The sequence below is a fragment of the uncultured Microbacterium sp. genome (genome assembly GCF_900078385.1).
Lineage (GTDB): Bacteria > Actinomycetota > Actinomycetes > Actinomycetales > Microbacteriaceae > Microbacterium.
Genome location: NZ_FLQR01000006.1, coordinates 166966 through 222287, shown reverse-complemented (window position 1 = coordinate 222287; position 55322 = coordinate 166966). Strand labels below are relative to the sequence as shown.

61 protein-coding genes and 1 tRNA gene (2 of these 62 only partly in view) are annotated in these 55322 nt (G+C 68.0%); 46 read left to right on the top strand and 16 right to left on the bottom strand.

Going from position 1 to position 55322, the window contains the following annotated elements; translation table 11 throughout:
- The 6 genes in view from QZL85_RS06070 to QZL85_RS06045 are tightly spaced (at most 8 nt apart) and all read right to left on the bottom strand, a layout consistent with a single transcriptional unit that may run on beyond the window.
- Positions 1-842, bottom strand: partial view of an ATP-binding protein gene (locus QZL85_RS06070; RefSeq protein ID WP_295574902.1) — the 5' portion only. The gene continues 766 nt to the left of window position 1, outside the view; only the first 842 of its 1608 coding nucleotides appear in the window; it begins with the start codon at positions 840-842; the stop codon falls past the left edge of the window.
- A complete protein-coding gene (locus tag QZL85_RS06065) occupies positions 842-2338 on the bottom strand; it encodes an SCO6880 family protein (RefSeq protein WP_295574899.1) in 1497 nt (498 codons plus the stop codon). The genes QZL85_RS06070 and QZL85_RS06065 overlap by 1 nt, the downstream gene beginning before the upstream one ends.
- Complete coding sequence (locus QZL85_RS06060; RefSeq protein WP_295574897.1) at positions 2335-3753, bottom strand: hypothetical protein; 1419 nt, start codon at positions 3751-3753, stop codon at positions 2335-2337. Before QZL85_RS06060 ends, QZL85_RS06065 begins: the two co-directional genes overlap by 4 nt.
- Positions 3753-4049, bottom strand: a complete 297-nt coding sequence (locus QZL85_RS06055) for a hypothetical protein (protein WP_295574895.1) — start codon at positions 4047-4049, stop codon at positions 3753-3755. The genes QZL85_RS06060 and QZL85_RS06055 overlap by 1 nt, the downstream gene beginning before the upstream one ends.
- Before the next feature lie 8 nt (positions 4050-4057).
- Complete coding sequence (locus QZL85_RS06050; RefSeq protein ID WP_295574893.1) at positions 4058-4672, bottom strand: M23 family metallopeptidase; 615 nt, start codon at positions 4670-4672, stop codon at positions 4058-4060.
- 1 nt (position 4673) lies between these two features.
- Positions 4674-5420 carry a hypothetical protein gene (locus QZL85_RS06045; protein ID WP_295574891.1) on the bottom strand — a complete coding sequence of 249 codons (747 nt, stop codon included), beginning with the start codon at positions 5418-5420 and terminating at the stop codon, positions 4674-4676.
- A 334-nt stretch (positions 5421-5754) separates the two neighbouring features.
- Here QZL85_RS06045 and QZL85_RS06040 point away from each other — a divergent pair, with 334 nt between their 5' ends.
- From QZL85_RS06040 to QZL85_RS05970, 15 genes are all read left to right on the top strand, one after another.
- The gene (locus QZL85_RS06040; protein WP_295574888.1) at positions 5755-6072 is read left to right on the top strand and encodes a winged helix-turn-helix domain-containing protein; all 318 of its coding nucleotides are present in this window, start codon (positions 5755-5757) and stop codon (positions 6070-6072) included.
- Positions 6073-6575: 503 nt separating this feature from the next.
- The gene (locus tag QZL85_RS06035) at positions 6576-7457 is read left to right on the top strand and encodes a hypothetical protein (protein WP_295574886.1); all 882 of its coding nucleotides are present in this window, start codon (positions 6576-6578) and stop codon (positions 7455-7457) included.
- Positions 7454-7939 (top strand): hypothetical protein, encoded by a 486-nt coding sequence (locus tag QZL85_RS06030; RefSeq protein ID WP_295574884.1) that lies wholly within the window; start codon positions 7454-7456, stop codon positions 7937-7939. The genes QZL85_RS06035 and QZL85_RS06030 overlap by 4 nt, the downstream gene beginning before the upstream one ends.
- 411 nt (positions 7940-8350) lie before the next feature.
- Positions 8351-8632, top strand: coding sequence for a metal-sensitive transcriptional regulator (locus tag QZL85_RS06025; protein WP_147051369.1), 282 nt, complete (start codon positions 8351-8353; stop codon positions 8630-8632).
- Positions 8633-8685: 53 nt separating this feature from the next.
- Entirely contained in the window at positions 8686-9018 is a 333-nt protein-coding gene (locus tag QZL85_RS06020; protein ID WP_147051368.1) for a heavy-metal-associated domain-containing protein, read from the top strand.
- Positions 9015-11300 (top strand): cation-translocating P-type ATPase, encoded by a 2286-nt coding sequence (locus QZL85_RS06015; protein ID WP_295574882.1) that lies wholly within the window; start codon positions 9015-9017, stop codon positions 11298-11300. Before QZL85_RS06020 ends, QZL85_RS06015 begins: the two co-directional genes overlap by 4 nt.
- A 151-nt stretch (positions 11301-11451) precedes the next feature.
- Positions 11452-11931, top strand: coding sequence for a DUF6153 family protein (locus QZL85_RS06010; protein ID WP_295574878.1), 480 nt, complete (start codon positions 11452-11454; stop codon positions 11929-11931).
- Positions 11932-12026: 95 nt separating this feature from the next.
- Complete coding sequence (locus QZL85_RS06005) at positions 12027-12638, top strand: DUF305 domain-containing protein (protein ID WP_295574876.1); 612 nt, start codon at positions 12027-12029, stop codon at positions 12636-12638.
- Between the two features lie 132 nt (positions 12639-12770).
- Entirely contained in the window at positions 12771-13646 is an 876-nt protein-coding gene (locus QZL85_RS06000) for a sialidase family protein (protein ID WP_295574874.1), read from the top strand.
- Between the two features lie 35 nt (positions 13647-13681).
- Positions 13682-16135 carry a cation-translocating P-type ATPase gene (locus QZL85_RS05995; protein ID WP_295574872.1) on the top strand — a complete coding sequence of 818 codons (2454 nt, stop codon included), beginning with the start codon at positions 13682-13684 and terminating at the stop codon, positions 16133-16135.
- Positions 16122-16844: a response regulator transcription factor gene (locus QZL85_RS05990; protein WP_295574868.1), complete on the top strand. Its 723-nt coding sequence runs from the start codon at positions 16122-16124 to the stop codon at positions 16842-16844. The genes QZL85_RS05995 and QZL85_RS05990 overlap by 14 nt, the downstream gene beginning before the upstream one ends.
- Positions 16845-17086: 242 nt before the next feature.
- Complete coding sequence (locus tag QZL85_RS05985; RefSeq protein WP_295574866.1) at positions 17087-17983, top strand: ATP-binding protein; 897 nt, start codon at positions 17087-17089, stop codon at positions 17981-17983.
- 113 nt (positions 17984-18096) lie between these two features.
- Positions 18097-18321, top strand: a complete 225-nt coding sequence (locus tag QZL85_RS05980; RefSeq protein ID WP_295574862.1) for a hypothetical protein — start codon at positions 18097-18099, stop codon at positions 18319-18321.
- On the top strand, positions 18318-18557 hold the full coding sequence (locus QZL85_RS05975) for a DUF2933 domain-containing protein (RefSeq protein ID WP_295574860.1): 240 nt from the start codon (positions 18318-18320) through the stop codon (positions 18555-18557). The genes QZL85_RS05980 and QZL85_RS05975 overlap by 4 nt, the downstream gene beginning before the upstream one ends.
- A gap of 203 nt (positions 18558-18760) precedes the next feature.
- The gene (locus QZL85_RS05970) at positions 18761-19075 is read left to right on the top strand and encodes a thioredoxin family protein (protein ID WP_295574858.1); all 315 of its coding nucleotides are present in this window, start codon (positions 18761-18763) and stop codon (positions 19073-19075) included.
- Between the two features lie 88 nt (positions 19076-19163).
- On the opposite strand, the gene QZL85_RS05965 is transcribed toward QZL85_RS05970, so the two are convergent.
- The 3 genes from QZL85_RS05965 to QZL85_RS05955 are packed head-to-tail and all read right to left on the bottom strand — an operon-like array spanning position 19164 to position 21012.
- On the bottom strand, positions 19164-19766 hold the full coding sequence (locus QZL85_RS05965) for a peroxiredoxin (RefSeq protein ID WP_295574856.1): 603 nt from the start codon (positions 19764-19766) through the stop codon (positions 19164-19166).
- The gene (locus tag QZL85_RS05960; RefSeq protein WP_295574854.1) at positions 19763-20737 is read right to left on the bottom strand and encodes a cytochrome c biogenesis CcdA family protein; all 975 of its coding nucleotides are present in this window, start codon (positions 20735-20737) and stop codon (positions 19763-19765) included. Before QZL85_RS05960 ends, QZL85_RS05965 begins: the two co-directional genes overlap by 4 nt.
- Positions 20737-21012, bottom strand: a complete 276-nt coding sequence (locus tag QZL85_RS05955; RefSeq protein ID WP_295574851.1) for a glutaredoxin — start codon at positions 21010-21012, stop codon at positions 20737-20739. The genes QZL85_RS05960 and QZL85_RS05955 overlap by 1 nt, the downstream gene beginning before the upstream one ends.
- Before the next feature lie 479 nt (positions 21013-21491).
- Between QZL85_RS05955 and QZL85_RS05950 the strand changes: the two genes are divergently transcribed.
- A tRNA-Ser gene (locus QZL85_RS05950) sits at positions 21492-21577 on the top strand.
- 318 nt (positions 21578-21895) lie between these two features.
- Here the strand turns inward: QZL85_RS05950 and QZL85_RS05945 are convergent.
- The gene (locus tag QZL85_RS05945; protein ID WP_295574849.1) at positions 21896-22486 is read right to left on the bottom strand and encodes a helix-turn-helix domain-containing protein; all 591 of its coding nucleotides are present in this window, start codon (positions 22484-22486) and stop codon (positions 21896-21898) included.
- 77 nt (positions 22487-22563) lie between these two features.
- On the opposite strand from QZL85_RS05945, the gene QZL85_RS05940 reads away from it, so the two are divergent.
- The 8 genes from QZL85_RS05940 (at position 22564) to QZL85_RS05905 (ending at position 28288) form a co-directional block, all read left to right on the top strand.
- Positions 22564-23472: an NAD(P)/FAD-dependent oxidoreductase gene (locus tag QZL85_RS05940; RefSeq protein WP_295574846.1), complete on the top strand. Its 909-nt coding sequence runs from the start codon at positions 22564-22566 to the stop codon at positions 23470-23472.
- A gap of 60 nt (positions 23473-23532) precedes the next feature.
- On the top strand, positions 23533-23799 hold the full coding sequence (locus tag QZL85_RS05935) for a hypothetical protein (protein WP_295574843.1): 267 nt from the start codon (positions 23533-23535) through the stop codon (positions 23797-23799).
- A gap of 133 nt (positions 23800-23932) precedes the next feature.
- Positions 23933-24958 carry an NAD(P)-dependent alcohol dehydrogenase gene (locus tag QZL85_RS05930; RefSeq protein ID WP_295574840.1) on the top strand — a complete coding sequence of 342 codons (1026 nt, stop codon included), beginning with the start codon at positions 23933-23935 and terminating at the stop codon, positions 24956-24958.
- Between the two features lie 53 nt (positions 24959-25011).
- On the top strand, positions 25012-25401 hold the full coding sequence (locus QZL85_RS05925) for a DUF805 domain-containing protein (RefSeq protein WP_295574837.1): 390 nt from the start codon (positions 25012-25014) through the stop codon (positions 25399-25401).
- On the top strand, positions 25398-26111 hold the full coding sequence (locus tag QZL85_RS05920) for an ABC transporter ATP-binding protein (RefSeq protein WP_295574836.1): 714 nt from the start codon (positions 25398-25400) through the stop codon (positions 26109-26111). Before QZL85_RS05925 ends, QZL85_RS05920 begins: the two co-directional genes overlap by 4 nt.
- A complete protein-coding gene (locus QZL85_RS05915; RefSeq protein ID WP_295574835.1) occupies positions 26108-27394 on the top strand; it encodes an ABC transporter permease in 1287 nt (428 codons plus the stop codon). The genes QZL85_RS05920 and QZL85_RS05915 overlap by 4 nt, the downstream gene beginning before the upstream one ends.
- A gap of 16 nt (positions 27395-27410) precedes the next feature.
- Positions 27411-28052 (top strand): DUF2306 domain-containing protein, encoded by a 642-nt coding sequence (locus QZL85_RS05910; protein ID WP_295574834.1) that lies wholly within the window; start codon positions 27411-27413, stop codon positions 28050-28052.
- A complete protein-coding gene (locus tag QZL85_RS05905) occupies positions 28049-28288 on the top strand; it encodes a hypothetical protein (RefSeq protein ID WP_295574831.1) in 240 nt (79 codons plus the stop codon). Before QZL85_RS05910 ends, QZL85_RS05905 begins: the two co-directional genes overlap by 4 nt.
- A gap of 28 nt (positions 28289-28316) precedes the next feature.
- On the opposite strand, the gene QZL85_RS15180 is transcribed toward QZL85_RS05905, so the two are convergent.
- Positions 28317-31958 (bottom strand): serine/threonine-protein kinase, encoded by a 3642-nt coding sequence (locus tag QZL85_RS15180; protein WP_366208648.1) that lies wholly within the window; start codon positions 31956-31958, stop codon positions 28317-28319.
- Positions 31959-32273: 315 nt separating this feature from the next.
- Here QZL85_RS15180 and QZL85_RS15175 point away from each other — a divergent pair, with 315 nt between their 5' ends.
- From QZL85_RS15175 to QZL85_RS05870, 5 genes are all read left to right on the top strand, one after another.
- A complete protein-coding gene (locus tag QZL85_RS15175; protein ID WP_366208647.1) occupies positions 32274-32705 on the top strand; it encodes a rhodanese-like domain-containing protein in 432 nt (143 codons plus the stop codon).
- A 69-nt stretch (positions 32706-32774) separates the two neighbouring features.
- On the top strand, positions 32775-33155 hold the full coding sequence (locus QZL85_RS05885; RefSeq protein WP_295574829.1) for a co-chaperone YbbN: 381 nt from the start codon (positions 32775-32777) through the stop codon (positions 33153-33155).
- Positions 33152-34843: an FAD-dependent oxidoreductase gene (locus tag QZL85_RS05880; protein WP_295574825.1), complete on the top strand. Its 1692-nt coding sequence runs from the start codon at positions 33152-33154 to the stop codon at positions 34841-34843. Before QZL85_RS05885 ends, QZL85_RS05880 begins: the two co-directional genes overlap by 4 nt.
- Positions 34836-35099: a metal-sensitive transcriptional regulator gene (locus tag QZL85_RS05875; protein WP_295574822.1), complete on the top strand. Its 264-nt coding sequence runs from the start codon at positions 34836-34838 to the stop codon at positions 35097-35099. Before QZL85_RS05880 ends, QZL85_RS05875 begins: the two co-directional genes overlap by 8 nt.
- Positions 35100-35124: 25 nt before the next feature.
- Positions 35125-35286: a hypothetical protein gene (locus tag QZL85_RS05870; RefSeq protein WP_295574819.1), complete on the top strand. Its 162-nt coding sequence runs from the start codon at positions 35125-35127 to the stop codon at positions 35284-35286.
- Positions 35287-35306: 20 nt separating this feature from the next.
- Here the strand turns inward: QZL85_RS05870 and QZL85_RS05865 are convergent, their stop codons facing one another.
- The 3 genes from QZL85_RS05865 to QZL85_RS05860 form a co-directional block, all read right to left on the bottom strand.
- Positions 35307-35606, bottom strand: coding sequence for a metal-sensitive transcriptional regulator (locus tag QZL85_RS05865; RefSeq protein WP_295574816.1), 300 nt, complete (start codon positions 35604-35606; stop codon positions 35307-35309).
- Between the two features lie 907 nt (positions 35607-36513).
- Positions 36514-36828 (bottom strand): tyrosine-type recombinase/integrase, encoded by a 315-nt coding sequence (locus QZL85_RS15170; protein ID WP_366208646.1) that lies wholly within the window; start codon positions 36826-36828, stop codon positions 36514-36516.
- Positions 36756-37523: an IclR family transcriptional regulator gene (locus QZL85_RS05860; RefSeq protein ID WP_295574813.1), complete on the bottom strand. Its 768-nt coding sequence runs from the start codon at positions 37521-37523 to the stop codon at positions 36756-36758. Before QZL85_RS05860 ends, QZL85_RS15170 begins: the two co-directional genes overlap by 73 nt.
- Positions 37524-37807: 284 nt before the next feature.
- Between QZL85_RS05860 and QZL85_RS05855 the strand changes: the two genes are divergently transcribed.
- The 16 genes from QZL85_RS05855 (at position 37808) to QZL85_RS05780 (ending at position 52513) form a co-directional block, all read left to right on the top strand.
- A complete protein-coding gene (locus QZL85_RS05855) occupies positions 37808-38722 on the top strand; it encodes an ABC transporter substrate-binding protein (RefSeq protein WP_295574810.1) in 915 nt (304 codons plus the stop codon).
- Between the two features lie 69 nt (positions 38723-38791).
- The gene (locus tag QZL85_RS05850) at positions 38792-39709 is read left to right on the top strand and encodes an amino acid ABC transporter permease (protein ID WP_295574808.1); all 918 of its coding nucleotides are present in this window, start codon (positions 38792-38794) and stop codon (positions 39707-39709) included.
- Positions 39710-39719: 10 nt separating this feature from the next.
- On the top strand, positions 39720-40490 hold the full coding sequence (locus tag QZL85_RS05845; protein ID WP_295575644.1) for an amino acid ABC transporter ATP-binding protein: 771 nt from the start codon (positions 39720-39722) through the stop codon (positions 40488-40490).
- Complete coding sequence (locus QZL85_RS05840) at positions 40487-41230, top strand: SDR family NAD(P)-dependent oxidoreductase (protein WP_295574806.1); 744 nt, start codon at positions 40487-40489, stop codon at positions 41228-41230. Before QZL85_RS05845 ends, QZL85_RS05840 begins: the two co-directional genes overlap by 4 nt.
- A complete protein-coding gene (locus tag QZL85_RS05835) occupies positions 41227-42003 on the top strand; it encodes an SDR family NAD(P)-dependent oxidoreductase (RefSeq protein ID WP_295574804.1) in 777 nt (258 codons plus the stop codon). Before QZL85_RS05840 ends, QZL85_RS05835 begins: the two co-directional genes overlap by 4 nt.
- A 40-nt stretch (positions 42004-42043) precedes the next feature.
- The gene (locus tag QZL85_RS05830; protein ID WP_295574803.1) at positions 42044-42532 is read left to right on the top strand and encodes a hypothetical protein; all 489 of its coding nucleotides are present in this window, start codon (positions 42044-42046) and stop codon (positions 42530-42532) included.
- Between the two features lie 31 nt (positions 42533-42563).
- Complete coding sequence (locus QZL85_RS05825; RefSeq protein ID WP_295574801.1) at positions 42564-42995, top strand: DUF3830 family protein; 432 nt, start codon at positions 42564-42566, stop codon at positions 42993-42995.
- A gap of 96 nt (positions 42996-43091) precedes the next feature.
- Positions 43092-43568: a hypothetical protein gene (locus QZL85_RS05820; RefSeq protein ID WP_295574798.1), complete on the top strand. Its 477-nt coding sequence runs from the start codon at positions 43092-43094 to the stop codon at positions 43566-43568.
- A 29-nt stretch (positions 43569-43597) separates the two neighbouring features.
- A complete protein-coding gene (locus QZL85_RS05815) occupies positions 43598-44023 on the top strand; it encodes a hypothetical protein (protein WP_295574796.1) in 426 nt (141 codons plus the stop codon).
- An 85-nt stretch (positions 44024-44108) separates the two neighbouring features.
- Entirely contained in the window at positions 44109-45677 is a 1569-nt protein-coding gene (gene hutH, locus QZL85_RS05810) for a histidine ammonia-lyase (protein ID WP_295574793.1), read from the top strand.
- Positions 45674-47332: a urocanate hydratase gene (hutU, locus tag QZL85_RS05805; RefSeq protein ID WP_295574792.1), complete on the top strand. Its 1659-nt coding sequence runs from the start codon at positions 45674-45676 to the stop codon at positions 47330-47332. The genes hutH and hutU overlap by 4 nt, the downstream gene beginning before the upstream one ends.
- Positions 47332-48534 carry an allantoate amidohydrolase gene (locus QZL85_RS05800; RefSeq protein ID WP_295574790.1) on the top strand — a complete coding sequence of 401 codons (1203 nt, stop codon included), beginning with the start codon at positions 47332-47334 and terminating at the stop codon, positions 48532-48534. Before hutU ends, QZL85_RS05800 begins: the two co-directional genes overlap by 1 nt.
- Positions 48534-49850: a formimidoylglutamate deiminase gene (locus QZL85_RS05795; RefSeq protein ID WP_295574788.1), complete on the top strand. Its 1317-nt coding sequence runs from the start codon at positions 48534-48536 to the stop codon at positions 49848-49850. Before QZL85_RS05800 ends, QZL85_RS05795 begins: the two co-directional genes overlap by 1 nt.
- Entirely contained in the window at positions 49847-51046 is a 1200-nt protein-coding gene (gene hutI / locus QZL85_RS05790; protein ID WP_295574786.1) for an imidazolonepropionase, read from the top strand. The genes QZL85_RS05795 and hutI overlap by 4 nt, the downstream gene beginning before the upstream one ends.
- A 752-nt stretch (positions 51047-51798) precedes the next feature.
- The gene (locus tag QZL85_RS05785) at positions 51799-52203 is read left to right on the top strand and encodes a type II toxin-antitoxin system RelE/ParE family toxin (RefSeq protein WP_295574784.1); all 405 of its coding nucleotides are present in this window, start codon (positions 51799-51801) and stop codon (positions 52201-52203) included.
- A 13-nt stretch (positions 52204-52216) separates the two neighbouring features.
- Positions 52217-52513: a HigA family addiction module antitoxin gene (locus QZL85_RS05780; RefSeq protein ID WP_261606898.1), complete on the top strand. Its 297-nt coding sequence runs from the start codon at positions 52217-52219 to the stop codon at positions 52511-52513.
- Between the two features lie 357 nt (positions 52514-52870).
- On the opposite strand, the gene QZL85_RS05775 is transcribed toward QZL85_RS05780, so the two are convergent.
- Together QZL85_RS05775 and QZL85_RS05770 are read right to left on the bottom strand one after the other, a co-directional pair.
- Positions 52871-53539, bottom strand: a complete 669-nt coding sequence (locus QZL85_RS05775; RefSeq protein WP_295574782.1) for a hypothetical protein — start codon at positions 53537-53539, stop codon at positions 52871-52873.
- Positions 53536-54099, bottom strand: a complete 564-nt coding sequence (locus QZL85_RS05770; protein ID WP_295574780.1) for an RNA polymerase sigma factor — start codon at positions 54097-54099, stop codon at positions 53536-53538. The genes QZL85_RS05775 and QZL85_RS05770 overlap by 4 nt, the downstream gene beginning before the upstream one ends.
- Before the next feature lie 298 nt (positions 54100-54397).
- Here QZL85_RS05770 and QZL85_RS05765 point away from each other — a divergent pair, with 298 nt between their 5' ends.
- A protein-coding gene (locus QZL85_RS05765; protein ID WP_295574777.1) for a hypothetical protein crosses the window boundary here: on the top strand, positions 54398-55322 show its 5' portion. It continues 62 nt past the right edge of the window; only the first 925 of its 987 coding nucleotides appear in the window; it begins with the start codon at positions 54398-54400; the stop codon falls past the right edge of the window.

The window sequence follows — 55322 nt, the reverse complement described above, 5'->3', positions numbered from 1 at the left end:
TGCACGGCCGCTTCGGCGAGCCGGAAGTCGCCGGTCGCGTCCGCCGCGAGGAGCCCGAGATGCTCGTAGACGCCGCGGAGGGTGGGCTGGTCGCCGGTCGCGGTGATGCACCGGTCGAGTGCTTCGTGGATGACGGCGTGTTCCACCGCGGTCAGCCGGGTCCCGCCGAGCGCGAGTTGGACGAGGGAGAGCAGGGTGGCGATGCGGCGCTGCTTGACCATCTGCTCGTGCTGCTCATCGGTGGCCCCAGTGCGGCGCGGGCCGCGGTCCAGGGGGTTCAGGCGTGCGGTGGTGCCGCCACCGAGCCGGATGACGACACCACCGGGGACCGCGTCGGCGAGGAGCACCCATTCCCCTTTCGCATCAGACGGCACGACCGCGCAGTGTCCGAACGCGAGGGAGCGGGTGACCAGGGTCTTCACCGTTGCGGACTTCCCAGACCGATAGGCGCCGAGGACGAGGATGTTGGTGGAGAACGTGCCTCGGTCGGTGGTGTCGGCATAGGCGTCCCAGGGGGAGAAGTGCCAGAGCGCGTCGGCGTTCAAGTCGACCCCGACGATCGGGCCGGCGTGGCCGAGACCCGCGTCGGCGACGAACGGGTAGATCCCGGCGATGTGCTGCGAGGTCGCCTGATGCCCTGGCAACACCACGGGAGCGAGGTTCCAGTACCCGCCCTGCGTGATGCCGGGCCCGAACGGTCCCGGGACGGCCGCCTCCGGCAATGCCCGGTCCCGCGGTCTCTGCCGCGGAGGCTGCTCGCGATGGCTGGCGTCCCGGTGGAGGGCGCGGCGGGCTTTGCGGTCCAGGTCGCCGGGTTCGAAGACGAAGGCGCTGCGGGTCATCACTTCATCCCCTGCCCGATTGGCAGAGCGTTGACCATGAGGGCTTCGGCCTGCTGGCAGTAGAGGATCTGCGCTTCCATGCCCGCCCGCGAGAGGGCGTTGCGGGCGCCGGCGATCGCCTGGTCGAGGTGTTCCTCGTCGGCGGCGGTGACGGTGAGGTATCCGCCGTAGCGGAACTCGCCGTGTCCTTCGACGATCTCCTGCTCCTGCTTCTCCAGTGCGTCCCAGTCCGCGGCGTCCGCGGCGGATCCGTCCGCGCCTCGTTTCGCGCGGAGCTTTTCGTTCCCGCGCCACACCTTCTTCTCCTCCCGGATCCGCTTGAGCGCCTTCCCGACGGGGACGGGGGTGAGGACGAGGGAGAAGATGTGCGTCACCGCGGTCCCGGTGCCGGGGTGCCGGGCGAAGACGAGGGGCGCGACGAACCCGACCGGCGCGTCAGAGCGCGGCCATTCGTGGATCCACATCGTCGCGTGCACGCCACTGTCGGAGAACACGATCCCGTTTCGCCCGCGCGGCTCTTCCAGATACATCGGCCCGATCCCGGCGGGGTCCACGCCGGCGGCGGGAGTGGTGGCTCGGTTCTGGATGGTGGCGGCCGAGTCGGGGTCGAACGCCACCCGGGCGAGGGAGGCGATCTCGCGACTGTTCAACCAGCGGCGGACCCGGATCTTCGCGGCGGTGAGCGCGTCGGCGAGGTTGCCGGCTTCGATGACGGCCAGGGCGATCACGGCGTCTTTTCCTCCGCCAAGAGATTTCACCTGCGCCCCGAGGGTGACGAGGTCCAGGGTGAAGGTGAGGTAGTTGCGGTGTGCGACCGCGAACCGCTCCGACCGGTCCATCACCGCCGCGTAGCTGACATCCACCACGGACCCCTCGGTAAGGCCACGTCGAGCGCGGGCGGTGTCGTAGTGGTCGCGGGCGGGACGGATCGTGGTTGGCAGGGTCCGCTCCTGCAACGTCACCCGCTTGATGCCGGGCCGCTGGGTGAAGGAGGCGAGGACGCGGGACCATTGCTGGGCGAGGTCGGACCGTTCGGGGGAGTCCTGCATCAGGAACCCTTGCACCTCGAGCTCGGCGGTCACCGACACCGTCCGGTCATGCGGGGAGTACACGCAGGCCAGCCCGTCGGCATCCCACAGTTGCAGCGAAGCCCGCACCCCCGGCAGGTTCACCGTCCCCACCAGATGAGCCCCTTCCGGCCGGTACCTGTGGGCGGTCGCGCCGGTGGCGTGGCGGAGTTGCTTCATCACCCACAGCCCGGCGACCCGTGGGGCGGAGATCCCGTGCACCGTCGCGATCGCCGCCGCCCCGACCGGGAGGTACAGAGGTGCGGCGTAGAGGAGGCCCGGAGGGCCGAACCGGTTGATCCCGATCAGCAGCACGGCCGCGGCGGCGGTGAGGAAGGCGATCTGCCAGCCGTCGAGGCCGAGGACAATGCCCTGCCGGGAACGGCGGGGCAGACGAACCGGGCGAGCCGGATCAGTGGTGGCGGTCACGAGTTACTCCTTCCCTCGGTTGGACCAGCGGGTGGCGCCGGTGCCGTGAGCGTGGTCGATGGTGCGCGCGAAGTCGTCGGCGAGGCGGTCTGCGGGCTGCCCGCCGGGGAGGTTGCGCCTCGCACTGGCGATGCCGCGCCAGCCGCGCTCGCTGCTCCCGGTCGTGAGCTCCCGCCCCGTGTGGGGATTCCGGCGGGTGTCGCGCCGAGTCGGGTCGGGATCGCGATCGCCGAACGGGCCGCGTGCGAGGCCATCCGGCCGGCATGAGAGGCGGCACCGGACCCGACGCCGTCGGCGGCGACAGCACCAACGAAGCTGAACAGTCCGAAGATCGCGAAGGGCGCGAACGCCACCAGCACCAGCCCGACCAGCAACGGCCAGGACTGCGGATCCCAGATGGTGCTCACCCCGGCGAGCCCATTGACGATCAGAGTCACGAACCCGATCGTGAGCGGACCGGTCAGAAGCAGCACCACCACGGCGGACGCGTACCGGACCACCCACTGCGGGCCAATGCCACGGATAGGGAACACCATCCATGCGATCGGGCCGACCATGATCAGCGCCGCGAGGACGATGTTGCGGAACGCGAACACCAGCATCAGCAGAAGCATCGAGATCAGCAGCAGGCCGTGGATGAGGAATGCGAAGAAGTAGTTCGCCGATCCGCCCGCCCACATCACCCGCTGCAGCGTCGCGAACAGTTCGATGGGACCTTCTCTGCCCATCACATACCAAGTCAGATCGTCGACTGCGTTTAGAAGATGACCGGTGAGCCAGAGGGTGAGCGGGACGGCGGGGATCGCGATGAAGGAGCGGACGATCGCGCCGACCAGTTCACCGCGATCGCCGGAGACCGCGGCCGCCGCGATTGCCCACACCATCGCGGCGAACACGACGATCAGCACCGCCCAGTTCCAGAACGACCACTCACCCGCGGCCGCGTCCCACAGCGTTGTCGACGTGTCGAACCGCATCGCGTCGGACACCGCGAACATCATCGCGGTCGTCCCCAACGCCATCCCGCGGCCCGCGTTCTCGAATGTGACGCACACCGCATCGCCGAGACTGCATCCGTAAGCAACCAACGTGAGCTTGCCGCCCGCGGCCTGAAGCTCGCTCTTGTGCCCGTCGTAGGTCGTGCACACTGTTGCCCGTGCCCCGTCGATGGCGACGCCGAGAAAACACTCCTGCGCTTCCACTTCTGACGCGACGTTGGGCGTGCAGGTGATCTGGTTGGACGACTGTCGGCAGGTCACGGGGAATGACGGCGCGGACCAGGTCTCGCCGGTGACGGACACCGCAGTAAGAGCGCTTGTCGTTGTGAGGGTCAGGGCGGTCGCGGGCGCCATCGTCCCGAGGGCGGCGGCGAAGCCGAGCGTCGCGCCGATGAGAAGGGCGCGCGGGATGTTCATCAGAATCCGAAGTCGAAGTTCACGAACCAGGAGAACATGCCGGAGGCGGCGCCGAGGACGGCCGCGGCGATGAAGATCCACAGGATGTTCTCGCCCGCCCACGTGCGCACACGATCCGATGCGAGCCCCCGGAATGCGAGGGCGGCGCCGGCGATGATCAGCATGATCAGCACGACCAGCAGCGCGCCGGCGAGGATATAGGACGCGATCACCTGGAACCCGCCGAAGAACGGTGCGGAGAAGTCCGGTTCGATGTCGGGGACATCGACATCCGTTCGGACGACAGTGGGGGACATGGGAGCTCCTATCTGAGGGGAAGGCCGCGGGCGGCCATGAACGGCTCGGGATCAATGGCGATCCCGTCCAACTGGACCTCGAAGTGCAGATGACACCCGGTCGACTTCCCGGTCGACCCCTCCGAGCCCAACGCGTTGCCGGCTGTGACGTGCTCGCCCACGGCGACCACTTGGGAATGCCATTGCAGGTGGCCGTAGAGAGTGACGAGTCCATCGCCGTGGTCGATGCGGACAGTGTTCCCCCATCCGGGCATCGGCCCAGCGGTGACCACTATTCCGGGGCCGGCCGCATACACCGTGGCGCCGCACGGTTGATCCATGTCATAGCCGAGGTGATTGGACGGGCAGTACGCGCACCCCTTCACAGGGTGATACCCGTACCCGCGACCGGTGCCGTAGACGCCTGCGAGGGGATACCCCCACCCGCCCGTCACTGCGGGGACTGCGTCACCGCCGGGCGCTCCGTGCGCAGCTAACGCCTGGCCGGCAATCGCCACCGGCACCGCGACCAACGGCGCGAAGATCGCTGCGTTCGCGAGAACGAGGAGGACGACGAGTGCGATGCTCGCTTTCCGGCCGGTCCTCGTGCTCGCGAGGGCTGAAGCGACGGCCGGGGCACCCATGTCAGCCCTCTACCGGCTCCGTGAAGTAGCGCACCACCTTGCAGTGACCAGCCTGCTGCGCCGTTCCCGGCGTCGGGACCGACGCCTCACCGCACAGCACCTGGACACTCACCCGCACCGTCTCCGGATACGACGCCTCCCCACCCGCGCCGTCGGACTGCGTGAACGTCAGCTCCGCATTCGCCGTCGCGATGCGCATGTCACCAGAAGCGTCCTCCGGGACATCGGCCATGGTCACGTCGCCAACCACTTCGGCCGTTACTCGCCCGCTCTGCTCCGCGATCGAACTCCACATCTCCTCGGGGACCACGACACCCTGTCGCAGCTCAAGCTGCGCCGCCTCAAGTTCCATTTGCTGGTCCGATGGATCAGCGTAGCGGGAGTCGGGCGTGAACCACGTGTCGAGGTAGTCGAGCCATTCGTCTCGAGTGCCGAGTGTCGTGTCGAACGTCGATGCCGCGGCCAAAGCGGCTCGTGCGTACACCTCGGGATCGGTGGTGATGGGCTCCGCTAGCCACCCGGCTTCCGCGACGTCGGGATCGACGACCTCGATGGTCCCGGGCGTCTCGGTCGGCGGTGCGGTGCCGCCCAATGGTGCACTCGGGCTCGTCGTAGGTTGAGCGGCCGGGTTTGCAGCACCGCCGAGGATCACGTTGACGATAAGCGCGACGACGCCCGCGATCAGCACCGCGCCACCGATCAGAGCCCAGGTGAGCCCGGTGCGCTTCCGCCGCTGTGGATTCGTCATCTGCGAACTCCCTTTGCGGCGACTAACTGAAAAGAAAAGCTTGTTGGATGCCGATGCTACGGACGCCCGTGGCCCCCGCCGAGTTATCCACAGCTCACCCGGGATCAGCGAGATGGAGAGGTGCGCGGCACCGATCTGCGATGGAGCCAAACGATACGTGTGCCGGGGAGCGGCGTCTGTAGACCGTTCGGCGGACACCACCGCACTAGCCAGGGGGTGGTAGTGGGGTGTTGAAGCAGACATGAGTGAACGGTACAACCGTCTACGTCCAAAGTAAACGGGTAAAAAGTTCAGGTTCGTTGTGCAGAGGCCGACCGTGCGGCAAACTGCTGGCATGCCGAAGTACGCGAGACCCGCTGGTGGCGAAGGCGCCGAACAGGCAATCTCGGTGTTCGGCAACTACGTGAAAGCGGCCGCCATCCGCTATCTCCGGCAACACCCGAACGTCACTCGCAAGTCGATTGCGGACGCGCTTCAGCTTCCGCCGACGACGTTCGTCGCCTACCTCGGCGAACTCGAAGAGGCCGGGCTCATCGTCGCCGATCCGCCGCGCACGGAGCGGCGCAAGGGGGAGTGGCCGGTGTACCGCGTCAACGATGCGGAAGTCACCGCTCTCTATCTCCGACTGGGACAGGAGCTCGGCGAGATTTAGCGTTCGCCGTCGCCGTGGGCCATGCCGCCACCAACGCAGTTGCCACTACGATCGTTGCGGGTTTCGGCCCCGATGCTGGCCCAGATCTTCATGTCCCCCAAAAGGACGACAGCAGGGAACACCGCGCGGGAGTAGCTTCGTGTTGACGGAGGGCTCCCCGCTGCGCGCGTCTGGGGACGCGGTGGAGAGCCCTTCGTCGCCATTCGTTTTGTCCCCCGAAATACCGACGCGCGTCCCAGAGGCTAATGCGGTAGCCTTCCCGTGACGGATGCATGACCCCCCGCATGGCACCCCCCCTTTTTTTGCCGCGCGGCGGGCCTGTACCGCGGCAAAGCCCCCCAGCATGTCGCTGCACCGCATCCGGAGGGCCCTCACCGCATCCCCCCAGCCGCGGCCGGAGGGCCCTCCCTCTTCGTTGACATAGCCGCACGCTGCGCTCCGAGCCGCATTTGCACGGCCCTAAGGTACGGCGCTCTTTGGGATCCGACCGGTACCGTCGCGCCATGACGACTGTGCGCACCCTGCCTGCGACCTCCCGACGGCAACAGGGCTCCTGGTTGACCGTGGCATCGCTCGCGATCGCTGGGCTGGTGGCGATGGCGAGCCTGCTCGGGCTGTTCGCGGATTGGCCGTATCAGTTCGAGACGGAGAACTGGGCACTGCAGGCGCAGGGGCAGGACGTCGGCAACCTTCTCGCGGTCGTGGTTCTTCTCGTCGCCACGATCCGGATGCGGGCAGGATCGGTCCGAGCCGCGCAGGTCTGGGTCGGTGCGCAGTTCTATCTCCTCTACGCGTATCTCGTGTATGCGTTCGCCCTGCACCTGGGACGGCTGTTCCTGGTCTACGTGGCCGTCCTCAGCCTGATCGCCTTCAGCCTGATCGCTGCGCTCCCGGCCGCGCTTCGCGTGCCGACGACGGGGCGCGTCCGCGCACGAAGGTTCGGCGGCGCGGTCCTGATCGGCACGGGTGCGCTCTTCGCGTTGCTCTGGCTGAGCGAGCTGGTGCCGGCCCTGGTGTCGGGCGAGGTCCCCGCGAGCCTCGAACTCGCCGGACTGATCGTCAACCCGGTCCACGTCATCGACCTGTCCGTCGTGCTCCCCGGGATGATCGTCGTCGGAGTCCTCGGCATCCGCGGCACCCCGACCGGCGCCCTCACTCTGCCGCTGCTGGTCTTCTCCACGCTCATGGGGCTCAGCATCGTCGCCGCGATGATCCTCATCACCGCCGCCGGCCCGGTGGGGAGCGTCATCCCCGCCATCCTGGTCGGAGTGGTCGTGGCGGTCAGCCTCGCCGCAGCCGCAGGTCTCTTCCATGAAACCCCCGAGAGACCGGTAGCCGAAGCATCTGCCGCGGCACGCCCCCGGCCACCGCGGTCGCGCCGATGATCACAGGCGAGGTCGCACCGGGCTGGCCAGTACTCGGATTCTCTCCGGTCGGCTTCGCTGTCGCTGCGCTCGTTCTCGTCCCCAACCTCCTCGTCTTCGTCGGTCCGAGGGGCCGCGCCCCGAAGCCCCGCGTCCCGCCTGTGATACAGGCGTTGGAAGGCATCGGGCAGGTCGCGTGCGTCGTGGTCCCCACGGCCACCGTCACCACGGCGATCAACCCGGCTGTCCTTGCAGCGGCAGGCGCCGTCCTCGTCGTCTACTACGCCGGATGGGTTCGGTTTCTCGCCTCCGGGCGACGGTGGGCGTCGCTGTACAAATCGTGGGCCTCCGTCCCGGTGCCGATGGCGATCACCCCGGTCTTGGTCTTCCTCCTCGCGGGTCTCGGGCTCGCTAACCTTTGGATCGTCGCGGCTTCGCTCGTGCTCGCGGCCGGCCACATCCCGGCGTCTCTACGCGCGGCCCGCGTGCTCGCAGACGGCTAGCGGCCTCCCGGTCCCTGTCCACCAGCACCGGGCACTGAATCCCGACGAGGTGGTGTTCCCCGACCGGGCGCTGCCCGGCTCGCTCGCCTATTACAAATTCCTGCACCTGACGCCAGACCCTGACCTCCTCGAAGCGCTTCTGCACCGCGTCATATCGCACGGTCTTCATCCTCGACTTGCTTCCGCTCGCGCCGGACTATGCCCGAAGCGAGGACGCGGCTGCACAACGACGCATCCACAATCTCCTGATCGAGGTGTACGAGAGCCTGCCGGTCCCCATCGTCCAGGTGCCGGTCCTCCCACGCGCCGACCGGGTCGCTTTCGTCCTCGCTCACCTGTGAGTCGCGGGCCGACGCCGCGGGGAATACCCCATACCCCCACGGGGTATGCTAGCTTTGCCGTGGAGGGCGTATGCGCGGATACGACGATGACAAGCAGGAGCTCTTGGCGCGGCTGCGTCGCGCGGAGGGACAGGTCCGGGGGATCGCCCGGATGATCGATGAGGACGTGTACTGCATCGATGTCTTGACCCAGGTGTCAGCGGCGACGAAAGCTTTGGAGTCCGTCGCTCTCGCGCTCCTGGAAGACCATCTGATGCACTGCGTCGCCGCGGCGACGGCAGAGGGCGGTCAGGTCGCACAGGACAAGCTCCGCGAAGCGAACGCTGCGATCGCGCGCCTCGTCCGGTCCTAGCCTCCCCATTTCACTGCGCAACACTCACTGCGTGACTAGAAAGGAAACTCTGAATGTGTGGTTCTGAATCTCAAGACCTGGGCCTGACAGCGGCAGGCAACGCCGGGTGCGCGTGCTGCTCCGGACACGCCTCGACAGAGGGCGAAACGCCCGCGGCGCAGAGCACCGTCGTCGCAGAGTACCTCGTTGAGGGAATGACGTGCGGGCACTGCGTGTCCAGCGTCAGCGAGGAGCTCTCCGAGCTTCCCGGCGTCGGCACCGTCGATGTGGATCTCCGCTCGGGCGGGCTCTCGCGCGTGACGGTCGGCAGCGCTGCGCCGTTGGACGCGGAGTCGGTCCGTCAGGCGGTGGAGGACGCCGGGTACCGGCTGGCGCCCGTCTCATGACCGCACGGGATGTCGAGCTCGATATCACCGGGATGACATGCGCGTCGTGCGCGTCCCGGATCGAGCGGAAGCTGAACAAGCTCCCCGGGGTGGAGGCGTCTGTGAACTTCGCCACAGAGAAGGCGCGCGTCCGCACCGACGACATCCCCGATGAAGACCTAATCGCTATCGTCCAGTCCGCCGGGTACGGAGCCACGGTTCCCGCCTCACCGGCCGCCGAGGACGGTGAACTCCCTCCCGCGCGCGACCTTGAGTTGGCGTCCCTGCGCCACCGTCTCGTCGTGTCGGCGCTGCTCAGCTTGCCTGTGGCGGTGTTGTCGATGGTGCCCGCCTGGCAGTTCACGAACTGGCAGTGGCTGGCACTGACTCTCGCCGCTCCGGTCGCGGTGTGGGGGGCTTGGCCGTTCCACCGGGCCGCCGCGACGAACATCCGACACGGGGCGGCCACCATGGACACGCTGATCAGCGTGGGCGTCCTGGCGGCGTTCGGCTGGTCCCTGTACGCGCTGTTCTTCGGGTCCGCTGGCATGCCGGGCATGCAGATGACCTTCCAGTTGGTGGGCACCCCGCGAGCGGGCGGGCACGAACTCTATCTCGAGGTCGCGTCCTTGGTGACCGTCTTCATCCTCGCCGGACGGTACATGGAGATGCGCGCCAAGCGACAGTCCGGTGAGGCGCTGCGCGCACTCCTGGAGCTGGGCGCAAAGGATGCCGCGGTGCTGCGTGAGGGCGCGGAGCGCATCGTCCCGGTCAGCCAGTTGGTGCCCGGGGATGTCGTGGTCGTCCGACCGGGGGAGAAGATTCCCTCGGACGGCCTGGTTAGCGAAGGTTCCTCAGCCGTCGACGAATCGATGCTCACCGGCGAATCGGTCCCCGTCGAAGTGTCCGCAGGAAGCCGGGTCATCGGAGCCACGGTGAACGTCGGCGGGCGGCTTCTGGTGGAGATCACCCGCACCGGCGCCGACACGGAGCTGGCACGGATGGGTCGCCTCGTCGAGGAGGCCCAAACCGGAAAGGCACAGGTGCAGCGCCTTGCCGACCGCGTCTCGGCGATCTTCGTGCCGGTCGTGATCGGCCTCGCCCTTGTCGCGTTCACAGGGTGGGCTTTGGCCGGCGCGCCGCTCGATGTCGCGTTCACCGCCGCCGTCACCACCCTGATCATCGCGTGCCCCTGCGCGCTGGGACTCGCGACCCCGACGGCGTTGCTCGTCGGCACCGGGCGGGGCTCGCAGCTGGGTATCTTGATCCGTGGTCCGCAGGTGCTGGAGCAGACCCGTCGGATCGATACGGTCGTGCTCGACAAGACGGGCACCATCACCTCTGGGACGATGTCCGTCACCGCGATCCGCCCCGTCGCGGGGCTGCACGCGGACGACCTGATCCAGATCGCCGCGGCCGCCGAGGACGGCTCGGAGCATCCGATCGCGCGCGCGATCGTCGCCGCATCCAAGGACACCCTGCTGCCATCGGAAGGGTTCCTGGCGCACGCGGGCGCAGGTGTTCAGGCGCTCGTCGAGGGGCGCGCCGTCGTCGCCGGCCGCGAATCCTGGCTGCAGGCCCAGTGGGCGTTGGCCGCCCCGGAGGAGCTCGCCGCCCACATCGCAGCGGATGAAGACGGTGGCGCAACGGTCATCGTGATCGCGTGGGACGGGGCGGTGCGCGGGGCGATCAGCATCGCCGACACCATCAAACCGCACGCCGCCGAGGCGATCACCCGGTTGAGAGCGCTCGGGCTGACACCGGTCCTGCTCACCGGCGACAATCGCGGCGCGGCGCGAGCGATCGCCGCGCAGGTCGGCATCGACGACGTCCGCGCAGGGGTCACGCCGGCCGGCAAGCTCGACGCGATCCGCGCCCTGCAGGACGCCGGCCGCGTCGTGGCGATGGTCGGCGACGGGGTGAACGACTCGGCAGCGCTGGCGGCAGCGGACCTCGGCATCGCGATGGGCACAGGAACGGATGCGGCGATCACCGCATCGGATCTCACCATCGTCTCGGGCGATCTGCTTCTGGTCGCCGATGCCATCCGCCTCGCCCGTCGCACCCTCGGCACGATCAAGGGCAACCTGTTCTGGGCCTTCGCGTACAACGTCGCCGCGATCCCGGTGGCGATGGCTGCCCTGCTGAACCCGATCCTCGCGGCGGCGGCCATGGCCTTCAGCAGCGTGTTCGTCGTCACCAACAGCCTTCGGCTGCGCCGGTTCCGCGCGTTGCCGTACGGGACAGGACTCACGGGGGCCACGGCCGACCGGGCGCGCGCCGCTGTTGCTGATCGGGTGTGATCGAGGTGGCTGTCGCGGAGATGGTGCGGAACGGCAGGCGGAGTCCCGTGGGCGATGACCGTGCCCTCGCGATCCGCCTCCTGCGGCGCCACCGCTCGCCGGCGACGCGTCCTCGCCCGACGCTTACTCTGGAAACGCCGATGGGGGGAGGATGATGCTCGCTCTCAGCGCCATTGTGCGCCACCGACTTCTTCCCCTGCGTACCCTCGGCGCCATCGCGCTCGCGGCCGCAGTCGTTCTCGGGCTGCTGGCGATGCATGTCCTGAGTGGCCCCGCGGGTGCTCACCACTCCGCCGTCGCCTCGGGAAGTGCGACGTCGGTCGCCGTCTTGAGCGACTCCGGATCGCACGCCGGCATGACACAGGCGGCGTCCACCGGCCACGGAGTCGACTCTGAAGCGGTGTGCGACTGCGACGAGGTGATGCTCGCCACGACGCCGGTATCGGTGCACTCGATGCTCGTGATGGCGTGCGTGCTCGCGGTGCTCGCCGTCGCGCTCCTCCTCGTCCCGCCTGGTCGCTCCGCTGCCATGCTGATCCCCGGCCGTGCCTTCCTTGCCGGTCCGCGGCTCTCGGACGTCGCGCGCGCACGCGCACCGTCTCTCTTCGTTCTCTCGATCAGTCGAACCTGATTCGCCGCGCTGTTCCCCCGCACCTGCCTGGAGGAACTGTCGCCCTGCCCGGGCGCCGAATCGCATCTGCTTCGACTGATTGATAGGACACTGCTGTGAACAAGAAATCGCGCGCGATCGCGCTCACCGCCGGCGTAATCGCCGGAGTCCTCGTTCTCGCCGGCTGCGCCGCGCAGGATGGGGTCACGCCGGGTATGGGGGGCGGGCCCGGCGGCATGATGACCCAGACGAGCGAACCCGGCGCTGACTTCAGCGCCGCCGACCAGATGTTCCTCGTCATGATGATCCCGCACCACGAGCAGGCGATCGAGATGGCCGACATCCTCCTCGCCAAGTCCGGCATCCCGGCCGAGGTGACCGAGCTCGCCCAGAAGATCAAGGACGCCCAAGGTCCGGAGATCGAGACCATGCGCTCGTGGCTGGAAGAGTGGAACGTCGACTATGACAAAGACTCCATGGGCGGCATGGGGCACGGCGACGGGATGATGTCAGACGGCGACATGACTGCGCTCGAGGACGCGTCGGGCGCGAAAGCCGCGCGGCTGTTCCTGGAGCAGATGATCGTCCACCACGAGGGGGCGATCGACATGGGGGAGATGGCCCTCCGCGGGGCGCAGAACCCCGACGTCATCGCCCTGATCGACAAGATCATCGCGGACCAGACCGCCGAGATCGCCACGATGCGCGACCTTCTCGAGGCTTTGTAACCCCGACCCGGGTGCGGGGCGCCCACTTAGCGCCACGCACCCGGATCCCACGCCGTTCGGCGCCGCCCGAGGCCTCCACGTCGCCCGGAGGAGCATAAGCCGCGTCACTCGCACCTGTCAGAGGAGACTCCCTTGAGAAGCCCCATCGTCACCACCACCGCCGCCACGCTCACCCTCGGCATCGCAGGGCTACTGGTCGCCTGCGCGCCAGCAACGGCACCGACATCGTCGGCGAAAACTGCGGACCCGTTTGGTCATGTCCACGCCATCGTCGCCCGCGGCGCGGAAACGCTGGTCGCCACTCACACCGGTGTCTACGTGCTGGACGAACAGGGAGCCGTCACCGGTCCGCTGGGTGGATTCGATTTCGACGCGATGGGGTTCACTGCCACCGCCGACTCCTGGTTCGCCTCCGGCCACCCCGGACCCGCCACGCCCCCAGAACTCGGTGCCCCGAATCTGGGGATCATGCGCAGCGACGACGAGGGTGAATCATGGGCGTCGACTGCGTTCACTGGCATCGAGGACTTCCACATTCTCACCGCCGACGCCGACGGCACTCTGTACGGGATCGGCTCCAGCAGCCCGGCGCTGCGCACCAGCAGTGACAGCGGTGTGACATGGACTAACAGGGCGGTCCTGGACAGCGTCGCGGACGTCGCCGTCTCCGCCGCAACGCTGTACGCGGCTACCGAGAGCGGTCTGCTACGCAGCGCAGACGGGGGCGAGACGTTCGCGCCCGTCGCGGACGCACCGCTGCTGTACTCACTCGAAACGTGGGGCGGTCAGGATCTCGTCGCGGTGAGTACCGACGGCGTCCTCTGGCGCCTGACCGCTGCCGGCGGCTGGGAGCGGATCGGCAATGCCTCTGGCCGGGTGCAGGCCATTTCCGGCGCTGCCGAGGGCGCGGTGCTGTTGGCCGACGACCGCGGCATCGTCCGCATCGCCCCCGACAGCGACCAACCCACCATCCTTCATCCGAGCGCTCCCGCGGGAGCGGACCGATGAGCATCCATCCGCCATTCGATACAGAAGGGACTGAGATGACCGACTCCCTGAGGACCGTCACGTTGGAGGTCAGCGGGATGATCCGCGCGACCTCCAAGAACGTCACCGAAGCTCACCTCGCCCGCCAACCCGGGGTCATCGGTGTCGAGGCGAATCCCGTCTCGCAGACGGCGACCGTCACCTACGACACCGGCATGACCTCGGTCGCGGGCTTGCAGGAATGGGTGATCGAGTGCGGCTACCACTGCGCCGGTCAGTCTGTGCCCGACCACATCTGCGACCCCGCTGCTGACCCGCACGACCACGCCGCGCAGAAGGGCGCCACCGGTCACGACATGCACGCGGGGGCTACGCAGACGAGCCACCCCGGCCAGGCTCCGGGACCCCTTGCTGAGCACGTTCATGGCGGCGAGGCCGGTGCGCACTCACCGCAGGAGATGATGGGCCACGGCGGTCACCATGCCGGCATGTCGATGGACGCGATGATCCGTGACATGCGCAACCGGTTCCTGGTCGCGCTGATCCTGTCGATCCCGATCACATTGTGGTCGCCGATTGGGCGGGAGGTGATCGGGTTCGAGGTACCCGCCCCGTTCGGGTTGCCCGATGACGTGTTCGCGCTGATCCTCTCGCTGCCGGTGATCTTCTACTCGGCCTGGATCTTCTTCGACGGGGCGTATCGGGCGCTCCGCGCCCGCACCCTGGACATGATGGTCCTCGTCGCGGTGGGCGTCGGCGCCGGGTGGCTGTACAGCCTCTTCGTCACCCTCGCCGGTGGCGGCGAAGTGTTCTACGAGGCGGCGACCGTGCTCGCCACGTTCGTGCTGCTGGGGCACTGGGTCGAGATGCGGGCCCGCGGCGGTGCGAATGACGCCATCCGCACGCTTCTCGAGCTGGCACCCCCGCAGGCGGTCGTGATCCGCGACGGCCAGGAGGTCGAGATCGCCACCTCCGACGTGGTGCCCGGGGACCTGATGCTGGTGCGGCCGGGCGCCAAGGTGCCCACCGACGGAGTCGTGGATTCGGGGGAGTCGGAGGTGGACGAGTCGATGGTCACCGGCGAGTCCATGCCGGTGGACAAAGTCCCCGGGTCAGCCGTGATCGGCGCGACCGTGAACACCATCGGCACGCTGCGGGTGACGGCGACGAAGGTCGGCGCCGACACGGCGCTGGCGCAGATCGTGAAGCTGGTGCAGGAGGCGCAGAACTCCAAGGCGCCCGGGCAGCGGCTCGCCGACCGGGCCGCGTTCTGGCTGGTTCTCGTCGCCCTGATCGGCGGCACCACCACATTCCTGGTATGGATGCTGGCAGGAGCAGCCGTACCGACGGCGATCCTGTTCGCCATCACCGTCGTGGTCATCACCTGCCCCGACGCCCTCGGGCTCGCCACCCCGACCGCGATCATGGTTGGCACCGGCCTCGGTGCCAAGCGCGGCGTGCTGTTCAAGAGCGCGGGCGCGATCGAGTCCGCGGCCCGCATCACCACTGTCGTCTTCGACAAGACCGGCACTCTCACCAAGGGTGAACCCGAGGTCACCGACTACCTCACCGCAGACGGAGACGATCTGGAGCTGCTGAGCCTGGCGGCCGCCGCCGAGCGGGAGTCGGAACATCCCCTCGCCCAGGCGATCGTCGCGTACGCCGACGCCCGCGAGATCCCGCGACGACACGCCACCGCTTTCCGGAACATCACCGGGCAGGGCGCCGTGGCGACCGTGGACGGGAAGCGGATCGTGCTCGGCAACACCCGACTGATGGCAGCGGAGGGCATCGACATCACCTCGGTGGAGGCATCCCAGCGGGAGCTGGCGGGCTCGGGCCGCACCGCGATCATGTTCGCCGTCGACGGGCGGGTCGCCGGGGTCATCGCCCTCGCCGACGCGCCCCGCGAGAGCGCGAAGGCTGCCGTCGACGCCCTGCACGAGCAGGGTGTCGAAGTCGCGATGCTCACCGGCGACAACCAGCCCACCGCGGATCGGATCGCCGCCCTGCTGGGTATCGACACTGTGATCGCCGAGGTGCTTCCCGAGGACAAGTCGCAGAAGGTCGCCGAGCTCCAGTCCGCCGGCAAGAAGGTGGCGATGGTGGGCGACGGCGTCAATGATGCCCCGGCGCTCGCGCAGGCCGACCTGGGCATCGCGATCGGTGCCGGCACGGACGTCGCCATCGAGACCGCGGATGTGGTGCTCATGCGTTCCGACCCGCTCGACGTCGCGATCGCGCTGAAGATCGGCAAGGGCACATTGCGCAAGATGCGGCAGAACCTGGGCTGGGCGATCGGCTACAACGCGGCCGCCCTTCCGATCGCCGCCGGCGTCTTCTACCCCGCATTCGGGATCATGCTCTCCCCGGAGATCGCCGCGCTGTCGATGTCCGGATCCAGTGTCATCGTCGCCGTCAACGCGCTCCTCTTGAAGCGGCTGGGCCTGCCGGCTCAGTCCGTCGTTGTCGGCCCGGGTCCGGCAGAGAAGGAGCATGGCAGTGTCTGATCCGGTTCCGCCAGCCGCCCCGCGCCGGGCACTCGTGGTTGACGACGAGCAGCCCCTCGCGATGGTCGTTGCCGGATACCTGGAGCGTGAGGGTTTCGAGGTCGCGTTGGCGTCCGATGGGCCGTCGGCGGTGCAGTTGGCGCGCGAGCAGGACCCTGCTGTGGTGGTGTTGGATCTGGGCTTGCCTGGCCTGGACGGGGTGGAGGTCTGCCGGAGCATCCGCACGTTCTCGGACTGCTACATCCTCATGCTCACGGCCCGAGTCGACGAGGTCGACATGCTGATCGGGTTGTCGGTGGGAGCGGACGACTATATGACGAAACCGTTCAGCCCGCGCGAGCTGGTCGCTCGCATCGCGGTCATGATGCGGCGCCCGCGCGCCGCGGCTGCCGAAGAGTCCGCCCCGCTCGTTTCGTTCGGCGCGTTGGCGATCGACGTTCGAGGACGCGAAGTGTCATTGAAGGGCCGCCCGGTGCCGCTGACGCGCATCGAGTTCGACGTACTGGCGGCGTTGGCGCTGAACCCAGGTCAGGTGTTCACTCGCCAGGCGCTCATCAACGCGGTGTGGGGTGGGCAGTGGGTCGGCGATGACCACCTCGTGGATGTGCATGTTCTGCACATCCGGCAGAAGCTCGGCGACACGGCCACCGAGCAGAACTACGTCCGGACGGTCCGCGGGGTGGGATACCGGATGGGGCCCGGACGATGACCAGCCCCGCCCGTGAGCCTGCGGCCCGCGGGATCGCCGTGCGTCTTGTCATCGCGATGACCTTGGTCGTGGTCGCGGGGGGTCTTACCGCGTTCCTTGTTGCTGCTCTCGTCGGCCCGGCCCTTTTCGTCCAACACGTCGCCGAGTCGGGGGGAACCTCCCAAGGCGCTATCGGCCACGCGGAGGAGGCCTTCCGGTCTGCGAGCACGCTCGCCACGACCATCGCTCTGGGCTCCGCCGCGGTGACGTCCGTCGCCGCGAGTATCTTCCTCGCCCGCCGCATCGGCGCGTCGTTGCGCACGATGGCCGAGGCATCCACTCGCCTCGCCACGGGCCGCCTCGATACCCGTGTCGCCGCGCCCGGGGTCGGTGCCGAGTTCGACCAGCTCGCTCTCGCTTTCAACGCCATGGCCGATCGCCTCGACCGAGACGAGCAGCTGCGCCGGCGGCTGACGGCGGACGTGGCCCACGAGCTGCGCACGCCGGTTGCCACCATAGCGGCCACCCTGGACGCTCTGGACGACGACGTTCAGCAGCTCACCCCCGAGACCACCGCGGTCTTGCGGGCACAGGCGTCCCGTCTCACCCGGCTCTCCGCGGACCTCACCGCCGTCAGTCGTGCCGACAGCGGTAACCTGCGCCTGCACCGGCGACCGCTCGCACCCGGGTCGATCCTCTCCGAGGCGGCGGCAGCCGCCACCGGCGCCTACGCCGCCGCCGGCGTGACCCTCGTCGTCGATGCTCCGCACCTGCCGGATCTGTCCGTGGACCCCGACCGGCTCGGGCAGGTCTTCGCGAATCTTCTCGACAACTCGTTGCGACACACCCCTGCCGGCGGCACCGTCCGTCTCAGCGCCGCGCCCACCCCGACTGGGGTGCGCTTCGTCGTCGCCGATGACGGTGAAGGCATCGACCCCGCGCACCTGCCGCACCTGTTCGAGCGGTTCTATCGGGTGGACTCGGCCAGGGACCGCGCACACGGCGGGTCGGGGATCGGCCTCAGTGTCACCCGCGCGCTCGTGCACGCGCACGGCGGGACGATCGCCGCTCACAGCGCCGGTCCGGGCCACGGCGCAGAATTCCTCATCGAACTGCCCTTCGACGGGGAGCGCGCCCCGCGTGGCGCGCACCTTCAGTGATTCTTCATCAGGCCACAGCGCGCCCTTGATCTGCGCCGCCCAGTCTGGAAGGACATCACCGGCAACCTCGCAGGTGAAGAGAAGAGGCGGTCGTGAGTGTGTGGTGCGGGCAGATGGATGTCGTCGGCTGGATCGCCATGGTCGCCGGGTGGGGGATCGTCATCGGAGTCCTCGTCTGGGCGGTGCAACGCATCTTCCCCGCCCCGCCGACACCGAGCGACGCGAAGTCCTTGCTGGACGCACGCCTGGCCAGCGGCGACATCGACCTTCCCAAATACCAGTCAATCCGGGCCGCTATGAACGATTCGGCGTCCGTCAACCACGAAGGAACACGATGAAAAAGCACCTCATTCTCCTCGCCAGCGCCGCGACGATCATCCTCGTCGGCCTTGTCGCGTTCGGCGTCGATCTCGCCCAGGCGCTGCCGTTTGCCCTGGTGCTTGCCTGCCCGCTCAGCATGATCGCGATGATGTACTTCATGAACAGGCACGGCACTCGCGGCCGCGGAGAGCCGTCGACTTCGGCGCACGACCAGCATGCCCCGTCGCGCGATAACCACGAGCGTCTTACCTGACCCCGCTGATCAGCCCCGCCTGATCCACGGGTCGGCTTCGCCCGCACCCTCACCTCCGCCGCCGACTGGCGGAGGTGAGGGCGCCTTCCTGCTCGCGGGGTTCCTCCCTCGCACCGGCCCGCGGGGTTATCCTCGGCGCACCCGAATCCTCACGCGGTAAGGCGGGTGCTGCAGAGACGAGAATCGCGGCGGACACTGAACCTATGGACATCGAGCTCCTGCATATCGACGACTGTCCGAGCTGGGTGGAGACGCGCCGTCGACTCGAGGCGGCCCTCCGTGCGACAGGCTTCGGTGATACCCCGATCAGGCTCCGAGTCGTCACCACCGGGGAGGAGGCCACCCGCCTGGGATTCGCCGGATCGCCGACGGTCCTTCTCGACGGCGTGGACCTCTTCCCCGGTGGGGAACCAGCCTCGGACGTCGCGTGCCGGGTTTACGCGACTCCTACGGGGCTCGCGGGGCTGCCGACCACCGAGCAGCTCATTGATGCGATCTCGTCCGCGCATAGTGAGTGACTCGCGGACGGGGCCTTATCGCCCCGCGTCTTCTGCCAGGTAGGCCAGGCCGTGGGCTCGAGGACTCAGTGGTCGCGGTCGCGGGGGCCTATCCGAGCGCTTCCTGTACCTCGTGGAGGAGCTCCTCGGGGTCCAGCCACATCGAGGGGTAGTCGCCGCGCCAGCGCTCGTTCCCCTCGGCGTCGATGAGGACGAACCCGTGACCGGGGAGGCCGGCATGCATGCCCTTGCCGAGGACGTCGTAGGCCTGCGACACGGTCCCGTCGTCGAGCAGGTACGGGGTTGTGACGCCGAACGCGTCCATGTCCGCCTGGATCTGCGCGGCCGGGTTCATCACGATGGGGAGGACGGTGATGTCCTCTTCGGCGAAGCCGGAGTTCTTCTCGATGGCTGCCATCTGTGCGATGCAGGAACCGCATCCGGCGCCCTCATTGAAGTACAGCACCACCGTCTCTCCGCGAAGATCGCTTAGGCTGACGGTGCTCCCATCGGTTGCGGGCAGGGTGAAGTCTGCGGCGGCCTCCACATCGACCGGGGCCGCCTCGGGGATGGCGGAGAAAATCCCATACCCGACCAAAACGGCGCCGACGGCTACGGCCGAGGCGGTGACCCAGATCCGTGTCCGTGAGCGGGGGCTCTGCCTGCGGGTGCGGGCGGGGGCGCTGACCGTTTCGCGGGTCTTGCGGTTCATGGGGTGCTCTCCGTGGGTCGGGGTGTGGGGTCAGCGACGGGGTCCGGTGCGTCGACAGCGCGTCCCGTGGTGTGAGGTGAGTCGCCTCCGTAGGGTGGGTCGAGGGGCGTGTCGTGGCCACGATCGCGGAGTGTCGCGAGCACGAAGATGCCGACCAGCCCGATCAGGGCGGCGCCCAGAACTGGGTCCGGGATCGGCGCCGTCCACTGCAGGACGAACGCGAACAGGTCAGTCAGCCACGCGGCGACCCCTGACTGCGACCCGCCGCCGGTCATATCGGTCGCACCGGCCTGCAGGATCACTGCGACGCCCATCGCGACGAATCCGACCGCGACGAGCAGGTTCACGGTGTTCGTCGCGAGTACCCGGCCCCCCACCCGCAGGCGCACCGGCTTCGCGCGCAGCCACGACTGCCCGCCCTTCGGGAGCTTGTCCCACAGCAGCGCCATGAGGAACAGAGGCAGCACCATGCCGAACACGTACGCCAGCCCGAGCACCGTGCCACCCGCCGGTGAGCCGGACAGCGCGGACAGGGTCATCACCCCCGCGAGAACAGGCGCGCAGCAGCTCGACGCGATCCCGGAGAACACGCCGAGGCTGAAGAACGTCGCCGTGTCGCTCCTCCCCGCGCTCGGGGCTCGCAGCCTCCCGGGCAGGGACCACATCCGGCCGGAGAGGGCCAGGATCGCCAGCGCGATCATCAGAAGCCCGCCGGCCCAGTAGAGGACCGCGTGGTAGCGGGCGATGGCGCCGGCGATCAGGTTGGCTCCGACGGTGATCGGGACGAGGACCGCCGCGAGTCCAGCGGCGAAGACGAAAGTCAACGGCAGCAGTTTCCAGCGTCGGTTCTTCACGGCGGCGGCGAGGTAGCTGGGGGCGAGGAACACGATGCAGCAGGGCGCGAACAGCGCGACGCCGCCGGCGAGAAAGGCGGCGAGGATCGACCCGGTCGCGAGGAGCTCGCTGCCCATCAGATGCGAACTCGCGTCACGCCGAGAACCCGTGAAAGGAGTCCGCGCGGCAGCCGCCCAGCGCTGAAGAACTCGCCCTCGAGCAGGATCAGAGGGAACATCGCCGGCCGATGCCGGGCGACAAGCGCGCTTCCCCGAGCTGATTCGGCATCGACGACCTCAAGGTCGACAAGACCCTCCGCGCGGGCCTTCTCGAGCACAAGCTCCGCGTCTGCGCAATGTCCGCACGCGGCAGAGGACACCAGCAGGACCTGCGGACGGCGGGTGGGGATCACGGGGGGTCGATCGTTCACTCCCTCAGCCTCATCGGCGCGCGTAGGGATTTCATTGGGGTTCGATCAAGATTCGATCAAGGAGGCTGATCGCTGCGTACAGCCGCACCCGAGCGGCGTGCCGAGCCGCTACGACACTTGACGCAGACCGGGGCCGATCCACGGAATGACGTGGCAAGCGGCCCCGGTCTCCTGCTACCGAAGCCGTGCTTGATGGCCTCGAATCCCACGGTTTATGGCGCCTGACAGCCCGGCGACCGCACGGAACACACGATCCACTTGTCGCCCTGGTGGGGCGGCTCTCGCGGGGGAGGCACGCGGCGCGCTAGGTGCCCCCCAGGTGTCCCCGAGCATGCCGAGCGGCCACCGACGGGGCGATCGAGGAGGGCATATCGAGCGCCGAGTGCCGCCGCGATGCGAACGCTGAGCGCCTGATCAACCCGGCATTTCGCGTCGCTGAGCGGCGCGACCGCGCTGAGGGCGGAGTGACCGCTACGTCGCGATTTCACCCTGCTAAGGTGGAGTTCCCTTACGGGAACCGAGGGTTCAAATCCCTCCGTCTCCGCCACAAAAGCCCCGGTTAAGCAGTGTTTCTGAGCGTTGCTTGGGGGCGCCAGATCTGCCGATTCCTTCTTCATCCAGGCCAAGTGTCCCCGCAGGTGTCCCCAAGAGGTGCACCACCCTCCGTCGCGTCGACAAGGTGGTGTGCCACGACGCAGAATTGCCTCCCAGCCGGGTGTTTACCGTTTACATCTCTGTCCCGAATGTCCCCCGGGTGTCCCTGGGCATGCGGAGCGTCGCATAGGCACGTCCCACCCGGAGCATTGAGATCTCCAGAGCGTCCGAGTGCTGCGCGATGCAACAGCTGCGACGGTCCGAAGCCGCGTTAGGACGGCCCCGCTTTCCTGCCGGTGCGGACGTGCGCATGTTCGCCCTGGCTTCCGAAGAGGCTGAGAACCTCGGCAGGACTCCCATCTGCGCTGCCGAACCAGTGCGGAACGTGGGTGTCGAACTCCGCTACCTCGCCGGCGGCGAGGGTCAGGTCCTGGTTGCCGAGGACGAGTCGTAGTCGCCCGCTGAGAACGTAGAGCCACTCGTACCCTTCGTGAGCCCGAGGTTCGGGGCGAGTCTTGCCGGAGGGGATGAGGATCTTCCACGCCTGCACCGGTCCGGGGTGCGGCGTCAGCGGGATGACGACGCGCCCGTGCACGCGCCGAGGCTTGAGGCGGACGCGCGGGTCGCCGATCTCCGGAGCTCCGACCATGTCGTCGAGAGGCACACGGTACGTCTGGGCGAGGGGGAGGAGCAGCTCCAGGCTCGGCCGACGCTGGCCGGTCTCGAGGCGGGACAGCGTGCTCTTCGAGATCCCTGTAGCTTCCGACACCGCCGTGAGCGTCATCGCGCGCTGACGCCGCAGCCACTTCAGCCGGGATCCGACGCCGTCGAGCGCGGATTCGATCGAGACGGGCTCATTCACTGGGCCAGTGTCACCGAGAGTCCCGGAAATGGCAACGGACTTTGCCGGGCGCGGGCCGATGGGGTGACGCTTCCCGCATGAACACATACGACGTCCTCATCGTCGGCGGCGGGCCCGCCGGATTGAACGCGGCTCTGGTGCTCCTGCGCGCCCGTCGCCGGGTCGCCGTCGTCGACGCCGGACACCCCCGAAACGCGCCCGCTGCGAACATGCACGGCTTCCTGTCCCGCGACGGCATGCCACCCGCTGAACTCCTCGCGGCAGGACGCACCGAACTCTCGAGGTACGGCGGTACGGTCATCGACGGCACGGTTGTCGATCTCGCGCCCGGGTTCGTCGCGACGCTTGGCGACGGCAGCACCCTCGCCGCCCGACGCGTGCTGGTCACGACCGGCTTGCGGGACAGCATCCCCGACATTCCTGGCGTGTCCTCGCGCTGGGGCCGCGACGTGCTGCACTGCCCCTACTGCCACGGCTACGAAGTGCGCGACCAGCCGCTCGGCGTCCTCGGCGGCGATCCCGCAGCGATTGCGCACGCCGTCCTCCTCCGGCAGTGGTCCGACGACGTGGTGCTGTTCGTCGGCGACGAAGAACCTGAGTCCGAGCACCTCGAGACGCTCCGTGCCCGCGATGTCGCAATACGGCGAGGAAGGGTACGCCAGCTTGTCGTCGAAGAGGACACGCTGCGCGGCGTCGAGCTGGAGAACGGGGACTTCGTCGCCCGCACAGCTCTCTTCGTCCGGCCCACCTTCACGCCGCACGACACTCTGCTCCATGCACTCGGCTGTGCCACCGACGACCAGGGCTGGACCGCCCACGACGACCTCGGAGCCACGAGCGTTCCCGGCGTCTATGTCGCGGGCAACGTCGCCGACCCTCGCGCACAGGTCATCACTTCGGCGGGTCAAGGATCGGCGGTCGGCATCGCCATGAACGCCGCCCTTGTCACCGAGGACGTCGAGACCGCCCTCCAGCAACGACTCTGACCTCCGCCAGCGCCCATCCGCCAGCCACCCCACGTCCACCAACACCTCACGGAGAACCTCATGCGCACATCTGCCGGCACCACTCCCCGCACGAACGTCAACCCCGTCCCGCCGCCCAGCATGCACCAGCTCGCGCTGATGATCTGGCTTGCCGTGTTCCCCACCCTCACGGTGCTCAACCTGGCGCTCGGTGATCTGCTCGCACCTCTCCCCACCGTGCTGCGCACCCTGATCCTCGTCACCCTCGCAGTCCCTGTCGTGATCTACCTCGCGATGCCGCAGTTGCATCGGGCGCGTCGCGCGCTGATCGCCCGTAGGACGGGCTGACCCCGCGATCGGGAGGGTGAGACGTCGCAGCGCGTGAAGATCACCACATCTGGTGACGACAGATCACCACATCGGTTCATACCTTGCTCGCATACCCCATGCCGGGCATCCCGGAATTCGAGAGGAAGAGAACATGAGAGCTGCCGTCTACCGCCGGTTCGGCGGGCCTGAGGTCGTCCGGGTCGAGGAGGTCGCCGATCTGGCGCCCAAGCGCGATGAGCTCCTGGTGCGCATCCACGCCACTACTGTGAGTGCCGCCGACCACCGCTCACGATCCCGGGACATCCCCGCAGGCCTCCTCCTTCCCAGTTCACTCGTTCTCGGCTTCTTCCGCCCCCGCCGCCGCGTGCTCGGAATGGACATCGCCGGCGTCGTCGAGAGCGCCGGCACCGACGTCACCGCGTTCGCTCCGGGCGATGAGGTCGTGGCGATGCTCGGCAGCCGCTTCGGCGGCCACGCCGAATACGCCATCGTCAAAGCGACCGATGCCGTGGCGCATAAGCCCCAGGACCTCACATTCGGTCAGGCTGTCAGTCTCGTGTTCGGAGGGATCACCGCTCAGGCGTACCTCAACCAGACGGCAGTCACTGCTGGCACCACGGTCCTCGTCAACGGTGCCTCCGGAGCAGTCGGAACTGCGGTCGTCCAGCTCGCCAGCGCCGTCGGCGCGCATGTGACCGCAGTGTCCCGTGGTCCCAATCATGAGCTGGCCCTCCGGCTCGGGGCGCAGAGGACGATCGACTACCGCACCCACGACTTCGCCGCCGACGGGACCACGTACGACGTCATCGTCGACTGCGTAGGCAACGCGCCGGCCCGTCGCGTGCATCAGAGCGTGACCAGAGGGGGCGCCCTGCTGCTCGTTGCGGCGGATCTCCGGTCCCTCGTCAGAGCCAAACGCGACGCCCAGCGATACGGCATCACCGTCGTGACGGGCCCCGGCGCGTACCGCGCCGCGGACCTGCAGCACCTCATGTACCTAGCGCAGATCAACGACATCGCGCCCGTCATCGATCGAGAATTCCCCTTCGACGCGATCAGCGAAGCCCATCGATACGTCGACAGCGGCCGAAAGCGCGGAAGCGTCATCGTGCACCTCACCGACGCCAATCCGACCCCGGTCGTCACGGCCGCCCCCGAGACCGCCGCTCGGAACTGAGCCGACAGAGCCGGCCCACACTTTCTCACCCGCCCCACCCGAAAGGCATCCTCATGACGTTCCCGCAGTCCATCCGCAACGGCTTCCGCCGATACGCCGACTTCTCCGGCACAGCCAGCCGCTCGGAGTTCTGGTGGTGGATCCTCTTCACCACCCTCGTCGGCGCCGCGCTCGCCGCACTCCCCGTTCCCACCGCCGCCTTGGTCGAGGGTGCAGCCTTCAGTGTGCCCACACTGACTCCGGTGTGGCACATCGTTGTGCTCCTGCCCACCCTCGCGGTCGCCGTCCGACGACTTCGCGACGGCGGTTCGAGCTGGGCACATCTCTTCTGGATCCTGTTGCCCGTCGCCGGGCCGATCGTACTCGTGGTCCTCTGCTCGCAGCCATCCGCCGCGCGCGCCGGCGACCGCCAGCCCACAGCATCCGCCGAGGTGCTCCGATGAGCATCCAACCTCCCCCGCCCCTTCTCGACGCCGCCGACCTGGGCCGCTCCTACGGCCGCGGCGTCAACCGCTTCGACGCGTTGAAAGGCGTATCCATCCGCATCGCGCAGGGGGAGTCGGTCGCCATTGTGGGCCGAAGCGGCTCAGGCAAGTCCACCTTGATGCATCTCCTGGCGCTCCTCGACCAGCCCGACGAGGGCGTCCTCCGGGTGGCGGGTGTGGATGCGGGGACCCTGACCGCACGGCAGGTCAGCCGACTGCGCAACACGACGTTCGGATTCGTCTTCCAGCAGTTCTTCCTCACCCCCAATGCGAGCGTCCTCGAGAACGTCGTCCTCCCGTTGAAGATCGCCGGCGTCGGCCGAAAGGAACGGCGCGCGCGAGGGATGGCGGTGCTCACCGAGCTGGAATTGGACGACAAGGCGAAGAACAAGGCAGTGAGCCTGTCCGGGGGTCAGAAGCAGCGACTCGTCATCGCGCGCTCCCTCGTGAACAACCCCCAGCTCATCTTCGCCGACGAGCCGACCGGAAACCTGGACACGGCGACCGGCCGTCTCGTCGAAGACATCCTGTTCCGGCTCAACAGAGAAACCGGCATCACCCTTGTGATCGTCACCCATGACCCGGAGCTCGCCGCACGGTGCGATCGCCAGGTGCGCATCAGCGACGGACGCGAAGTCACCACAGAACCCATCGGAGCCCACGCATGAACGTCGTCGACACCCTCGCCTCCGCGATCGGCAACAGTCTGAGAAGCAAGACCCGCACCCTCCTCACCGTCCTGGCCATCTTCATCGGCGCGTTCACGTTGACAATCACGAGCGCGATCGGCACCGGCGTCTCCGACTACATCGACAACCAGATCGGAGCTTTCGGGGCGAAGGACGTCCTCACGGTCACGAAGGCGAGCGACGAGCCTGCGCGCCAGGAGGGACCAGCCGAGTACGACCCGGACGCCGCGATCGTCGGCGCCGATCTCACACAGTTCGACACCGAACCACTCCTCGACGAGGACCTCGACACCATCCGCGGCATCGACGGCGTCCTCGATGTAAGCGCCGTGCGGCAGGTCCGTCCCCGCTATATCGAGAGCGGCAACGGCGGCAAATACGTCCTCGACGTGAATGCCACTGCCAATCTCACCACCCCCGACCTTGCGGCCGGCACCCAGCTCGACAACTCGGGAACAGAGCCGCAGATCCTGCTCCTCTCCTCCTATGTCGACGCACTCGGACTCCCCAATGCAGCGCGCGCCATCGGATCCACGGTGCGCATCGGGATCGCCGACTACACCGGGCAACTGCACGAGGTCGCGGCCACCGTCACCGGCGTGCAGAACGAGACGATCCTCGCCTCGGGCGCGGCCCTGAACGAGGCGCTTCTCGAACAACTCCACACCGTCCAGAGCATCGGGCAGCCTTCCGCGACGACCGAGCTATCCGTGGTCGCCACCGCGCACTTCGACCCGGCCGCCAGCGAAGCGGAGATCGACGCGATGCAGAGTGCGCTCGCCGACGCGGGCTTCCAGGCGGCCACCGTGTCGGACCAGATCGGCGTGATCCAGACCGTCGTCGACGGCATCATCGCGGTGCTCAACTCCTTCGCGGTGATCGCGCTCATCGCCGCAGGATTCGGAATCGTCAACACCCTGCTGATGAGCGTTCAGGAACGCACCCGCGAGATCGGCTTGATGAAGGCGATGGGAATGCGAGGCGCGAGCATCTATGCACTGTTCAGCACGGAAGCAGTCTTCATCGGCTTCCTCGGGAGTGTGCTCGGCGCGGCGGCCGCGATAGGGATCGGCAGCATCGCGAACGGCCTGATCGTCGAGAGTTTCCTCGCCGAGCTCGAAGGGCTGCAAGTCTTGCGCTTCGAACCCGTGCCCGTCGCGTCGATTCTGCTCACCGTGATGGCCATCGCGTTCCTCGCGGGCACCTTGCCCGCGCGGCGGGCGGCCCGTCAGAACCCGATCGAGGCGCTGCGCTATGAGTGAGTCAAGGGGCGTCGCCATGAACGCACGTCTGCTTCCGGCCGCGCTGATCGTGTTCGGCCTCATCCCCCTCATCGCCAACGGGCTGAGACGGGCAGCGCAGGCGACCGGAGCGGCCGGGACGGCTCCGGGCGAAGGAAGCGGCATGTCTCTCCCGGTCCTGCTTCACGTGATCGGCGCGACGGTGTTCGTCGTCCTCGGCGCCCTCCAGTTCTCCGTCCGCCTTCGCCGCCGGCGACCCGAATGGCACCGGACCGCCGGTCGGCTGGCGATTCTGGCCGCCCTTCTCGCGGTCGTCTCCGGCATCTGGCTCGCCTTCGAGGCACGGTCGAGCGCCGGCGCGTTGCTCTTCACACTGCGGCTGCTCGCGGCGTCCGCACTGGCGCTCTTCGTCGCGCTGGGATTCAGGGCCATCCGCCATCGTCGTCTGCCGCGGCACCGGGCATGGATGATCCGTGCCTACGCGATCGGGCTCGGTGCCGCGACGCAGGTGTTCACGCTCGGCTTTGGCCAGGAGCTCTTCGGGAGAGGCGAGCTGGCCGTCGCGCTGCTGAACGGCGCCGGATGGGCCATCAATCTCGTCGTGGCCGAGTGGGCGATCCGTCGCGCGGGGCACCAGGTCGACCGGTCTGCCACTCGCGCGACGGTGGTGCTCCGATGAGTGCGGCACCCGCGCACGACGAACCAGGTGCCTATGAGCTGCGTGTCGGTCGCCATCTGGATGATCGCTGGGCGGAGTGGCTCGGCGGCCTCACGCTCACGCGCGAACCCGATGGGACGACGACGCTGCGCGGTGCCGTCGCCGACCAGGCGGCGCTGCACGGCATCCTGATCAAGATCCGTGACCTGGGAATGATCCTCCTCTCCGTACAGGTGATCCGAGGGCCGGATTCCTGATGCGGATGCCTCGCACGCCGGCCGTCGCTCATGAGGAACGGTGGCGAGGTCCCGGAAGCTCCCCGAGTTCCTGGGCCCTCAGCACGGCGGAACGACGATTGTTGATCCCGAGTTTGGTGTAGATCCGCTTGGTGTGCGTCCGGACAGTGTTCAGCGACACCACCAAAAGGCGAGCGATCTCCGGGCCGCTCATCTCCGTCGACAGCAGGCGCAGCACCTCCCGCTCACGATCGCTCAGCGGCTCGGCGAGACCGACTCCACTTTCGTCGGGGGTTTCCGTCACGTCGTCGCCTCGGAGCATCGCGAGCAGTCGCGCGGCGTACTCGCGAGCGACGGAGCCCGCCGCGACCGCCGCGAGCAGCGGGCCCATCGGTGCGCCCTCGTCGAGGAATACTCGCGCGTAGCCCTCTTCTTCCGCCAGTTGCAGCGCGTGCTGGAGCGACGCGACGCCTCTCTCCACATCGCCGAGCGCCCGATGAGCGAGCGCCTGCAGGGCGAGGATCTCGATCACGGTGCCGGTTCTCCCCCCTGCGGCGGCGGTCTCGCGCAGACGGGCGAGGAGATCGAGCGCGTCGCGGAGGGACTGCTCGTCCCCGGTCCTCCGGTGCTGCACGAGCAATGCGCGTCCGAGGGTGACGTGTTCGTATTCCCGCAGATAGCTGAGGTCGTCGTCAGTGGAAACCCCGGCGTCCCTAGCCCATGCGAGGGCGTCTCCCGTCCGGCCCTGGTGCAGCCAGAGCCTCGCCCTCGTCGCAGGTACGGGACGGACCAGCGGTGACATGTCGGTCACGAAGAACCGGTCAGCCTCCTCGACCAACTCGACCGCGCCGGCTAGATCACCTCGTGCTTGCCGCAGTTGGGCCATCGCGAGCCGGGATCGATAGCGGTACTTCGGGAGTCCGGCGGCGTCTCCCAAGGCTAGGGCGCTCTCCAGCTGACTGCCGGCGGCATCCAGTTGGCCGCGCTCGCACAGGATCGTGGCGATGCCGACGTGCATGTCGGGAATGCCTCGGCGAACCTCTGAGGTCTGAGCGCGGGCCAGCTGCAGAGCTTCCTCGTAGCTCGACAGGGCGTCGCTCAGTCGGCCCTGGGTGACGCGGATGTCTGCGAGCGTGACCGTGCATCCGAGCACATCCGCGATGTGTCCGGAGCGTCGGAAGCTCGATACCGAGCGTGCGTAGCCCTCGTACGCGCCGTCCAGGTCACCGGTTGCCCACAAGGCAAGCCCCTCGAGCGCTGCCGCAGCGCCGCGGCGGTAGTCGTCGCTCGTGTCCAGGAGGCTGAGGGCGCGCCGGGCATGCCCCACGGTCGCCGTCAGATCGCCCTGTGCCAATGCCAATCCCGAGCGGTAGATCGCGATCGAGCCCGGGAGGCGCCGGAACTCGTCGGCGTCGACGACGAGCGGCCCTGCGGATTCCGCCGCGTCGGCAGTCGTATCGCTCCATCGCTCTGCGTCGCGGAGTCGCTCCTCCACGCCGGTCACCTCGCCCGTGGAGAGCAGGGACCCGGCGTAGCCCAGACTGAGCACCGGGCGTGCGCGGAAGATCTCCGGGGGGAGGGCCTCCATCCAGTCCCGGAGAGCCGCCTCCCTGCGGTCGCGCGCCATGGCCGGCAACGATGTCTCGATGAGTCGGCCCGCCAGATCGGGGTCGGGCGCGGTCAGTGCGTGATGTATGGCGGCGTCCAGCTCGTCGTGCTCGGCGTACCACGCGCTCGCCCTGCGATGGAGGTCGGGGACGTCGTTCGGGCGCTCGTCGGCGAGTCGGGCCTGCAGCACCTCAGCGAACAGGTGGTGGTAGCGGAACCAGCGTCGGCGTTCGTCGAGGGGGATGAGGAACAGGTTCGCTCTGTCGAGCGCCTCGAGCATGGCCTGACCATCCGGGCGTCCGGAGACGGCATCTGCCAGCGCGGCGTTCATGCGGGTGAGGATGGATGTCTGCAGCAGGAAGGAGCGGACCTCGGTCGGCTGGTTCTGCAGGACCTCTTCGGCCAGGTAGTCGACGATGTACCGGTCGTCGCCAGCGAATCCGGCGACGAAATCGGCGAGGTCGTCCCGGCCGCGCATCGACAGAGCAGCGAGCTGCAGCGCGGCGATCCATCCCTCGGTCCGGTCATCCAGCGTCGACACTTCCGGCGCGCTCAGGGGCAATCCCATCGCACTTGTGAGGTATTCGGCTGCCTCATCCGTGCGGAAGCGCAGGTCGGCCGCGCGTACCTCGATCAGTTCACCGCGCGCCCGCAGCCGGGCCAGTGGCAACGGGGGATCAGCCCGGCCCGCGATGACCAGATGGATGTTCGGTGGCATGTTGTCGATGAGGAACGACACTCCGTCGTGAACCTCGCGCGCGTCGATCAGGTGGTAGTCATCGATCACCAGAATGATGTCCTGCTGCAGGTTGCTGAGGTCGTTGAGTAGTCCGGTGAGCCCCGCCGCGGGCGAGGGAAACCCGGCTCCCTCTATCAGCGCCAGAGCCTCGGACCCGACGCCGGGAGCAACGGTCCGCAGGGCCGTGACCGTGTACCGCCAGAACGACGCCGGGTCGTTGTCGCCGACATCGAGTGACAGCCAGGCGACAGCCCGACCGCCGTCGTCGCCACCCGCTCGGTCGGCGGCCCACGCGCCGAGGAGGGTCGACTTGCCGAACCCTGCGGGTGCCGAGACGATCGTGAGGCTGGATTCGATGCAGCGATCCAGCTGGCTCATCAATCGCGGGCGTTCCACCGTCTGCCGACGGACCCGCGGCCGGTAAAGCTTCGTCTCGAGTAACGGCCGCGATCGTAGGACCGAGGGCGCTGGCCCGCGGCCCGACACGGACGGTCCCGCAGGGATGGCGGCGTCTTCCCGTGCCGACCGACCGGTGTGCAGCGCTCGCGCTGCGTGCGCCAGCTCGGCACCCGAGCTCGGCCGGCGCGCCGCGTCCTTCGCCATACACGAGAGCACCAGGTCGCTGATGCGCTGTGGGACGTCCGGCGGCAAGGCCGGGGGAGTGTCGTGCACCTGCGAATGCGCGACGGCTACCGACGACTCCCCGCCGAAAGGGAGCCGCCCTGCCAGCGCTTCGTAGGCGACGACACCCAGGGAGTAGATATCGCTGGCGGCCGTGACGGGGCGACCACTCACCTGCTCCGGCGAGATGTACTGCACGGTGCCCATCACCTGCCCGGCAACCGTGAACGGGGCCTGACCGGTGAGACGGGCGATACCGAAATCCGCGACCTTCACACGATTGTCAGCGGTGATGAGGATGTTGTCCGGCTTGATGTCTCGGTGGACGAGGCCGGCCGCGTGGGCGGAGTCAAGGGCATCGCCCGTCTGCGCCACGATGTCCAGCACGCGGTCGGGTTCGAGGCGGCGGTGGCGTCGGAGGATTGCCGAAAGCGGTTCTCCGCGAATCAACTCCATGACGAGAAACGCGGTGCTCTGATCCTCGCCGTAGTCGTACACCCGAGCGATGCCGTCGTCGTCCACCAGCGCCGCAAGCCTGCCCTCCATGCGGAACCGGTCCATGAAACCGGGTTGCGCCATCAGCTCCGGCTTGAGGATCTTGACGGCGACGGTCCGTCCGATGACGCGGTCGGTCGCCTCCCAGACCTCGCCCATCCCTCCGACCGCGATCCGGCTCGACAGTTCGTAGCGGTCTCCCAGCGCCGTCCCCGCGACGATGTCCATTGATCGGGTCCCCTCACGTCGACCGTCTCCCTCATGATGGCGCATAGCCGGGCACCGGTGACAGGGTGTGCTTTGCCTCTCTCGGCTAGCGCGGCGCTCTGTGGTGCTGGGAAGCGACAAGCACGCTGAGGCACGGCCAGCGGGGCCGGCGTGCGGTGTGCCCTCGTGCCCACATGAGAACAGGCGAGGTGCGGGATCGTGAATACCCCCGGGGGTATGCTACCCTCGAGACAGCGACGACGAAAGGTATAGCTATGTGCAGTCGAGTGGCGTGCAGTGTGTGCGGGAAAGCGACGTGGGCCGGATGCGGCCAGCATGTCGAGGAAGCTCTCGCCGGAGTGCCGGTGGAGCAGCGCTGTGAGGGACACGACGTTGTCGCCGGCTAGCGTTCTCCGGCCCCTGCAGGTCGGCGCGGCCGGCATGCTCGTGGTCCTGGGCATGACCGGGTGCGCTGGCTCTCCCGTCGCCCTCGAGATGGGGCCGGACGCGGTCGTGGTCGACGTTCGCACCCCTGCGGAGTTCGCATCCGGACATCTCGAAGGCGCCGTCAACATCGACCTCCACTCGACAACGTTTGCGGACGAGGTCGCCGAACTCGACGCGGGTATCGACTACGTCGTGTACTGCCAGTCCGGGAGTCGGTCTGCTCAGGCAGCGGCCACGATGGCAGACGCCGACCTGAATGTGGAGGATGCCGGGGCCATCGAGGACGCAGCATCGTCCACCGGCCTGCCGATCGTTCCGTAGTCCGCCTCTCCCACTTCAGAAAAGCCGCGGCGCAGTCCGCATTCTTCAATACCCCGGGGGGTAAAAATCATGACAACCGCCGAGATCACCGACGCCGCTCTGTCCGGCGTGATCGCTGGGAACGACATCGTCTTCCTCGACTTCTGGGCTGAGTGGTGCGGTCCCTGCCGCGCATTTGGGCCCGTCTTCGAGCGTGCGTCGGAAGCGCACCCCGACCTCGTGTTCGGGAAGGTCGATACCGAGGCCGAACCGGGGCTCGCCGCTGCGTTCCAGATTCGTTCGATCCCGACCCTCATGGTCTTCCGTGAGGGGATCCTGATCTTCTCTCAGCCGGGAGCGCTTGCGGCGCCCCAGCTCGACCAGCTCATCGACGCCGTCCGGGCGTTGGACATGGATGTCGTGCGCGCCGAGCTGGCCCGCACGACCGAGAGCGCGGAGGTCGCGCGATGAGGATCGTGATCGTCGGTGGCGTGGCGGGGGGAATGAGCTGCGCGGCCCGCGCCCGGCGCCTCGACGAGTCCGCCGAGATCATCGTGCTCGAACGGGGCGCCCACGTGTCGTTCGCGAACTGCGGACTGCCCTACTTCGTCGGCGGCGAGATCACCGACGAACGCGCACTGCTGGTCCAGACACCCGAGGCGCTGCGCGCCGCGCTCGCGCTCGATGTCCGACCCTGCAATGAGGTCATCGCGGTCCACGCGGACACCCGGACCGTCACCGTCCGCACGGAGGACGGCCTGGAGCAGATCGCCTACGACGCCCTCGTGCTCTCGCCCGGAGCCTCCGCATTCGTCCCACCCATCCCCGGCGTCGACTCACCGCGCGTGCGCACTCTGCGCACCGTCGAGGATGCGATCGCGCTGCGCGAGAAGGTCACGGCCGGCGCCCGTCGGGCGGTGGTCCTCGGGGCAGGATTCATCGGCATCGAAGCCGCGGAAGCGCTCGCAGGGCAAGGGCTCGAGGTCTCGGTGGTCGAGGTCGCGCCGCAGCCCCTCCCGCCGGTGGAACCCGAACTGGCATGGCTGGTCTCCGATGAGCTCCGCGCCCTCGGGATCGACCTGCACGTCGGGGTCGCCGCGACCGCCATCACGCACCATCCGGACGCCGACACCGTCGCCCTCGCCGACGGCACCGAGATCACGGCCGACCTGATCGTCATGTCCGTCGGGGTGCGCCCCGACACGGCCGTCTTCGCAGAAGCCGGCGTCGCCTGCGAGCGCGGCGCGATGATCGTCGACAACCACGGCCGCACCAGCATCCCCGGGATCTGGGCGGTCGGCGACGCCACGCTGAGCGTCGACCCGGTCACCGGCAGCCGACGGCCGGTCGCCCTGGCCGGTCCCGCCAACCGGGCCGGCCGACTCGTCGCTGACGACATCATCAGGCCGGGGAGCGCGCGCGAGATTCCGCAGCCCGTCGGGACAGCCATCGTGCGCGTCGGGTCGCTCACCGCCGCGCTCACCGGCGCGAACCGCGCGACACTCGACTCGTCCGGCACGAGCTACCGCACGCTGCACCTGCACGCGAACCAGCACGCCGGCTACTTCCCGGGAGCCAGTCAGATCCACCTCGTCGTGCACATCGAGCCCGACACCGGCCGGATCCTCGGCGCACAAGCGGTCGGCACCGAGGGCGTGGACAAGCGCATTGACGTTCTCGCCACCGCCATCCGGGCGGGCTTCAGCGTTGATGAGCTCATCGACCTCGACCTGGCGTACTCACCGCCCTACGGGCAGGCGAAGGATGCGGTGAACCTGACCGGCATGGTCGGGGAGAACGTCCTGAACGGCACGCTGAACCTCTGGTACGCGCAGGACCTCGACGAGGTTCTCGACACTGCGCTGATCCTGGACGTGCGCCGCCACGACGAATGGATCACCGGGCACGTGCCCGACGCCCTGCACATCCCGCACACCGAGCTGCGGGGCCGCATCGACGAGGTGCGCGAGCGGGCAGAAGGCCGTGCGGTGCGGGTGATGTGCGCGTCTGGCGTTCGCTCGGCCATCGCCCACCGGGTGCTCGCGCAATCGGGCATGGATTCCGCATCCCTGTCGGGGGGCATGCTCACCCTCCGCGCCACGCTCGGCCCGCGGGCTGCGCACATGCTCGCCAGCGAAGGCGCGGTGCAGGGTGCCTGACGCGCAGAAGCTCATCTCCAACAGGCTGCGCCGCGCGCGCGGCCAGCTGGATGCGGTGATCGCCGCGGTCGATGACTCGGGTTCGTGCCGTGACGTCGTTACGCAGCTCGCCGCCGTCTCGAGTGCGCTCAATCGCGCCGGCTTCGCGATCGTCTCGACGGCGATGAAGGACTGTCTCGCCACGCCAGAAGCGGACCGCCGTGACACGGATCTGACCACCGAAGAGCTCGAGAAGCTCTTCCTCATGCTCGCCTGATCAACCCCTCACGAGGAGAGAGCCCATGTGCTACGCCGTCACCTGCAAGAAGTGTTCGAAGACGACCTGGTCCGGATGCGGCCAGCACGTCGACCAGGTCATGCGCGGTGTGCCGAGATCCCAGCGCTGCGAAGGGCACGCGCACGAGCCGTCCAACGGGTTCTTCGCCCGTCTGTTCGGGCACTGACCCGACGCGACCGGTCAGGTTCAGGCCAGTGTCAGGAAGAGTTTCTCGAGCTCGTCGGGGGTCATCGACTGATCCTCGGGGTCGGCAAGGCACGTGCGCATCGCCGACGCCACGATCGCATAGCCGGCTCGATCGAGCGCCTTGGAGACCGCCGACAGCTGGGTGACGATGTCGCGACATTCAGCCCCGGACTCGACAGCTCGGATGACCGCGCTGAGCTGACCCTCTGCGCGACGCAGACGGTTCACGATCTTGCGCTGCTGGGCCACCAGCGCTTCCCCCGGGTCGACGGTCGAGGCGGGAGCCTTAATGCTGTCCATGCCGGAATCCTCGCTGCATGTCGGTTTCTCTCCCCGCCAGGATACCCGACCGGGTATCCGAAGGGCGCGTGTGGGCGGACGCCTTGCCGGTGAGGGGGCCTCGAGATGCTAGATTCGGCGGCCATCAGCCGCTGGGTGTCCCCCAGGTGTCCCCGAGCACGCCGAGCACGCACACGCGGAGCGATCGAGGAGTGTATATCGAGCGCCGAGTGCGGCAACGATGCGAAGGCTGAGCGCCTGATAAACCCGGCATTCCCCGTCGCAAAGGTGCGACGGGAGCTGGGGAAAGAGTGACCGCTACGTCGCGATTTCACCCTGCTAAGGTGGCGCCTCTTTCGGGTGGCAGGGCCAACTGAATCGGGTCGGGGAGGGCCGCTTAGTCGGTTGCCGAAACGGTGACTGGCGGGAGTTCCCGGCACATTCCCGGCACACGCACTCGAGATCGCCCTCGTTTTCGGGCTTACGCTCGCGGGCGGTCCACGGTCCGCTAGGAAAGGGCGTTCGCAGAAATATTGCGTGACCTGGGAATCAAAGAAACCCCCGGGAGTAGAAGCCTCCCGAGGGTTTCAGTGGCTCCGACGGGCGTCGATCCCGTGACCTCACGATTTTCAGTTAGTTGCGGGGGGCTCGGTGGTCCTCATAAGCCGCGAGATTCCGCGGGTGGAGTCCTTGTTAGTGCTGGTTGGTCGCGGCCGTTTTCGCAGGGTTCCCGGCACATTCCCGTCACAGAAGTTACCCCTCGTGGCGAAACGGGCCGCCCGCTGCGTGCTCAGCGAGGCACCACGCAAGACGGCCGGTTGTGATCGGAGTGTCCGTCGACACGCTGGTCCCAGAACGCGAAAAGCGGAACTCTCTAGGGCGCAACAAGGCCCGCGGGCGCCGGAGCTTGAGACCCAAGTATTAGCGATCACACGTCGCTGCCAAAGAGGGAATCGAGACGGTCCGCACCCCGCCGAGCAGCGTCCGACCGGGCTCGGCTGCATCGCTCGGTCATTTGCAACGTTGAGTGGCCCATGATCGCCTGCACGTCGTTTGCAGCGGCTCCGCCGTCGAAGAGCAATGTGGCGAGCGTGTGGCGAAGGTCGTGCAACCGGTAGTCGTTCCGGTCGAGTTGGACGCGGAGCGCGCAGGATCCTCCCAACAGAGGGACTAGATCTTGCCTCGGAGTCGCATGGAGAGGGCGCCGGCAGAGATCTGAGCAGCCGCTCCCAGCTGCGGCCATGTCCCGAGGTCGACGGCGATCTTGCGGAACGTGATCCCGATGGCGGCCGCCGGGTAGCCGTTGTGATCGAGGGCGGCGACCGCGACGGATGCCAGGTCCGGCGTGATCTCTCCGGTTTCCAGGGCGTATCCCCGTGAGCGGGTCTCGGCGAGGATCTCGTCGAGTTCCCGCAGCGTCGCCGGCCCGCGACCATTGCGCGTGGTGAGGCTAGCGGGATGCGGGTAGAGGGCGCGGACCTGTTCTTTCGGGAGGAGCGCGAGGATCGCTCGTCCGGTTGCGGTGAGGTGAGCCGGCAGGTGCACCCCGATGTCGGTGACGAGAGATGGGGCGCGAGGGGCGGCGTGCTTCACGACGTACTCGATGTCGTCGTTGTGGAGCACGCCGAGGTGGGCGACGACCGGGAGGCCCGTGCGCTTGACGAGCTTCTCCAGCAGCGGCTCGGCGAGGCGGCTCACCTTGCTCGTCCTCAGATAGTTGGAGCCGATTTCCGACATGAGGGGCGACAGCCCGTAGGCGCGGTCCTCGGGGAAGTGGACGAGGAAGCCTTCCTCCTGCATCACCTTGATGAGCTGGTACGTCGTCGACCGGGGGATGCCGAGCTCCCGAACGACCGTCGATGCGCGCACGGGCCCACTCTGACTGGCGACGAACTTCAGGAGCCGGAGCGCGTGCCGTGCGGCCGGGATGTCGGTCATGCGCGAAGTCTACTGTCCGGTATTTCGGACATCCATCTATGGGCCGCACAGCCAGTGGACCTGATGCCGGAATCGCAGGGAAACACCCCGGTAACCCCGTCGGAAGACGTCCGAGATACCGGACGATTCGCGCCGCGGTTCCTTCAGAGGCCGCGAATCCGCTTCCTAGCATTGCCGTCAACTTCCCGAAAACGGATGTCTGGAAGCCGGGTTCCACACCCTTGCCGAACGGCCGCGGCGTACCCGTCCGACCCGAACAATGACGCACCAAGAGAGGCACCACCATGAACACCGCACGCTCTCGTGCTGCCGCACTCGTCGGCATCGCCGCGGCGGCGATCCTCGCCCTCACCGCATGCTCCACCTCCAGCGCCGAGACACCCGTATCCTCCGGCGCTCCCTCAGCGTCGACCGTCGAGGTCTCGACCCCATTCGAGGGGGAATCGCTGACCCTCGCGACCGACGCGAACTACCCGCCCTGTCAGTTCTTCGAAGAGGGTTCGGACGTCATGATCGGTTACGAGGTGGACCTCTGGGACGCCATCGCAGCCAAGCTCGGCGTGAGCCTGCAGGTGGAGAACACCCAGTTCGCCAGCCTGATCCCCGGCGTCCAGAGCGGTCGCTACGACATCGCGATGGAGTGCATCAGTGACAACCCCGAGCGCGAGGAGCAGGTCAGCTTCGTCAACTACATCTTCGACAAGACGGATGTCGTGACGATCGAGTCGTACGACGGCCCCATCACCGAGGGCGACGACCTCAGCCTCTGTGGCGAGACCATGGGCGCGCAGACCGGATTCGACACGATCGACAAGGTCAACGACATCCTCAACCCCGCCTGCGAAGAGGCCGGGCTGGAGCCGGTCGTGATCCAGGAGTACCCGAACGCTGCAGACACATACAACGCGCTCAACTCCGCTCGAGTGGACTTCATGATCCTCGGCACCTCCGCCGCGGCGTACCTCAACCAGACCGCGCCCACTCCGATCAACTACACCGGCATCGAGTCCTTCCCCCAGAAGTACCTCGGCATGGTCATCGCCAAGGACAACACGGAGCTGCAGGAGGCCCTGCTCGCAGGCCTCGAGGCCGTGATCGCCGACGGCACCTACCTCGAGATCCTCGAGAAGTGGGGCATGGAGTCGCTCGCGCTCGAAGAGCCGGGCATCAACCTCGCCACCACGCGCCCGCTCGATTGATCGAGCTGCCGGGGGCCGGCCATCCGGCCCCCGGTACCGCCCTCCCCTCCCACGCTGACAGGAGCACTCATGACCATCACCGACACCGCACCGGACGGCACGGCAGTGCAGTTCGTCTCGCGCAAGCACCCCTGGCGCATCGTCGGCGTGGTCCTGGTACTGCTGGTCGCCGCCGTCGTCGCGGTCATCGTCGTGACCAACGACCGCTTCCAGTGGCCGGTCGTGTTCGGGTATCTCTTCGACCCCAAGATCCTCTCCGGCCTCTGGATGACGATCTTCTTGACCTTCATCGCCATGATCATCGGGCTTCTGCTCGGCGTCGCCATCGCGGTCATGCGGGTGTCCGCGAGCCGCACGCTCCGCTGGTCCAGCGCGATGTACGTCTGGTTCTTCCGCGGCACCCCCGTGCTCGTTCAGCTCGTCTTCTGGTACAACCTCGGATACCTCTTCCCCGACGTCATCATCGGCCTGCCGTGGATGGACCCGTGGTTCTCAGTGGAGACCAACGCACTGATCACACCCCTGCTGGCGGCGATCCTCGGACTGGGGCTCAACGAAGGCGCCTACCTCGCGGAGATCATCCGCGCGGGCATCCTGTCCGTCTCCACAGGACAGCGCGAGGCGGCTACCTCCATCGGGATGACGCGCGCGCAGGCCTTCCACCGCATCATCCTGCCGCAGGCGATGCGAGTGATCATCCCGCCCACTGGCAACGAGACGATCGGGATGCTGAAGTCCACATCGCTGGTGTCGGTCATCGCACTCTCCGACCTGATGTACAGCGCGCAGAGCATCTACTCGCGGACGTTCGAAGTCATCCCGCTTCTGCTCACGGCCTCGATCTGGTACCTCGTCCTGACCTCGCTGCTCAGCGTCGGCCAAGGCCGCATCGAAGCCCACTACGGCCGCGGGGTCGCTGCGGAGGCGGGTCTGAGCGGCCGCAACGGAATGCTGCACATGCTGCGGCGCACGGGAAAGAAGGCCTGACATGCAGACCCTGACCAGCACGTCTGTAGAGGTTCGCGACGTCCGCAAGACCTACCACCACCACGAGGTGCTCAAGGGCGTCTCCCTGACGGTTCCCGCTGGCACGGTCACTTCGATCCTGGGGCCGAGCGGATCGGGCAAGTCGACGCTGCTGCGCTCGATCAACCGCCTCATCCCGATCGATGCAGGCGTGATTCGCGTGGGGAACCAGATCATCGGCTACGAGGAGCGCGGAGGCGTGTATCACGAGCTCTCCGACAAGGACCTCTGCCGCCAGCGTCGGCGCATCGGAATGGTGTTCCAGAGCTTCAACCTCTTCCCGCACAAGACGGTGCTGGCGAATCTCGTCGAAGGCCCGCAGACCGTCCTCCGCCGCCCCCGGCGTGAGACTGAGGAAGAGGCTCGCGAGCTCCTCGCCCTGGTCGGTTTGGCAGAGAAGGCCCTGCAGTACCCGGGACAGCTCTCTGGCGGGCAGCAGCAGCGCGTCGCCATCGCTCGCGCGCTCGCGATGAAACCCGAGCTCATCCTGTTCGACGAACCGACGAGTGCCCTGGACCCCGAGCTGGTGGGTGAGGTTCTGGATGTCATGCGCCGGCTCGCCGACACGACGGACACGACGCTCATCGTCGTCACCCACGAGATCGCGTTCGCTCGTGAGGTCTCAGACCAGGTCGTCTTCATGGCGGACGGTCGCGTGGAGGCCGCCGGTGCCCCGGCGGAGATCCTCGATCCCGACCATTCGCCCCGTATCGGCGCCTTCCTCGCACGAGGCCGGAGTTGAGCGGGCGCCACGTCCTGGTGGCCGGAGCCACGGGAGCCATCGGACGGGTCATCGCGCAGGACCTCGCAGCGCACGGCCATCGTGTGGTGGTGCACTGCCACCGACGTCGCGACCTGGCCGACGGTATCCTCGCGACCCTCTCCGGGACGGGGCATACCGTCATGCCGGTCGATCTCGCTGAGGCGACGGCCGTCGAGGCCGCGGTCCGCCGCCTCGAAAGCGACGGCGGCCCGATCGACGACGTGGTCAACGCGGCATGGCCGACGGTCCCGTCGGCGACCGTGGCGGCCGCCACCCCGGGCGACCTGAGCGCGGCGATGGCAGGTGCGACAGCGCACGCCACGCTGTGCCGTGCGACCCTCCCCTCGCTGCGCCGCTCGAGGGGGGCTCTGGTCTTCCTCGGCGGCGCTCTCGCGACGCGCCTCCATGCGGGGCTCGGGCTCTACGGCGCGGGCAAGGCAGCTGCGACGGTGCTCACCCACGTCCTCGCACTCGAGGAGGGCGCCGCTGGCGTGCGGGCGAACGTGATCAGCCTCGGGCGCGTCGCCACCGAGCCGGAGGCGGACCTCGCCGAGACGGACCCGGTCTTCGCGTCGCTTGATGAGATCGGCGACCTGCGGCGTGTTCTGCCGCTGCCGACACCTGCCGACGTCGCCGCCCTCGTGAGGTGGCTGCTCAGCTCCGAGTCGGCGGCTGTGACCGGACAGACCCTCACGCTCGCGGGAGGTGAACGCGTGTGACGCGCTTCGCGGGGAGAGTCGTGCTCATCACGGGAGCGGCCGAGCGCGCGGGAGCCCAGATCGCCCTCGCCTTCGCGCGGGACGGTGCGACCGTCTACATCAACCACTTCGGCCAGACGGTTCAGGCTGAGGAGACCGTGAGGCGGGCGGTCGCGGAGGCTCTTCCCGGCGGGCTGCGTGCGGTGGAGGCGGATGTGACCGACCCCGCCGCCGTGCGCGCGATGGTCGACGGAATCGTTGCCGAGTCGGGACGCGTGGATGTGCTCATCCACAACGCGAGCTCATTCCGTCCGCGGCCGTTCGCGGACCTCACGCCGGCCGAGGTGGACGCGTCGCTAGGTGTGAACCTCCGGGGTCCTCTGTTCCTCTCTCAGGCGGTAGGCGAGGTCATGCGCAGGCAGGGCACGGGCCGCATCCTCGCCATCCTCGGCAACTCGCTGTCGGAGGCCTGGCCGGATCTCATCCCGCACATCGTGGGCAAGAGCGCTCTGGGCAGGCTGATGGAGCAGCTCGCGGTCGCCTACAGCCCTGCCGTCCAGTGCAACAGTGTCGCGCCCACGCAGTTCTACCGCTCCGACGACGGAGCCAACGATGCGCTGCGCGTCGCCCGCGGCGAGGCGCCTGCGGCCGCCGGGACGACGCTCGTGAAGGGCGTCGCCGTCCGGGAGGCGCAGCTGACGGACGTCGTGGACGTCCTCATGTTCCTCGCGGACGGCCCCGACTCCGTCAGCGGTGTCACGATCCGCCTGGACGGAGGACGCGTGCACATCTGATTCTCCGCCCGAATTCTCAACCCGAAACGAAAGGACACCCATGTCTCTTGTAGACGACGTCATCGCCGAGCTCGACGCAGAACGCGAGCGCATCTGGCTCACCCTCCCCGAGGACGTGCGCGACCTCGGCAACGGCATCATCCCCCGTCTCACCGGGCCTAAGAAGCAGTACTTCACATCCCTCCTCTACGCGGAGGGCGAGGCGCGCACCCTCGCGGACGAGATTCTCTGGGGCTTCATCGAGGTCAGCCATGACCCCGAGACCGATCTCGCCACGATGAAGAAGCTCGTCACGCAGATCATCGACTACAAGGCGGACTTCTTCGACTTCGTCGGCCTGCCGCTGACCTGCAAATGGATCCACCGCTACGCGGAGGGCGCCCGCGCGGCCGAGACGCTCGAAGAGTTCGCGGCGGTCACCGGTGCAGCGCTGTCCTACACGAATCGCGTCCACATGTGGATCCAGAGCGTGTTCCCGTGGGGCATCGCGACAGCCTTCCCCCGCGCCGATGCCAAGCAGACCGCCTGAGACCGCCCCGACCACCGAAGGACAACCAGTCATGATCATCGATTTCATCGTCGACGAGAAGTACATCTGCGGCATCCGCATCTTCGAAGACCTCGTACCCAAGACCGCGGAGGAGTTCCGCCGCCGGCTGCCGCTGCGCACGAAGCTCCAGCACGCGACGCTCGTGGGCGACCAACTGTTCGCAGTCCTCCCGCTCGTCATCCCGATGGAGAACTACATCCTCACCCAGGACCTCGGGGACATGCGCCGCAAGGAGAAGGGCACGGTCGCGGGGACCGTCGTCTTCTACAGCCCCCGACAGGTGTTCGGCGTGACCTACAGCGACGACCTCGCCGTGGAGCCTCTCGGCAACAGCTTCATCGGAGAGGTGATCGACGGCCTCACCGAGCTCGCTCTGGTCGGTGAAGAGACGTGGCGCAAGCAGGACAAGTTCGTCGAGCTGCGCATCCGCGAAGAGGCCTGACCACCCCGCCCCGCCCCCGGTCGGAGCCCGCAGCGGCGTCGACCGGTGGACGAGTGCGCCCTCCGTACCCCCGACCACGCAACAGAAAGGAACGTCATGAGCATCGTCACCGACGTCATCGCGGAGCTGAACGCCGAGCGCCAGAAGATCTGGCTGGAGTGCCCCCAGGAGATCGTCAACATGGGCAAGGGGATCATCCCGCGCCGCACGGGCACGCACGGGCAGTACCTGTCCACTCTCATGTTCGCCGAGAGTGAGGCGCGCACGCTGTCCGACGAGGTGCTTTGGGGGATCATCGAGGCCAGCGAGACGCGCACCCTCGACCTCGTGACCCTGCAGGTCCTCGTCAGCCAGATCGTCGGATACAAGGCCGCCTTTTTCGACTTCGTCGGCATGCCCGAGGCCGGGGGCTTCGTGGCCCGCTACGTCGAGGCGACCCAGGCCGCCGTCTCGCTCGACGAGTTCCTCGCGGTCACGCGCGCGGCGATCAGCTACGTCAACAAGGTCCACATGTGGGTCGACGCCGTCTTCCCCTGGGGCGTCACCAACGGCTTCAAGCGCGTCGACGCCTGATCCCCACGAAACGAGAAGGAGAACCAATCATGAAACTCATCATGTCCATCGACGGTGAGAAGGTCTGCACGATCCAGGTGTTCGATGACCTCGTCCCCGGCATCGTGGCAGCACTGAAGGAGAACCTCCCGCAGAAGAGCATCCTGCAGCACGGAAAGATCATCGGCGAAATGGTCTTCTGGACGATGCCGATCGTTGCCCCGTGGGAGAACGTCTACCTCACCGAGGAAGTCGGTGCCATGCGCCGGGCTGAGAAGGGGTACGCCCGCGGATCGGTCTGTTGGTACAACCCGCGTCAGCAGTTCTGCGTCGTGTACGGCGACGACCTGGCCGACGAGCCACTGAAGATCAGCTACATCGGCGAGGTCGTCGAGGGCGAGCTCGAGCTCGCCCTCGCCGGCATGAAGAACTGGCTGCAGCAGGGCCAGGTCGTCGAACTCGCCATCGCCGCCTGACCCCTCCCAGCCCCCCGGTGGTGACGTGTGTCCGCCGTCGCCACCGGGGATCGTCCCCGTCCGCTCCCGCTCAGATTGGCCCCCCGTGACCACCGCCCTCCTGCCCCGCGCCGCCGCGCAGCGCACCGAAGTCCTCGTCGGCACCGGTGCTCTGTCGTTCGACGACGTCGTCGCCGTTGCTCGTGACGACGCCCGCGTCTCCCTCGACCCCGCGGCGGTGACAGCCATGACCCGCAGCGCTGCCGTGATCGCCGACCTCGCCTCCGACACGCGTCCGCATTACGGCGTCTCGACGGGATTCGGCGCGCTCGCGACGAAGCAGATCCCCGTGGAGCTGCGCGCGCAGCTCCAGCGATCCCTCGTGCGAAGCCACGCGGCCGGCACCGGCCCCGAAGTGGAACGCGAGGTCGTGCGCGCCCTCATGTTGCTCCGACTCTCTACCCTGGCCACAGGTCGCACCGGCGTGCGTGCATCCGTCGCCGACACCTATGCCGCGGTCCTGAACGCCGGCATCACTCCGATCGTGGGCGAGTACGGAAGCCTCGGCTGCTCCGGAGATCTGGCGCCGCTCGCGCACTGCGCGCTCGCCCTCCTCGGCGAGGGCGACGTTCGCGACGCGTCCGGGGTCCTTGTCCCTGCCTCTGAGGCACTCTCAGCTGCCGGAATCGAACCCGTGATCCTCACGGAGAAGGAAGGACTCTCTCTCATCAACGGCACCGACGGGATGCTGGGAATGCTGGTCCTCGCGCTCACCGATCTGCGTCGGCTGATCACGACGGCTGACCTTGCCGCAGCGATGAGCGTCGAAGGGCTCCGCGGCACGGACGCCGTCTTCGCGGCGGACCTGCAGGAGCTGCGCCCCCACCCGGGCCAGCGCGACTCTGCAGCGAACATGCGTGCCGTCCTCGCCGGCTCCGGACTGCTGCCTTCCGGTGTCGGATTCACCCGCGTGCAGGACGCCTACTCCCTGCGCTGCGCACCGCAGGTCCACGGCGGGGTGCGGGACACGATCGCTCACGCTGCTCTGGTCGCCGAGCGCGAGCTGGCGTCGGCGGTCGACAATCCGGCGGTCACCGCCGACGGACGCGTCGAGTCCAACGGCAACTTCCACGGCGCCCCGGTCGCCTATGCCCTGGACTTCCTCGCGATCGTCTCCGCCGATCTCGCGAGCATGAGCGAGCGCCGCACCGACCGCTTCCTCGACGTGTCCCGCAACCACGGACTCAACGCCTTCCTCGCCGACGATCCCGGCGTCGACTCCGGCCACATGATCGCCCAGTACACGCAGGCGGGAATCGTCAGCGAGCTGAAACGGCTCGGTGCCCCGGCATCCGTCGACTCGATCCCGTCGTCGGCTATGCAGGAGGACCACGTCTCGATGGGATGGGCGGCCGCACGGAAGCTGCGGCGCTCGGTCGATGGCCTGGCCCGCGTACTCGCCGTAGAGATCCTCACGGCGGCGCGCGCCATCGACATGAGGAGTCCGCTCCAACCCTCGCCGGTGACAGCCGCGGTCGTCGCCGCGCTGCGCGCGAGCGTGCCGGGTCCTGGCACTGACCGTTACCTCGCCCCCGAGATCGCCGCATCCCACGCGATGGTCATGGACGGCTCACTGCTCGAAGCGGCGCGCGCCGCAGGAGGAGAGCTCGTATGACGACCGGATCGCGCCCCGTGCGGGCCCACCGCGGGTCGAAGCTTCACACACTCGGCTGGTCGCAGGAGGCCGCCCTGCGGATGCTGCAGAACAACCTCGATCCGGAGGTCGCTGAGCACCCCGACGATCTCGTTGTGTACGGCGGGACCGGCCGCGCAGCGCGAGACTGGGCAAGCTTCGATGCCATCGTGCGGACTCTTACGACCCTTCGCGGTGATGAGACCCTGCTCGTCCAGTCGGGGAAACCCGTCGGCGTGCTGCAGACACACGAGTGGGCTCCTCGCGTCCTCCTCGCCAACTCCAACTTGGTTGGGGACTGGGCGAATTGGGACGAGTTCCGTCGACTTGAACAGCTCGGGCTCACGATGTACGGCCAGATGACCGCCGGCTCGTGGATCTACATCGGCACGCAGGGCATCCTGCAGGGCACCTACGAGACGTTCGCCGCCGTCGCTGCAAAGCGTTTCGGCGGGACTCTCGCCGGCACCATCACGCTCACCGGCGGCCTCGGGGGGATGGGCGGTGCTCAGCCCTTGGCCGTCACCATGAACGACGGTGTCGCGATCTGCGTCGACGTCGATCCGTCACGGATCGCCCGACGGATCGAGCACGGGTACCTCGATGTGGAGGCGACGTCGATCGCGCACGCCCTTGAGCTCGCGACTTCGGCGCGCGACGCCCGCCGTCCGCTCAGTATCGGCCTGCTGGGCAACGCCGCCAAGGTCTTCCCAGACATGCTGGCCATGGCTGCCGAGATCGACATCGTCACAGATCAGACCAGCGCGCACGACCCGCTCGCGTACCTGCCGATCGGGGTCGCGTTCGACGATTGGCAGTCCGCGCGTCTCTCAGACCCGGCCGGCTTCGTTGCCGCGGCTCGCGACTCGATGGCCGCCCAGGTGCAGGCAATGGTCGGGTTCCAGCAAGTGGGGGCGGAGGTCTTCGACTACGGCAACAACATCCGCACGGAGGCGAAGGCCGCGGGATTCGCCGATGCCTTCGCGTTCCCCGGGTTCGTTCCCGCCTACATCCGGCCTCTTTTCGCCGAAGGAAAGGGTCCATTCCGCTGGGCGGCGCTCAGCGGCGACCCGCAGGACATCGCGGCGACCGACCGTGCCGTGCTCGAGCTCTTCCCCGAGAACCGATCTCTCGCGAAGTGGATCCGGATGGCCGGACAACGTGTCCGCTTCCAGGGGCTTCCGGCACGCATTTGCTGGCTCGGGTACGGGGAGCGGGACCGTGCAGGGCTCCGGTTCAACGAACTCGTGGCCTCCGGCGAGGTGTCGGCGCCGCTCGCGATCGGCCGTGACCATCTGGATGCCGGCTCCGTCGCCTCGCCCTATCGGGAGACCGAGGCGATGAAGGACGGATCGGATGCGATAGCCGACTGGCCGCTGCTGAACGCCCTCGTGAACACCGCCTCGGGGGCCTCGTGGGTCTCGATCCACCATGGCGGCGGCGTCGGCATCGGGCGATCGATCCACGCCGGACAGGTCACCGTGGCAGACGGCTCCGCGCTCGCCGCGGAGAAGCTCGCACGCGTCTTGACGAACGACCCCGGCATGGGGGTGCTGCGCCATGTCGACGCGGGCTACGCCGAGGCTGAGTCGGTCGCTGCCCAGCGCGGCGTCCGCATCCCGATGACGGAGTCCTGATGTCCGTCGTCGGCGGACTGCTGGGCGAGCTGACCGATGTCGGCGTCAGCGCTTCCGGGCGCGGGTACGACCGACAGTCCTGGACGGCGGCCGACCTCGAGTGCCGACAATGGTTCCTTCAATGCGCAGATGCGCTCGACCTCGACGTCGAGACCGATCGCAACGGAAACCTCTGGGCGTGGTGGCGACCGGACCTGCCGGGCACCGCGTTCGTTATGGGATCGCACCTCGACAGTGTCCCCGACGGGGGCGCGTACGACGGGCCGCTCGGCGTGGCCTCGGCCTTCACCGCCATCGCGACCCTCCGGCGCGACGATTTCGTCCCGACCCGGCCGATGGCAGTCGTGGCGTTCGCTGACGAGGAGGGAGCCCGGTTCGGAGTCGCTTGTGTCGGGTCGCGACTCATGGTCGGCGCGTTGTCATCCGAGCGCGCACTCGGCCTCAAGGACAGCGACGGCGGCTCGCTGGCCGACGCCATGACGCGTGCCGGGCAGCCCGTCCGGCATGTCGGCCACGACGCGGAGCGGGTCGCGCGGATCGGCGAGTTCGTCGAGTTGCACATCGAGCAGGGTCATCTTCCAGCGCGCGACGGGCGTGCGGGGCTCATCGCCGCGGATGCGCCGGTCGGAGTAGGTGCCGGGATCTGGCCGCACGGGCGCTGGCGTGTCGACTTTCCCGGACAGCAGAACCACGCCGGGACGACGCCGCTCGCCGCTCGCCGGGACCCGATGATCGGGCTCGCGCACGTCGTTCTCGCGGTGCGCCGGGCGGCGCAGACATACGGCGCGCTCGCGACAGTCGGAAAGGTGCGGGTCGTCCCTGGAGCGGTGAACTCCATCCCCGGATCGGCCTCGCTGTGGATCGATGCGCGCGCGGCGGATGAGCGCGCCGTTCGCCGGGTGCTCGCCGACGTTCGACGTGTGACGGGCTTCTCGCCGACGGAGGAATCATGGACGGCCGATACGGCCTTCGACCCCGGCCTGACAGCCGCCGTCGCCGCACACCTCGGAGATGTCCCGGTGCTGCCCTCCGGCGCCGGGCACGATGCCGGCGTCCTGGCGCTCGCCGGGATCCCGACGACCATGCTCCTCGTCCGGAACCCGACCGGCATCTCGCACGCGCCGGAGGAGAGGGCGGACGACGCCGACTGTGAGCACGGCGTTGCCGCCCTTGTCGCCACCATCCGGGCGCGGGTGCGGTGATGACCGTCTTCTGGTGCGAGCGAGCGATCGTCGACGGAAGAGTGGAGGACGCCGTCCGGATCTCTGTCGTCGATGGCGTGATCCACTCTGTCGACGTCCGCGCTGCGGCCTCGGGGACCGACGAGATCCTTCCCGGCCTGATTCTGGCCGGGCTGGCCAACGCGCACTCCCATGCGTTCCACCGTGCGCTCCGCGGCCGCACCCACGGCGACGGTGGCACATTCTGGACGTGGCGAACGGCGATGTACGACGTCGCGACGCGGCTGAGCCCTGACTCCTACCGCCGCCTCGCGACCGCCGTGTTCGCGGAGATGGTGCTCGCGGGATTCACGCTGGTGGGCGAGTTCCACTACATCCATGGCCGGCCCGATGGCACTCCGTATGGTGATGCCGCAATGGAACGGGCCATCCTGGCGGCGGCGGCGGACGCAGGAATCCGACTGACGCTGCTCGACACGCTCTATCTCCGGGGCGGGCTCGCAGAAGACGGGTCCGCGCTGCCGCTCGCAACCGACCAACGCCGGTTCAGTGACGGGTCGGTGGAGGCGTGGGGTCGGCGGCGCGCACTCGTCTCGTCGACGGCGACGGCGATCGTGGGCGCAGCCGTGCACTCGGTCCGCGCGGTCGCACCCGCCGACCTCCGCGAGTTCCGCGAGAGAACGAGGGGACTGCCCGTCCACGCGCACGTCTCCGAACAGCCCGCCGAGAATGCACAGGTGCTCGCCGAGACCGGTCGCACCCCGATGCGCGTGCTGGCCGATGCGGACCTCATCGACCCGTCCTTCACCGCGGTGCACGCGACGCATGTGAGCGCGGAGGACATCGATGCTCTCGCCCGGCCCGCCGCATTCGCGTGCTTCTGTCCCACGACCGAGCGCGACCTCGCTGACGGGATCGGCCCTGCGCGACGACTGGCTGACGCCGGCGTGCGACTCACTCTGGGCTCGGACCAGCACGTCGCTCTGGACCCGTTTGAGGAGGCGCGCGGGATCGAGATGAACGAGCGTCTCGCAAGCGGTCAGCGCGGCCGCTTCGACCCCGCCGAGCTTCTCGTCATGGCGGGCCAGGACGGATATCGCTCCCTCGGATGGACCGGCGGCCGACTGGTCGTCGGCTCCGTCTGCGATCTCGTCGCCGTCGACCCGGGCAGCCCCCGCACGGCAGGCTCCCGATCCGATCAGGTGTGGCTCTCCGCCTCCGCGTCGGACGTGACCGATGTCGTTGTGCACGGTCGTCGTGTCGTCACCGCCCGCAAGCACCGTCTCGGTGACGTCGGAACGCTTCTGGCGGAGGCGATCGCGGAGGTCTGGGCATGAGCATCCTCATTGACCAGATCGGCCTTCTCGTCACCAACGATCCGAATGTCGGGCCCGGGACTGCGGAGCTTGCGAATCAGGCCGTCGTCGTCGACCGCGGCGTGATCGCGTGGGTCGGCGACGCGCGGGCCGCTCCCGCTGCTGACCAGAAAATCGACGCGCGAGGTGGCTGTGTCATCCCCGGCTTCGTCGACAGCCACTCACACGTGATGTTCGCGGGGGACCGGGCGGTGGAGTTCGAGCACCGCATGCGCGGCGAGCAGTACAGTGCCGGCGGCATCCGCAGTACGGTGACGGCGACCCGCGCGGCGGCAGACCGCACCCTCCGTGACAATGCAGCCCGGCTCGTCGCTGAGATGCGCGCCCAAGGCACGACGACCGTCGAGATCAAGAGCGGTTACGGCCTGACGGTCGCCGACGAGGCGCGCGCTCTCCGCATCGCCCGCGAGTTCACCCCGGAGACGACGTTCCTCGGGGCGCACGTCCCGCCACCGGAGTACGCCGGTGACGTCGCCGGCTATGTCGACCTCGTCCGTGGCCCCATGCTGGACGCGGCGGCTGCCTACGCGCGCTGGATCGACGCATTCTGCGAGGACGGCGCGTTCGACGTCGATCAGGCGCGCGCGGTGATCACCGCGGGTCAACAGCGTGGCCTCGGCGCTCGGCTGCACGCAGGACAGCTCGGACCTTCTGGGGGAGTCGCGCTCGCCGTCGAGCTCGATGCTGCGGCTGTCGACCATTGCACATTCCTCACAGAGCGCGACATCGCCGCGCTTGCGTCATCGACCACCGTGGCGACGCTGCTCCCCGGCGCGGAGTTCTCTACGCGTCAGCCCTATCCCGACGTGTTGCGATTGCTTGATGCAGGCGTGACGGTCGCTCTCGCGACCGACTGCAACCCGGGCTCCAGCTACACCTCATCGATGCCGCTGTGCATCGCGCTCGCCGTTCGCGAAATGAGGATGACGCCGGCGCAGGCGCTGTGGTCCGCGACGGCCGGCGGCGCGCGAGCGCTGCGGCGCCGCGACCTCGGCGTCGTGATGCTCGGGGCCGCCGCGGACCTTGTGATCCTGGGCGCTCCGTCCTACGTGCATCTGGCCTATCGACCGGGGGTGCCCCTCGTCGACCGCGTCCTCGCGTCGACGGGGACTCAGACGGTCGTTATCGACCGGGCGCGGGCCGATTCAGGGGCATGAAAAAGGCCCTCCTCCAGTAGAAGCCTGAAGAAGGGCCAGTGGCTCCGACGGGCGTCGAGTCCGGTTGCATCTGCCGACCCGTTGCTCTTTCAATCAGGCGACAGCCACGATCGGGGCCTTCCGCGGTTGCTGACTGGACGACCAGGGGGCCAACACGACGTGGGAAAGAATCGGGAAGAGTTAAGTGGCGGTGAACAGAGATGACCCTCGCCGCACCGGTCGTCGAACGGCGGAATGACGCGGCGACCGCCCCTTGAGCGGACTGAGCGAACGCCCGGTCGATGAGTGCAAATCTCACCGCAGGTAGAGGGATGTCGCTCGTTGTCGCCCTCGTGCGGGATGTGTGCACTCATGTGTGCACCTGCCACTCGGAACCGCGGAATCACGGCATTCATGAGCCGCACCGCTTGGTCTACGGATCAGAAGGTTGGGAGTTCGAGTCTCTTCGGGCGCACACTGTGTTGAGACAGTAACGATCGAAAACCCGCGGAAACCCGCGGGTTTTCGTGGTTTCTGGGGTGCGGGCGCTGTCTGATTCGGCCTGGTCAGCGTCTGACTCGCCTCCTCGGCGACGTCGAGTGATTCCCGCGTGGATCCGCGGCCTTTCGTCGCCAGCGCCTGTCTACCAAAGTCCGATCAGAGCGGATGTGTGCACCGGCATGTGTGCACCTATGTGTGCACTGAAGCGTCGTGATCGGCGCCCGTTGGTCATCCCGCGATCGCGCACTCGCCCGGGCGGGGTACCCGAGACGATGGCCGCGCTGTTGCAAGAGCGTCGCCGACAGGGACCCCGCCGCGACGAGGGGACCCGCTACCGCGCGCCCGTTCGTCCACTACCGCTTGCCGATACTATCGGCTCGCGTTATCATGGTGGGGTGATCCAGTCTTGCGCGGACGAGGCGACGCGCAAAGTCTGGGCGCGCGAGCATGTCCGGCAATTCGGGCAGGAACTGCAACGCGCGGCACAGAAGAAGCTCCGCCTGCTCAACGCCGCCGAGACGATCAACGACCTGCGCATCCCGCCGGGCAACCGGCTCGAGAAGCTGGCCGGCGACCGCGACGGACAGCACTCGATTCGTATCAACGACCAGTACCGCATCTGCTTCGTCTGGACATCGGCCGGCCCGACCGACGTACAGATCGTCGACTACCACTGAGGAGGGACCACCGATGACGAAAGCACACGACCCGATCACCCCGGGTGAGATTCTCCAGACCGAGTTCCTCGAGCCGCTAGGGATCACGGCCTACCGCCTTGCGCAGGCGACCGGCCTGCCGCAGACCAGGCTCAGCGAGATCATCCGCGGCAAGCGGCGGATCACCACCGATACCGCACTACGGCTTTCTCGTGCGTTCGGCCTCTCGGAGCGCTACTGGCTCAACATCCAGAACGACTTCGACATCGAACTCGAGCACGACGAGCATGACGCGGACCTCGCACGCGTCGAGCGCCTGATCCCGGCCTGACCTCCCGATTCACGCCGGCCTGCGCCGCATAAGGTACGTTCCGATTCGTGAGACGGACCCGCCTGCAGTTGCGTCGGGTCGCAGCAGTCGTGTTGACGTCCGGAGCGCTCACCTGCTCAATCGCGAGCTGCGCTGCACTCGGCGAGCGCTGTTCGGCGGCGATCGTAGACGCAGTGCTTCTCCAAACCGGGACGCACGCCGTGGACCGCCAGCTAGATGTGTCAAGTCAGCCTGCCGTGATCGGAGACCTCGGTGAGGCGCCTGCGCCATCGTGCGCATTCGCCAACGCGGGGTCTGCATCCGCGAGGGCCTACACGGCGGTATGGGTGACGCGCGCGGGCGCATCGCGTGCCGCGCCTAGAACAACGTGACGCCTTCCTCACCCACGCTGATTTCCACCAGCGGCACGGTTGTGAGGCGGGCGACAGCCCTCCGGATGTCGTCCTCCGTGAGGGCGCGCTCAGTCTGGACGTCGATGATCAGTCCGCGTGCTTGGCTCTCAGACCCGACGCTCACGAGGGTGCCTCTGCCGTCGAGTTCCTCATTGAGCTGCGCTGCGATCGCGTCACGTGCAGCCGCGAGTTCGGCGTAGTTGAACGGCGCGTCGCGGATGGTCACGTCGATGTCGGGATGCTCTTCGATGATGCGGGAGATGCTGACCGGCACGGCACCTTTCCAGTACAGGGTGAGGCCCGGTCGATCGGTCTCCACAATCAGAGATCCGAACCCGTTGGGCTGATCGTCGATCGTGGTGACCAGCGCCCCTTCGCCTCCCGCCACCGCCTGCAGCTTCTGAACGAGCGGTTCGAGTTGATCTGTGATGGCGCGCTCCTGCGGGCTGGGGTAGTCCGTCGCGAGGTCGAGGACGGTGGCCGCCGCATACGTGACGCCTCCTCCCGCGAGCACGCCGGAAAGCACCAGCGGCACTGCAACACGTCGCACGCGCGACTTCACTCCTCGTTCACGGACATAGTGAATCGCGGCATCGCGCAGGGCGTGTTGTCTTTCGGACGCCGTCTCGGTCATGATCTGGCTCCTTCCACTATGTTTCGTACGTCACCGTCTGCTTGCATCCGGGCCCGCAACCGCGACAATCGTTTGCGCGCCGCGGACTCGCGGAGCCCCACGACCGACGCCGCTTCGTTGACGGGCAGCCCCTCCAACGCGACGAGGAGAAGAAGCGTGACGTCTTGCGCGGTGAGCGTGGACAGTGCGTGACGTAGGCCGGGGTCAAGCTGCGCGCGCTCAAAATGCTCAGTGGGTTCACGCGGAGACGGCGGGGGCGGTACGCGGGCCAGCACCTTCGCGTACCTCGCCCGCGCGCGGGCAGCGTTCCGGTGAAGATTGGTTGCCGTCACGAGGAGCCACGGCAACAGCGACGCGTCCACGAAGCGCACCTTGTGTCGTTTGCGCCAGGCCTCCAGGAACGTCATCGCCGCCAGATCCTCTGCGTCCGGAGCGTCGCGCGAGAGGCGACGAAGGTGCCTCAACACACGCGCGTAGTGGCGATCCCAGACGCAAGCGAACGCGTCATCGTCGCCACGCTGCACCGCGCGCCACACCTGTTCGTCTGTGTCGTCCTTCACACTCCCTATTGTCCGGCCATCACTCATTCGTGACAGCAACCCGAGTCTGTTCACCGACAGCTCTTCTGCAGTTCGTCCGCCGGGATTCGTTCGTGAGCCGAAGCGGTCACTGCGTCGAGGAAGCGAGTCGATCGCGCAGATCATTCATTAATGCCCGAGCGCTTGGCTCGCATCTCTTCGAGATAAGGGAAAGATCGGTATTCAGAGGGACGGGTATCAACTGCAGGTGCGAGGCTACGGGAATGCGGCCGGCAGCGGCGCCGTCCGGCTCGATGACGTCCGAATGGAGGAGCGGTAAATGTCCAACCTCAAACGAAGCCGCGTCCTCACGACACTCACCGTCCTTGCTCTGTCCGCACTTATGGCGGGCTGCTCGAGCCCTGGTGCTCTGCCGAACAACGCGGGCGCGAAGGAGCTGGGGCAGGCGTTCAGCGTGTGCCCTGGGGGTGCGGGGGAGGGTGCGTCCGCGCTGGAGACGGTGGCCGCGACAACGGAGTGGGTTGCCGTGGCGGCGCTCAACACTGACCAGCGTCCGGCGGAGGGAGAAGACAAGACGACCGACGTGACGGTGAGCACTGTCGACGGCGGGGAGGAGAAGGTGCGGCTCCATTCCTCCTTCTGGCCCGGGATCGAGTGGGCCCTCGCTCACAACGCGACCGTGTGGCTGGCGATGGCCGACCCGGAGCTGTGGATCCCGAACACTGTCGACTACGTCATGATCGTGACCGAGGCCAGGCAGGTCTTCTTCCCGGGCGATTGCCTTGACGAGGTGCTGCGCGTGCCGCTCCGGGAGGCGCTCGGAACCGAGGCCAACGCGGTGCTGGCGGGTCTGCCCGAGGTCGCTCCCGGCGAGACGCGAGCGTATCTGGGGATCGAAGAGCCCGCGGAACCGGAGCCCGACCCCGATCACACGATCCTGAATCCCGACGACGTCGACGCATCGGTCCTGGACCCGCTCACCCCGATCGGTGTGAACATCACCACCACGGGGGCCATCGGAGATGGCATCACGTTCACCATCTGCACTCGCATCTCCGCGGGGTGGAACGACTGCATAGTGGCGGACGAACGCGGTAACCAGGGGTGGAACATCAGTGCGTACGTCGACGACACGGGTGAGCTCGAGTTCTGGTTGCTCGACGCGGACGCGAACGTGTCCAAGCCCCTCGGGAAGCTCGGTCAGGTCTCCACCGGCGGCAAGGGGATACGGGTTCTCGTCGACA

Bases quoted from the DNA above. Each gene is read 5' to 3' on its own strand.
- QZL85_RS06060 (WP_295574897.1), bottom strand. From the start codon at position 3,753: ATGAACATCCCGCGCGCCCTTCTCATCGGCGCGACGCTCGGCTTCGCC.
- QZL85_RS06055 (WP_295574895.1), bottom strand. From the start codon at position 4,049: ATGTCCCCCACTGTCGTCCGAACGGATGTCGATGTCCCCGACATCGAA.
- QZL85_RS06050 (WP_295574893.1), bottom strand. From the start codon at position 4,672: ATGGGTGCCCCGGCCGTCGCTTCAGCCCTCGCGAGCACGAGGACCGGC.
- QZL85_RS06045 (WP_295574891.1), bottom strand. From the start codon at position 5,420: ATGACGAATCCACAGCGGCGGAAGCGCACCGGGCTCACCTGGGCTCTG.
- QZL85_RS06040 (WP_295574888.1), top strand. From the start codon at position 5,755: ATGCCGAAGTACGCGAGACCCGCTGGTGGCGAAGGCGCCGAACAGGCA.
- QZL85_RS06035 (WP_295574886.1), top strand. From the start codon at position 6,576: ATGACGACTGTGCGCACCCTGCCTGCGACCTCCCGACGGCAACAGGGC.
- QZL85_RS06030 (WP_295574884.1), top strand. From the start codon at position 7,454: ATGATCACAGGCGAGGTCGCACCGGGCTGGCCAGTACTCGGATTCTCT.
- QZL85_RS06025 (WP_147051369.1), top strand. From the start codon at position 8,351: ATGCGCGGATACGACGATGACAAGCAGGAGCTCTTGGCGCGGCTGCGT.
- QZL85_RS06020 (WP_147051368.1), top strand. From the start codon at position 8,686: ATGTGTGGTTCTGAATCTCAAGACCTGGGCCTGACAGCGGCAGGCAAC.
- QZL85_RS06015 (WP_295574882.1), top strand. From the start codon at position 9,015: ATGACCGCACGGGATGTCGAGCTCGATATCACCGGGATGACATGCGCG.
- QZL85_RS06010 (WP_295574878.1), top strand. From the start codon at position 11,452: ATGATGCTCGCTCTCAGCGCCATTGTGCGCCACCGACTTCTTCCCCTG.
- QZL85_RS05995 (WP_295574872.1), top strand. From the start codon at position 13,682: ATGACCGACTCCCTGAGGACCGTCACGTTGGAGGTCAGCGGGATGATC.
- QZL85_RS05990 (WP_295574868.1), top strand. From the start codon at position 16,122: ATGGCAGTGTCTGATCCGGTTCCGCCAGCCGCCCCGCGCCGGGCACTC.
- QZL85_RS05980 (WP_295574862.1), top strand. From the start codon at position 18,097: ATGGATGTCGTCGGCTGGATCGCCATGGTCGCCGGGTGGGGGATCGTC.
- QZL85_RS05975 (WP_295574860.1), top strand. From the start codon at position 18,318: ATGAAAAAGCACCTCATTCTCCTCGCCAGCGCCGCGACGATCATCCTC.
- QZL85_RS05970 (WP_295574858.1), top strand. From the start codon at position 18,761: ATGGACATCGAGCTCCTGCATATCGACGACTGTCCGAGCTGGGTGGAG.
- QZL85_RS05965 (WP_295574856.1), bottom strand. From the start codon at position 19,766: ATGAACCGCAAGACCCGCGAAACGGTCAGCGCCCCCGCCCGCACCCGC.
- QZL85_RS05960 (WP_295574854.1), bottom strand. From the start codon at position 20,737: ATGGGCAGCGAGCTCCTCGCGACCGGGTCGATCCTCGCCGCCTTTCTC.
- QZL85_RS05940 (WP_295574846.1), top strand. From the start codon at position 22,564: ATGAACACATACGACGTCCTCATCGTCGGCGGCGGGCCCGCCGGATTG.
- QZL85_RS05935 (WP_295574843.1), top strand. From the start codon at position 23,533: ATGCGCACATCTGCCGGCACCACTCCCCGCACGAACGTCAACCCCGTC.
- QZL85_RS05930 (WP_295574840.1), top strand. From the start codon at position 23,933: ATGAGAGCTGCCGTCTACCGCCGGTTCGGCGGGCCTGAGGTCGTCCGG.
- QZL85_RS05925 (WP_295574837.1), top strand. From the start codon at position 25,012: ATGACGTTCCCGCAGTCCATCCGCAACGGCTTCCGCCGATACGCCGAC.
- QZL85_RS05920 (WP_295574836.1), top strand. From the start codon at position 25,398: ATGAGCATCCAACCTCCCCCGCCCCTTCTCGACGCCGCCGACCTGGGC.
- QZL85_RS05915 (WP_295574835.1), top strand. From the start codon at position 26,108: ATGAACGTCGTCGACACCCTCGCCTCCGCGATCGGCAACAGTCTGAGA.
- QZL85_RS05910 (WP_295574834.1), top strand. From the start codon at position 27,411: ATGAACGCACGTCTGCTTCCGGCCGCGCTGATCGTGTTCGGCCTCATC.
- QZL85_RS05905 (WP_295574831.1), top strand. From the start codon at position 28,049: ATGAGTGCGGCACCCGCGCACGACGAACCAGGTGCCTATGAGCTGCGT.
- QZL85_RS15180 (WP_366208648.1), bottom strand. From the start codon at position 31,958: ATGGACATCGTCGCGGGGACGGCGCTGGGAGACCGCTACGAACTGTCG.
- QZL85_RS15175 (WP_366208647.1), top strand. From the start codon at position 32,274: ATGTCGAGGAAGCTCTCGCCGGAGTGCCGGTGGAGCAGCGCTGTGAGG.
- QZL85_RS05885 (WP_295574829.1), top strand. From the start codon at position 32,775: ATGACAACCGCCGAGATCACCGACGCCGCTCTGTCCGGCGTGATCGCT.
- QZL85_RS05880 (WP_295574825.1), top strand. From the start codon at position 33,152: ATGAGGATCGTGATCGTCGGTGGCGTGGCGGGGGGAATGAGCTGCGCG.
- QZL85_RS05870 (WP_295574819.1), top strand. From the start codon at position 35,125: ATGTGCTACGCCGTCACCTGCAAGAAGTGTTCGAAGACGACCTGGTCC.
- QZL85_RS05865 (WP_295574816.1), bottom strand. From the start codon at position 35,606: ATGGACAGCATTAAGGCTCCCGCCTCGACCGTCGACCCGGGGGAAGCG.
- QZL85_RS15170 (WP_366208646.1), bottom strand. From the start codon at position 36,828: ATGGCCGCAGCTGGGAGCGGCTGCTCAGATCTCTGCCGGCGCCCTCTC.
- QZL85_RS05860 (WP_295574813.1), bottom strand. From the start codon at position 37,523: ATGACCGACATCCCGGCCGCACGGCACGCGCTCCGGCTCCTGAAGTTC.
- QZL85_RS05855 (WP_295574810.1), top strand. From the start codon at position 37,808: ATGAACACCGCACGCTCTCGTGCTGCCGCACTCGTCGGCATCGCCGCG.
- QZL85_RS05850 (WP_295574808.1), top strand. From the start codon at position 38,792: ATGACCATCACCGACACCGCACCGGACGGCACGGCAGTGCAGTTCGTC.
- QZL85_RS05830 (WP_295574803.1), top strand. From the start codon at position 42,044: ATGTCTCTTGTAGACGACGTCATCGCCGAGCTCGACGCAGAACGCGAG.
- QZL85_RS05825 (WP_295574801.1), top strand. From the start codon at position 42,564: ATGATCATCGATTTCATCGTCGACGAGAAGTACATCTGCGGCATCCGC.
- QZL85_RS05820 (WP_295574798.1), top strand. From the start codon at position 43,092: ATGAGCATCGTCACCGACGTCATCGCGGAGCTGAACGCCGAGCGCCAG.
- QZL85_RS05815 (WP_295574796.1), top strand. From the start codon at position 43,598: ATGAAACTCATCATGTCCATCGACGGTGAGAAGGTCTGCACGATCCAG.
- hutU (WP_295574792.1), top strand. From the start codon at position 45,674: ATGACGACCGGATCGCGCCCCGTGCGGGCCCACCGCGGGTCGAAGCTT.
- QZL85_RS05800 (WP_295574790.1), top strand. From the start codon at position 47,332: ATGTCCGTCGTCGGCGGACTGCTGGGCGAGCTGACCGATGTCGGCGTC.
- QZL85_RS05795 (WP_295574788.1), top strand. From the start codon at position 48,534: ATGACCGTCTTCTGGTGCGAGCGAGCGATCGTCGACGGAAGAGTGGAG.
- hutI (WP_295574786.1), top strand. From the start codon at position 49,847: ATGAGCATCCTCATTGACCAGATCGGCCTTCTCGTCACCAACGATCCG.
- QZL85_RS05785 (WP_295574784.1), top strand. From the start codon at position 51,799: ATGGCCGCGCTGTTGCAAGAGCGTCGCCGACAGGGACCCCGCCGCGAC.
- QZL85_RS05780 (WP_261606898.1), top strand. From the start codon at position 52,217: ATGACGAAAGCACACGACCCGATCACCCCGGGTGAGATTCTCCAGACC.
- QZL85_RS05775 (WP_295574782.1), bottom strand. From the start codon at position 53,539: ATGACCGAGACGGCGTCCGAAAGACAACACGCCCTGCGCGATGCCGCG.